This is a genomic window from Microbacterium resistens, assembly GCF_031456305.1.
In the GTDB taxonomy this organism is placed as follows: domain Bacteria; phylum Actinomycetota; class Actinomycetes; order Actinomycetales; family Microbacteriaceae; genus Microbacterium; species Microbacterium resistens_A.
In genome coordinates this window covers 112,079-156,968 of the sequence record NZ_JAVDUM010000011.1, presented here as the reverse complement: position 1 = coordinate 156,968, position 44,890 = coordinate 112,079, and the positions used below count along the sequence as shown (strand labels likewise).

Below are 44,890 nucleotides of genomic sequence, written 5' to 3'. Positions count from 1 at the left end.
ACGAACAGGAGAGCATCCCCGAACTCATCGCGGCATAATCAAAACAGCTGACCTCGCCGGTGTTGACAATCTCCACCACTCAGAGGGACGCCACCCATCTCTTGCCCCGGCATGGCTCACCTCTTGCCTCGCCACACCTCACCTCTTGCCCCGCCGTGGCAGTTCTTGCGGGTTCACACCACGCTCAACCCGCAGAAGCTGCCACGCCGTGGCACTTTCGCACCAGATCCCGCTCCGTGCGCCAACGCGGGGCGCACAGACATGGCCTCGGGCACGCTCAACCCACAAGAATCGCCCCGCCGGGACAGGAACTGCTGCTTCGAACAGGGCCGAACCCACAAAAGCTGCCACGGCGGGGCGACGCCCTCACTCAACCCACAAGAACTGCCACGCCGGGGCAGGAACTGCTAGTTCGGACGGGGTTGAACCCGCAAGAACTGCCACGCCGGGGTAGAAAGCGCGCCCAAGGACACCCCCAGCCCCGACCCCCAGCCCTACCCCGCGACGTCAGCGAGGCGGGGAAGGAGCGGAAGGCGCGGAAGGCGGGGAAGGAGCGTCGCCGTAGCCGCGGTGGACGTCGGGATCCAGGCCGTGCGCGGCGGCGAGCTTCGACACGAGGGCGGCGAACACCTCGCGCTCCTCGGGATCGAGCGGGGCGAGGACATCGGCGTTCTGGGTCTCCGCCGCCCCGCGGAGCTCGCCGAGCACCTGGCGCCCGCGCTCCGTCAGATCCAGCCGGTGGTGCCGCCGATCCTCGGGATCGCGCGAGCGCTCGACGAGGCCTGCGCCCTCCAGGGAGTCCACGAGCACGACGACCCGGCTCGGCACGGCGCCGAGGCGATCGGCGAGCTTCCGCTGGCTCAGCCCCGGCTGACGCGCGATGATGCGGAGCACCCCCGCCGTCGAGGGCGTGAGCCCCGCCGGCCGGATCAGCTCACCGAATCGCGCGGACGCGAACGCACCCAGCTGCGAGAGCAGGAACCCCGTGCGGGCGGGTCGGCGAGCGGCATCCACCCTCTCAGCATAGACCACTTGACAGAATGATTCACACTGTGCACGATTAATCCCATGACCGAATTCACGTCTCCCGCTCGCCCCCGACGCCGCGCCGGCGGCCCGCCGCTGGGTCCGCTCGCGATCGTGACCCTCGCCCTGACCGTCGCCGGCGTCCTGGTGCTCGTCCTCGGGACAGGATCCGCGCCCGCGCCCTTCGCGGACGCCGCCGACGCCGCCTGGTACGCCGCGCACCCGCTCGTCGTACGGATCGGCGCCCTGCTGCAGTTCGGCGCCGCCGTACCGCTGGGAATCCTCACCGCCTCGCTCTACGCCAGGCAGCTGCATCTCGGCGTCCGCGTCCCCGGCCCCGTCATCGGGCTCTACGGCGGCATCACCGCCTCGATCGCCCTCCTCGCCTCCGCTCTGGTGACCTGGTCGCTGGGCTTCCCCGGCGTCGAGGCCGACCCGGAGGGCACCGCGGCACTCGGGAGGATCGCCTTCGCCCTCGGCGGCGTGGGCTACGCGACCGGCGTCGGGCTGCTCATCGCGGGCGTCGCCGTCCCGGCGCTCATCCTCCGCCTCATCCCCCGCTGGCTCGCGATCGCCGGCCTCGTACTCGCCGGCCTCGGCGAGCTCTCCTTCCTCTCCCTCGCCCTCGATCCGCTCCAGGCCCTGCTGCCGGTCGTCCGGTTCGGTGGAGGGGCCTGGCTCATCGCCGCGGCGTTCCTGCTGCCCGCCTCCCGTCCGAAGCGCGGCCCGCAGGACGCGACCGGACGACCGGAGCCCACCGGACGGACTGCATCATGACGACGGCCATCGTGGTCGGCGCGAACGGCGGGATCGGCACGGAGATCGCCCGGCGTCTGGCCGATGCCGGCCATCGGCTGATCCTGGTCTCGCGAACCGCCGGCCCTCTGGAGCACCTGGCCGCGGAGCTGCGGACCGCCGGCACCGATGCGGCGGCCGTGGCCGTCGACGCCGCGGCCCCGGGCGCGCTCCGGACCGTCATCGCCGCCCATGCGCCATCCGGGATCGACGTCGCGGTGAACAATCTGGGCATCGCGCATCGACCCGCCCCGTTCGGCGAGATCCCTGAGGGCGAGATCGACCGGGTGCTCGGCACCGACCTGCGCGGGCTCGCGCTCTGCCTCCAGGCCGAGCTCGCCGCCATCGTCGACGGCGGCAAAGGAGGCGGGGGCGGCGGCGACAGGGGCGGCGCGATCGTGAACGTCGCCTCGACGGCCGGCATCGCCGGCGCTCCCGGGATGGGCGCCTACGTCGCGGCGAAGCACGGCGTGGTGGGCCTCACCCGCACCGCCGCGCTGGACTACGCCTCCCGCGGCGTCCGCGTCAACGCCGTCGCCCCCGGACCGATCGAGTCGGGACGGGTGATGTCACAGCCCACAGAGGTCCGCGAGTCGATCGGGCGGCACGTGCCGATGGGACGGATGGGACGGGCGGGCGAGGTCGCCGACGCCGTCGCCTGGCTCGCCTCTGCCTCGGCATCGTTCATCACCGGCATCGTCCTCCCGGTCGACGGCGGCAAGACCGCCGCCTGAGACCTGAGACGCCACCGAGCCGCACCACCCCGCCGCCCGATCCACACCCACCCCACCTCACCCATGCCCGCCTCTGCGCCCGTGGCCTCGCCGCGGGTGCACCCCACCCTGCCCTCTTCGATCGGAGATCCCATGGACCCGCTGTCCCTGCTGCGCGAGGCTCTCGTGCTCATCCACCTCGTCGGCTTCGCGCTACTGCTCGGCGGCTGGGCCGTCCAGGCCGCCCGGCGACGCTACGTCACCGCCACGCTGTTCCGGGCGGGCCTGGGCGTGATGATCGCGTCCGGACTGCTCCTCGCCATCCCCTTCCCGGCCGGGGTGCAGCTCGACTACCTGAAGCTCGGCGTGAAGCTCGTCCTGGCCTTCGCGATCGGCGGCATGTTCGGCGTCGTGATCACCCGCGAGAAGGTGGGCAAGCCCACGGCCGCGGCCTTCTGGAGCATCGGCGCGCTGGCGATCGTCAACGCGGGGATCGCCGTGTTCTGGCACGGCGCCTGAGCGTTCGAGGCCGCGCGACGAGCGGCACGGCCTACCTAGGTGGACTCCCGTACGTTCCGTCCCACCTCTTCGCACCCGACGACCTGTGCCCTAAAGTTCTCCTGAACGCCTTCTCCTCCACCCGAACGGAACGACCATGCGCAGACGAGACGAACGCCGGACCGTTCCGGGACTGCTCCTCGCCGGCGCGGCGATCGCCCTCCTCCTCACCGGGTGCGCAGGAGGGGCCGGAGGGCCGGGCGGGGCGTCCTCGGCGCATCCCGGGGCCACGGGCTCCGGCTCCCCGCACCCGACCCAGAGCGAGGACGCGCTGGCCCTCGGCGACCTGGACGACGACTTCGACTTCGACTTCGATTTCGACGACTTCGATGACGACTTCGACCTCGATGATGACGACGACTTCGATCTGGACGACCTGGACGACCTCGGGCTGGGCCCCGACGACCTCATCGGCTTCGACGACGCCGACGACCTCGCGGACTTCCTCCATGACGCACGACGGGCGTCGCTGCCCGAGAACGCCTCCTCGAGCTGCGTCGCCGTGCAGCCGGTGCTCGACGACCTCGCCGCCGGTGGGTTCGACCTCGGCGTCGACGAGGTCGCCGGGGCGACGTCCGACAACGGCGGCGGGTACTTCCTCGCCGTCGATCTGGAGGACAGCCGGATCGCCGTCCTCTACACCGAATCGTCTCCGACGAGCCCGTCCTTCTCGGGCACGCTCTTCGCCGTGAACGACGTCGCCCTCGGCGCGTCGAACTTCGCGAGCGCCGCGACGCTGGGCCTGGGCGACCTCTCCGCCAACGGCGGGGCGTCCCGCGCGCCCCGCTGCCTCTGAACCTCAGAACGCCTGAACCTCAAGACCTCTGAGCCCTCGGGGCGGCACCGGACACGGTCGCGCCCCAGGTCAGTGCAGCGACGAGTCGGGATCCGTCACGCGCCAGGCATGCAGCGGGACGACGAGGCCCGCCCTGGTCGGCGCGCAGACGAAGGGCCCGGCATGGGCGTCCAGCCCTGGGGCGAACGGCACGACCCGCACGAGCTGCGGCAGATCCCCGTCCACCCCTGCTCGGATCGTGAGGGCGTCCCCGTCCCTGCTCACACGCACGAGGATGCGCCGCCCCGCCCAGTCCGGGACCGGGGCGAGGGACCAGTCCGACATCCCGTCGGTGACCACCGCGCCCACCTGCGGACGTCCGTCCGCGAACTCCACGCCGGCCTTCACCCAGCGCTCGGACGAGACCCGCACGAACAGGCCCGCCTGATCGAACTGCGCGGTGAACGCGGCCGTGAACTCGACCTCCATCGCCGAGCCGTCACGGAACGGGGCGATGAGGGCGTGCTCGCTGTCGTGGACGAACCCGTAGGACGTGACGCGCCAGGCATCGCTCCCCTCCTCCGCGGTGACGAGCAGGTCTCCCTCGACCTCCTCGGCGGCAAGGGGCGGATGCGTCCATCGTCCGGCGGACCAGGGGATCACGGGCATCCCCCGATGCTACGCGCGGCGAAGACGACCACGTCCCACTTTCCGTTGTCCAGCCCGGCTCGTGGAACAGATTTCGGGACACGGCTCCCGAAAAACTGGGACACGGGCACCGAGTTCGAGACTCGGGCAACCGGTCGGGCGGTCTGAGGAGCGCAGGGCGGGCATCCTCCGATTGCTCGTCGCCCATAGAATCCCCGACATGCGCATCGTCGTCTCGGGCACCCACGCCAGCGGTAAGAGCACCCTCATCAGCGACTTCTCCCTGACGCAGCGGGGTTTCGCCGTCCTGCCGGATCCGTTCGACGAGATCGAGACCGAAGATCCCGCAGGCGTGGCGTCGTTCCTCGCGCAGCTGCGCGTGGCGGCGGCACGGCTCCGTGACTCGCCCCCGGGAACGGACGTGATCGCCGAGCGCGGACCGCTGGACTTCCTCGCCTATCTCCGCGCCGTGGACGAGCTCGGGCGATCGAGCAGCGCGGCCGCCTTGGCCGCCGCCGAGGAGGAACGGGCCGTCGCCGCCATGCGGCACGTCGACCTGCTCATCGCCCTGCCACTCACCGGCGACATCGTGGTCGACGACGAGGAGGATCCCGCCCTCCGCACAGCGATGGACCAGGCTCTCCTCGAACTGCTCGACGACCGCCATCTGTGTGGCGGCGCGACGGTGATCGAGGTGACCGGCAACACCTCGTCCCGTCTCGCCTCCCTCGAGGACGCCGTACGCGACCTGACGGAGCAGGAGACCAGGGAGGGCTGAGTCACGCGACCCCGCCAATCGTCCTGTCGGTCGACCAGCCCGATGGTGAGGTGGTTCATTCCGTCGGCCCGATCCACTGTTGTCGGCCTATCCACGATGAACGGGCCGACAACGGCGGACCTGGCCGACGGAATGTGCAGCACCCGCGACGGGGGCGGGAGGAGATGCCGGACGGAGAACGGTCAGCGCGAGGTGCCGGCCAGATCACGGGCGACCTTCGCGCCGATCGCGCCGGACAGCGACACCGCCGCGTGCGCGGAGGCGAGGTAGAGCCCGGGAACGCCGTCCACCGGCCCGACGATCGGCTGACCGCCCCTCGGGATCGGGCGATCGGCGACGGTCGTGCCGATCAGCGTGATCCCTTCGCCCCCGAGGAGCGCGTCGTGGAGCACTCCGAGCTCCTCCTCCGCGCGCACGGCGTCGACCTCGACGCGACCGCGGTCCACGTCCACCGCCGCCAGGATCGTCCGATCATCCAGCTGCCGCGCTTCGAAGAGCGGGGTCGACACGACGCCGGCGAGCAGCGGCTCCGGCGTGGCGAACCGGACGAGGCGGCAGGGCGACGCCTCGATCGGAACGGTGAGCCCCAGCGGCCGGACGAGGGCGGGGATCGCGGTGCCGGCGGCCAGGACGACGGTCTCCGCCTCGATCACGTCATCGCCGATCCGGACCCCGCGGATCATGCCCTGCTCGACCGCGATCCCGTCGACGGTCGTCTGCTCTCGGAACACGGCGCCGTGCGCGAGGGCCGCGTCCCGCAGCGCGCGGGCGAGCGCGGCGGGGTCGACGCCCACATCGTCCGGCGCCCACGCCGCGACGGCCGGCGCCTCCCGCAGTCGCGGCTCCCGGCGGCGCACCTCGTCCCCCGTGATCAGCTCCACGCGATGGCCGCGGTCGCGGTGCGATCGCACGTAGGCGGCGGTCTCCTCGGGCGTCTCCTCCCAGCCGATCGCACCGCCCCGGCGCAGCGCGATCGGGGCGTCGAGCTCGTCGACCAGGCGCAGGAACGCGGCGGCGGCCCCGCGCCGGAGGCCCGTGGCGATCGCGGTCGCCGAGTTCCCGGCGATCCCCGCCCATCCGAAGGAGTCGCCCGTCGTGCCGGCGGCGACCATTCCGCGGTCGAGGACGAGGACCGCGCGACCGGCGCGAGCGACGTGATAGGCGATGCTCGTGCCGACGATCCCCGCGCCCACCACGACGATCGGACGGTCTGAGGGATGCGGAGCACTCATCCCCGCATCCTCGCAGATCCTCCCGTGCGCAGGCCGGCTCGGGTGCCCGGGGTCCGTTTCGGGGACTCATTCCATCGACCCGGAGTCCGCTTCGGGCTCGTCCCGTCGGCCCGATCCACTTCTGTCGGCCCGTCTGCGATGGACGGGCCGACAATGTTGGATCGGGCCGACGGAATGACCAACCGGATCGGGCCGACCGGAACGTGACCGGCCGAGGGGGCAGGATCCGGAAGCCGGCGGCCCCGCCGGCCTCAGACCTCCAGGGCGCGCGCGAGATCGGCGAGCAGGTCGTCCACATCCTCGATCCCGACCGACAGCCGCACGACCTCGACCGGCACGGCGGCTGCGGTTCCCCGCACGGAGGCGTGGGTCATCGCATCGGGGTAGTTCACGAGCGATTCCACGCCGCCCAGCGACTCGGCGAGCTGGAACACCCGCGTCGACTCCGCGAAGCGCCGCGCGGCCTCGCCGGATGCGAGGGCCACCGAGACGATCCCGCCGAAGCCGCTCATCTGCCGTGCAGCGAGCTCGTGACCGGGGTGATCGGGGAGCCCCGGGTAGTAGACGCGGCTCACGCGCGGGTGGGCAGCGAGGAACTCGGCGACGGCCTGCCCGTTCTCGTTGTGCTGTCGCATGCGGACGGGCAGCGTCTTGATCCCCCGCGTGGTCAGCCAGGCGTCGAAGGGGCCGGAGACGGCGCCCACCGCGTACTGCAGGAACCCGACCCGCTCGGCGAGCTCCTCGTCGCTCAGCACCAGCGCGCCGCCGACCACGTCGGAGTGTCCGCCCAGGTACTTGGTCGTCGAGTGCACCACGACGTCCGCACCGAGCGCGAGCGGTCGCTGCAGCGCCGGCGTCGCGAAGGTGTTGTCGACCACGACCAGGGAGCCTGCGGCGTGCCCGAGCTCGACGAGGGCGGCGATGTCGGAGATGCGCAGCAGCGGGTTGGACGGGGTCTCCACCCAGAGCACCCGCGGTGCGCGCTCGGCGATCGCGGCGCTGACCGCGTCGAGGTCGCTCATGTCGACCACCTGGACGGTGACGCCCCAGGCGCCGAGCACGCGCGAGATGAGGCGGAACGTGCCGCCGTAGACGTCGTTGCCGAGCAGCACGTGGTCGCCCGGCGCGAGCACGGAGCGGAGGAGCGTGTCCTCCGCGGCGAGCCCCGAGGCGAAGGAGAACGCGTGCGCGCCGCCTTCGAGCGCGGCGAGCTGGGACTGCAGCGAGGTGCGGGTCGGGTTGCCGCTGCGCCCGTACTCGTATCCCTGGCGGAGCCCGCCGATCCCGTCCTGGACGAAGGTGGTGGACAGGTGCAGCGGCGGGATCACCGCCCCCGTGGACGCGTCCGCCTCCTGCCCTGCGTGGATCGCCGCCGTGGCGAGGCCCCCTGCCTCTTCTGCGATGCTCATCGTTCCGTCTCCCCTCCGAGTCCTGCCGGCACGGGGAATCCGTGGCCGGTCATCCAATCGTCGTCGTACACCTTGTCGAGATATCCGCGGCCGTGGTCGGGCAGCAGCACGACCACCACGTCGTCCTCGTCGAGTCCCTCCGCCTGCCGGAGCGCCGCGACGACGGCCATCCCGCTGGAGCCACCGACGAACAGCCCCTCCTCGCGAGCCAGTCGCCGCGTCATCGCGAAGGCCTCGGCGTCGTCGACCTGCTCGTAGGCGTCGACGACGCCGGCATCGAACGTCTCGGGCAGGAAGTCCTCCCCCACGCCCTCCAGGAGGTAGCCGTGGATCGGTCCGCCGGCATAGATCGACCCGGCCGGGTCCGCCCCGATCACGCGGACGCGACCGCCGCTCGCCTCCTTGAGGAAGCGTCCGGTGCCGCTGATCGTGCCGCCGGTGCCGATCCCCGCGACGAAGTGGGTCACCCGTCCGTCGGTGTCGTCCCAGATCTCCGGGCCGGTGGACTCGTAGTGCCCGCGCGGGCCGTTCGGGTTGGAGAACTGGTCGGGGTGGAAGGCGCCGGGGATCTCACGCGCGAGCCGGGCTGCGACGCTGTAATAGGAGCGGGGGTCGTCGGGCTCGACCGCGGTCGGAGTGATGACGACCTCGGCGCCGTAGGCACGGAGGGTGGCGACCTTCGCGCCGTCGAACTTGTCCGGCACGACGAAGACCATCCGGTAGCCGCGCTGCAGGGCGACCAGCGCGAGGCCGACCCCGGTGTTCCCGCTCGTGGCCTCCACGATCGTGCCGCCGGGTCGCAGCCGTCCGTCCTGCTCCGCGGCATCGACGATGGCGCGCGCGATGCGGTCCTTCGCGGATCCGCCGGGATTGAAGTACTCGACCTTGGCGAGCACGGTCGCCCGGATCGACCCCGTGACCGAGGAGAGACGGACGAGGGGCGTGTGACCGACGAGATCGGCCACGTGGCTGGCATAGCGCACGAGAGGTGTCCTGAAGATGATCGCGCCTGCGGCGCGGGGCTGTCGTGGAGTCGGCGGAGGAGCGCGGAGAGCGCTCAGCGACAACAACGACAGGTCAGGTGCACGCTCCGAGACTAGTGGCCCGTCGTGGCGTCGCCGGGATCCGGATCGTAACATTTCGTCGCGGGAGGCAGGTGGGCGGGGGTTGGGGGTTGGGGGGGGTGGCGGGTTTGCGGCGGCGGGCGGGTTTGCCGGGGCGGGGCGGGCGGGTTTGCGGGGGCGGGCGGGTTTGCGGGCATGTCCCAAAACTGGGGGCTCGTGTCCCGAAAATCGGGAACCGTGTCCCAAAAACGGGTCCAAAATCCCACTCGCAGGACAGAAAGTGGGACACGGACCCGTCGCGAACCGGTGGGACCGCCCCGGCCTCACGCCCTCGGCGTCTTCGAGGCCCTCTCGGGCGAGGCCATCGGCATGAAGGTCCGGTCACCGCTGGTCGCCACGCCATCGAGGAGCGCACCCGCTGCGGTGAGGATCGCCGCCGTGCCGCGCCGCCCCTGCTGCCGGGCCAGCACCGGTCCGAGCGCCCGGGCGAACGCCGTCGCCGCGGGGAGCGGGCGCATCATGAGCGTGACCTCGTCGATGAGGCCGTCCTCGTCGAACCGGATCCGCTGGCATTCGGACAGGGAGCGGTCGCCGATCCGCGCCGTCGCGAAGAGCACTGCTTCGGTGCCGTCGGAGAACTGACCGTCGTAGGAGATGCCGTCGAGCACAGCGAACGCGGCGTGAAGGATACCGCGGACCTCCTCCCGACCTCGAAACGCGAAGCGGTCGGTGAGCGGTGAGATCAGCACGACCCCGGCGCTCACGGCCTCGACGGCGAGATCCGCGTCTGCGGCAATCCCTCCGCGCTTCCACGTCTCGAGTGCGGCGTTCATGCGGTCCTCCTCCGGTGTCGTCCCGGGTGGCACTGCCCTCGGGATGGGAACCGTGTCCCGAATTCGAGGTACCCCGTCCCGATATCCGGGGCACATGTCCCGATATCCGGGATCCATGTCCCAGAATCCACTCCAGATGCCCGTCCGCACAACCAGAAGTGGGACACGCGGTCCTGGATCCGCCTCGCAGCCAGACCGGACCGGGCGGGGCCGGACCGGGCGGACCGGGCCGGATCGCCGTGTCCCAAAATTCGGGGTCTATGTCCCAGAAATCGGAGCTCATGTCCCAAAACTCGGGCCAGCAGTCGAGTTGAACGACAGAAAGTGGGACACGACCCCTCGAATCGGGCAGCCGGGGCGGCTAGTGGGCAGGGCGCGCAGGCGGGAGGTAATCAGGCGACCAGGCAACCAGACGGGTCAGGCGCACAGACGGGACACCCAAACGGTCAGGGCACACAGACGGGAGACCCAGACGGTCAAGCGCTCAGGCGCGCAGGAGGGCATCCTCCAGGGCGACCCAGGCGAGCATCGCGCACTTGACCCGGGCGACGTACCGGGAGACGCCGGTGAGGGCTGCCGCGTCGCCGTAGACGTCCTCGTCGAGCTCGATCGCGCCGCGCGAGCGCAGCGCCTCCCGGAACCCGGAGATCAGCTCCGCGGCCTCGGCCCGATCCATCCCGACGACGAGGTCGGTCAGCATCGAGGCCGACGCCTGGGAGATGGAGCAACCCGCACCGTCCCAGGACACCTCGGCGATCCGATTGCCCTCGACGCGGGCGCGCAGGGTGATCTCGTCGCCGCAGATCGGGTTGCGCTGATGGGACTCGGCGGTCCCCGGATCCTCGACCTCGCCGAGAAGCCCCTTGCCCTGCGGCCGCTTGGAGTGGTCGAGGATGAGCTCCTGATAGAGCGACTCGAGCCCGCTCATGCGTCCGCTCCGAAGAACGCGCGCACGCCGGACACCGCGTCCAGGAACCGGTCCACCTCGTCCTCCGTGGAGTACAGGGCGGCCGAGGCGCGGACCGAGGCCGTGACGCCGAGGCGCGCATGCACCGGCTCGGCGCAGTGGTGGCCGACGCGGACGGCCACGCCACGCGCGTCGAGGAACTGCCCGACGTCGTGGGCGTGCACGCCGTCGACCACGAACGACCACAGAGCCACCCGCTCGACTCCCGACGCGTCGCCGAGGAGCCGGACGCCCTCGATCCCCGACAGCCCCGTGTGCATCCGCCGCTCCAGCGCATGCTCGTGAGCGCGGATCGCGTCCATCCCGATGCCGTCGAGATAGCGCACGGCCGCGGCGAGCGCTATCGCCTGCGACACCGGCTGCGTGCCCGCCTCGAACCGCTGCGGCGGGGGCAGGAACCGGGTCTCGGCGAACGAGACGCTCTCGATCATCGATCCGCCGGTGAGGAAGGGCGGGAGGGCGTCCAGCACATCGGCACGGCCGTACAGCCCGCCGATCCCGTAGGGCCCCTGCATCTTGTGCCCGGAGAACACGGCGAGGTCGACACCAAGGCTCGGGAGGTCCAGCGGCACGTGAGGCGCGGACTGACAGGCGTCGAGCACGGTGAGCGCGCCCACGTTCCGGGCGAGCGCGACGAGCTCGGCCACCGGGTTGACGATGCCGAGCACGTTGGAGGCATGCGCGAAGGCGACCACGCGGGTGCGCGGCCCGATCACCTCTGCCGCGTGATCGAGGTCGAGGGACCCGTCGTCTCGGATGCGGATGACCCTGAGGACCGCACCGGTGCGCGCGGCGAGCTCCTGCCAGGGGATGATGTTGGCGTGGTGCTCGGCCTCGGTCACGACGAGCTCGTCCCCGGCGCTCAGCGCCACACGGGCGCTGGCGGGGGCGCCCCGACCGACGCTCGCGTTCCCGATCGCGTAGGCGATGAGGTTGAGTCCCGCCGTCGCGCCGCTGGTCCAGACGAGGTCGTCCGCCCGGGCGCCCACGAAGGAGGCGACGGCGGCGCGTGCATCCTCATAGAGCTCGGTCGCCTCGGCCGCGAGGGCGTGCGCACCCCGGTGGACCGCGGAGTTCGCGTGTTCCAGGAAGCTGCGCTCGGCGTCGAGGACGGCGAGCGGCTTCTGGCTCGTCGCCGCCGAGTCGAGGTAGGCGAGAGGGTGGCCGTTCACGCTCTCCGCGAGGATCGGGAAGTCCGCGCGGACGGTCGCGACGTCGAATGGGGGTGCGGTCGGGGTCACGTTCCCACGCTACGTCAGTCCGGCCGCCCCGGCGCCGTTGCGGGGCGGGTTGGGGTGGGGTGGGGTGGGGGCGGGGGCGCGGGGTGGGGTCTGGCCGCGGTTTCTGCCCCGGCGTGGCAGTTCTTGCGGGTTGAGAGGGTCCCCAACCCACAAGACATGCCACGCCGGGGCACTTGCGGGCCGGAATCGACGGTCGGAGCATCCTGCGCTCCACCCCTCCAGCGCCTCAGTGATCGCGATGCGCCTCACCACGAGCATGCGACTCGCCATGAGCCGACGCATCGCCAGCAGCACGCCCAACGACATCGACATGGGCATGCCCATGCCCATCGTGATCATGCTCCTCGAGCTCGCCGGTGAGCATCCCGACGGGCGTCGTGCAGGCGTCCCCCCGCCACGCCTCGACGCCCTCCCGAATCGCGAATCCCGCGATCACGAGCGCGGCCACCGCGTCCGCCCACGCCCATCCCAGGAGCGCGTTGGCGACGAGACCGACGAGCACCGCCGCCGACAGATACGCGCAGATCAGGGTCTGCTTCGAATCGGCCACCGCCGACGCCGAGCCCAGCTCGCGTCCGGTGCGGCGTTCGAACCAGCTCAGGAACGGCATGACGGCCAGACTCAGCGCCGTCATGACGATTCCGATCGGGCTGTGCTCCGGGGCGCGCAGACCGATGAGGGACAGGACCGCATCGACCGCGACGTACGCCGCCAGGGCGAAGAACGCGATCGCGATGACGCGCAGCGCCGTCCGCTCCCTCGTCTCCGGATCCTGCGCGGAGAACTGCCAGGCCACGGCCGCCGCCGACAGGACCTCGACGAACGAGTCGAGGCCGAACCCGATCAACGCGGCGGAGGATGCGACACCGCCGGCGATCAGGGCGACGACCCCTTCGACGACGTTCCAGGTGATCGTGATCGCGACGATCCAGCGGATCCGCCGACGCAGGACCCCGATCCGCGCAGGATCCGCGGCGACCGCCGTCATTCCGCGCCCTCGACACGGCAGCAGGCGCAGTCGACGACGACGCACGGCGCCCCTTCGTCGACGGCGACGACCGCCTCCATCAGCGTCCGGATCCCCGCCGTGAGGTGCGGGTCCGCGATCTCGTATCGGGTGCGCCGACCTTCAGGTGCGGCGACGACGAGACCGCATCCGCGCAGACAGGCGAGGTGGTTCGAGACGTTCGTCCGCGTCAGATCCAGGTCGCGCGACAGCTGCGCCGGGTAGCCGGGTTCGTCCAGCAGGGCCAGCAGGATCCGCGAGCGGGTCGGATCCGCCATCGCCCGCCCCAGCCTGTTGAGGATCTCCACCCGTGAAGCAATGGTCAGCATGTGATGACTATACAGCGCTGGATGACCTGTCGTAACTGCCCCGCCGTGGCAGTTGTTGCGGGTTGGCAGGGCTCTCAACCCGCAGAAGCTGCCACGGCGGGGTAGAAACGACGCGGTGGCGCGCGCGTTGGGGCTCCCCCTCATCGGGCGCCCCGCCGTGGCAGTTCTTGTGGGTTGAGAGCCCCCTCAACCCACAAGATGTGCCACGCCGGGGCAGAAACGGTAGGCAGGAACGGTAGGCAGGAACAGCGGGCAGAACAGCGAGCAGGAACGGCGGCGGGACACCCACCACGGGCCCGAGATGCCCACACCCCAGGGAACCCTGAGGACAGGTTAGGCTTGCCTTGCCTCCCCCGACCTGATCCATCTTCCGAGGAGCCCTATGCCTTCTGCCACCCCGTCCACCACCCCGCCTTCCGCCCGGCAGGCCAGCACCCCGCAGCACGATGCTCCCCAGCACGATGCCCCCGAGCGATCAGCCACCCAGCGATCAGCCACCCGGCGTTCAGCCACCGAGCGATCGACCACCCGGCGACGGGTCGCGCGCGGAGCGACGCTCGTCGCCGCGCTCACCGCGAGCGCCCTCGTCCTCTCGGCCTGCGCCGGAGGCTCGCCCGCCGCCTCGACCACGGAGGGCAGCGCGTCGGCCTCGACGAGCGGAGCCGCCTTCCCCGCGACCGTGAAGCACGTCTACGGCGAGACGACGATCGCCGCGCAGCCGGAGCGCGTGGCCACCGTCGGATGGGGCAGCTTCGACGCCGCCATCGCGCTCGGGACGATCCCGGTGACGATCCCGACGAGCGCGTTCGGCGACACCGACGGCGACGGCTATCTGGCGTGGACGCACGACGCGATCACGGCCGCGAAGGCCGACCTCCCGCCGCTCCACGACGAGACCGACGGCATCCCCTACGAGAAGATCGCCGACACCTCGCCCGACCTCGTCCTCGGCACGAACTCCGGCCTGTCCCAGCAGGAGTACGACACGCTGACGAAGATCGCCCCCACCGTCGCCTACCCCGGAACCCCATGGGGCACGGCGTGGCGGGACTCGACGCGGATGGTCGGGGAAGCCCTCGGCGTCTCCGACAAGGCGGAGACGCTCATCGCCGACACCGAGAAGAGCATCGCCGAGGAGATGGCGAAGTACCCGGCCGCGAAGGGCAAGACCGGCATGGTCATGTGGGTGGACGCGAAGGACCTCGGGAAGGTCCAGTTCTACACGCCGCAGGACACCCGGGTGAAGTACCTCAACGACCTCGGCTTCGCGACGCCCGCCTCGATCACGGAGCTGGCGAAGGGCGAGAAGAGCTTCGTCTCCACGATCGCCGCGGAGCAGGCCGACAAGCTCGACGCCGACGTCGCCGTGATCTACGTGCAGGGCGGCGACCTCACGACCCTGCAGAACGATCCTCTCCTCAGCCGCATCCCCGCCGTGAAGTCCGGCGCGGCCGTGCTGATGAACGACCAGGAGAGGCTCATGGCCATCTCCGCGCCCACCGTGCTCTCCATCCCGTGGGCGCTCGCCTCCTACGCGAAGGACCTCGGCGAGGCCGCGGCCAAGGCGGGATGACCGCGACCGCCGCTCCGACGACGCCCGCCCGGGGGGACGCGCGCCGCAGGGCGCGACTCTCCCCCGGGTGGACCGTCCTCGTGTGCGTGGCGGCCCTCACCGCCGCCGTCCTCCTCTCCCTGATCCTGGGGGCCCGCGACGTTCCGCTCTCAGCCGTCTGGGAGGCCTTCGCCCGGCACGACCCCGCCGACACGGATCAGGCGGCGGTCCTCTCCCGCGTGCCGACCACCCTCACCGGGCTCCTCGTCGGCGCGGCCCTCGGCATGGGCGGAGCCCTCATGCAGGGCATGGCGCGCAATCCGCTCGCCGACCCCGGTCTCCTCGGCGTCAACGCGGGCGCCTCGCTCTTCGTCGTGCTCGGCATGTCTCTCTTCGGCTGGCAGGCGTCACTGGTCGTCGTCTGGTGCGCCCTGGCCGGCGCCGCGGTCGCCGTGCTCGTCGGATACGGGGCGGCGGCCGCGAGCCCCGGCGGCGCAACGCCGGTCTCCCTCGCCCTCGCAGGCGCGGCGGTGACCGCGATCGCCGCGGCCGTGATCTCCGGGATCCTCATCGTGGACGAGTCCACGCTGCAGAGCTTCCGCTTCTGGCAGCTCGGGTCCCTCACCGCCGCGTCGATCGAGTCCCTCGCGCAGCTCGCCGGATTCCTCGCCGTAGGCGCGGTGCTGGCGGTCGCGTGCTCCGGCGCGCTCAACGCCCTCGCGCTCGGCGACGACGTGGCCCGCGGCCTCGGTGTCCGGGTCGGATCGTCGCGCATCCTCGCCGCGGTCGGCGCCGTGCTGCTGTGCGGCACCGCGACCGCCCTCGCCGGCCCGATCGGCTTCGTCGGGCTCGCCGTCCCGCACGCCGTGCGCTTCCTGGTCGGATCCGACTACCGCTGGATCGTCCCGCTCTCGGCGACGGCCGGTGCGACGTTCCTCCTCGTGTGCGACGTGATCGGCCGGATCGTCGCCCGTCCCGGGGTGCTCGAAGTCGGGATCGTCACCGGCGTCCTGGGCGCGCCGGTGTTCATCGCGCTGTTGCGCCGACGGAAGACGGTCGGGCTGTGAGCGGGCTCGCGCTCCGGCTGGGCGCGTCCCGACGCCGGCTCGCCCGTCGGGACGGCGACGTGATCGCCCTGCTCGCCGCCCTCGTCCTCGCCCTCCTCGTCGTCGGGCTCGTCTTCGGCTCCAAGATCATCCCGCTCCCCGACGTGCTGCGAGCCCTCGCGGGGGAGCCGGTCCCCGGGGCGGCCTTCGCCGTGACGGAGCTGCGCCTTCCGCGCATGATCGGCGCGCTCCTGGCCGGCGCCGCCTTCGGCCTCGCCGGCGCGCTGTTCCAGACGATGCTGCGCAACGTGCTCGCGAGCCCCGATGTGATCGGGATCAGTGCGGGATCGAGCGCGGCGGCCATCATCGCGATCGCGTTCTTCGGCGCCTCTGGACTCGCGGTCGCCGGCGCCGCCATCGGCGGCGGGCTCCTCTGCGCCGTCGCGATCTGGGCGCTCGCGTACCACCGAGGCCTGTCTGGCCTCCGGTTCGTCCTGATCGGGATCGCGATCGGGACGGCGCTCCAGGCCGTGATCGGCTACGTGCTCACCCGCTCCGACGTGAAGGCGGCCCACGAGGCGACCGTGTGGATGGCCGGATCCCTCAGCCGCAGCCTCTGGGACCAGCTGGGGCCCACCGCTCCTGCCCTCGCCGTGCTCCTGGTCATCGCCCTCGTCGCCGCCACGCGCCTGCCGGTGCTGCGCCTCGGCGACGACACCGCGACGATGCTCGGCGTCCGCACGCAACGGGTCCGCCTGGTCCTGATCCTGTGCGCCGTGCTCCTCGTCGCGGTGGCGACCTCGCTCACCGGACCGATCTCCTTCGTCGCGTTCCTCGCCGGGCCCATCGCCCTGCGCCTCGTCCGCCGCGACCGGGCGCTCCCGCTGACGGCGGCGCTGACCGGCAGTCTGATCGTGCTCGCCGCCGACGCGATCGGCCAGCACCTGTTCCCGGTCGCGCTCCCGGTCGGCGTGGTCACCGGGGCGATCGGTGCGCCCTTCCTGCTGTGGCTCCTGATGAGAGGACGGACCCGCGCATGACGGGCACGACGCATACGCTCCAGGCCGAGGACCTGACGGTCGGCTACGACGGGGATCCGGTGATCTCCGGCCTCACGCTCGAGCTGCCCGGCGAGGGCGTCACGATGATCGTCGGCGGCAACGGGTGCGGCAAGTCCACGCTGCTCCGCTCCCTCGCCCGGCTGTTGCGTCCCCGTGGCGGCGCGGTGCTGCTGGATGGGACGCCGATCGCGAAGCTGCCGACGAAGGAGGTCGCCCGCATCATCGGGCTGCTGCCGCAGGCGCCGGTCGCGCCGGACGGGATCACGGTCGCCGATCTCGTGGACCGTGGGCGCACGCCGCATCGCGCCTGGTTCCGCGGGCGCGACGGGCACGACGACGAGGTGGTTGCCGACGCGCTCGAGGCGACGGGGATGACGGAGCTCGCCGACCGTGCGATCGACGAGCTCTCCGGCGGGCAGCGGCAACGCGCCTGGGTGGCGATGGCGCTCGCGCAGGAGCCGGACGTGCTGCTGCTGGACGAGCCGACGACCTACCTCGACCTCGCCCATCAGGTGGAGCTGCTGCAGCTCCTCGTCCGTCTCTCGCGGGAGCGCGGCACGCAGGTCGTGATCGTGATGCACGAGCTCAACCTCGCCACCCGCTACGCCGACCATCTCGTCGCGATGCGCGACGGCCGCATCGTCGCCGACGGCCAGCCGGACGAGGTGGTGACCGTGGAGCTGCTGCGCGAGGTGTTCGATCTGGAGGCGGTGGTCGTGCCCGATCCGGTCGCCGGCACCCCGATGATCGTCCCGGTCGACGTGCACCGCCGCCCGGCCTGAGCGTCGGTCCTTGCGCCCGGTCCTTGCGCCCGGTTCTTGCGCGCGGTTCTTGCGCGCGGTTCTTGCGCGCGGTTCTTGCGCGCGGCGGTCCCGGCGTCGTTTGTGCCCCGCGGGCCCGGCGCTCGGCGGTCCCGGCGTCGTTTGTGCCCCGGCGTGGCAGTTGTTGTGGGTTCACGGGGTGCTCAACCCACCGTTTGTGCCACGGCGGGGCACAAACGGTGGGTTGAGATCACGGGTCAGACCCAGGGTCAGACCCAAGCCTCGCCAGACCCAGGCCCAGGCCCAAGCCCGGTCAGGCCACCGGGCCGCGATCGGCAGGGGGTGACGCCTCCGCGACGTCGGCGACATGGGCGACGAGAGGCAGCACACGGCCGGAGAGGTGCGTGCGCATCGCGATCGACGAGGCCGTGCGCGCGACGCCGGGAACCAGCGCGACCCGATCCAGCACCTCCTGGAGCTGCGTCGCCTCCCTCGCCACGAGACGGAGCTGCATGTCGCTCGCCCCGGTGACGGTGTACATGTCGACGATCTCCGGGACGGCGTCCGCAAGCGCCTCCGCCACGGCGTCGTGCCCGACCTTCTGGTCGATCTCCACCAGGCAGAACGCCACGAGGCCGTAGCCGAATCCGCTGGGATCGATACGGGGGACGATCGCCTCGATGACACCAGCCTCGTGCAGCCGCGCGAGCCGGCTCGTCGCCGTGCCCCGCGCCACCCCGAGCCGCCGCGCGCACTCCAGGATCGAGAGCTGCGGGGACTCGGTGAGGAGACGGATCAGCTCCGCGTCCAGACGGTCGATGCGCATCGGCTACCCCTCGATCCCCGGAACGGCACCATCCCGGATCAGAGCCGAGCCCCGGACCAGAAGCGAGCCCCGAATCAAGACCGAGCCCCGAATCACCAAGCCCCGAACCACCAAGCCCCGGATCACCGAGCTCCGGGTCACGACCCGTCCTTCGTCACGCCGGGCCGGGAGGAGCCGCGGGTGAGGCGCGCGACCAGCAGCAGCACCACGGTCAGCCCGATGGTCAGCAGCAGCTGGGTGCGGGCGGCGGCGTCCGTCATCGCGAGGACGATCACCCCGCCCAGCAGCACGAGGCAGAGCCAGGAGAGCCACGGGAAGCCCCACATCCGCACGGGCATCGCCTCGCCCGCACGGTCCGCCCGACGACGCAGCACGATCTGCGCCAGGGCCGTCGACACCCAGATCACGAGGAGGGTCGATCCCACGACGTTCAGGAGCGCAGGGAGCACGACGTCGGGGAACGCCCAGTTCAGACCCACCGTGACGAACCCGAAGGCGACGGACGCCAGCACCGCGACCCGGGGAACGCCGCCCCGGCTGGTGCGGGTGACGACCTGCGGCGCCAGCCCTCGCTCGCCGAGCGAGAAGACCATGCGCGACGCTCCGTAGATATTCGCGTTCATCGCCGAGAGCAGCGCGATCACCACGATGATCGACATGACCAGGTCGACGCCGGGGATCCGGATCGTCGCGAGCACGGCCGAGAACGGCCCTTCAGCGACGGCGGGGTCGTTCCAGGGCAGGACGGCGACGATGACGAAGATCGAGCCGAGGTAGAAGACGATGATCCGGACCATCACCTCGCGCACGATGCGACGGATGTTGCGGGCCGGATCGTCCGACTCCGCGGCGGCGATCGCCACGACCTCCGTGCCGCCGAACGCGAACACGACGATGAGGAGCGCGGCGGCGATCCCGCCGATCCCCTGCGGCGCGAAGCCGCCGTGCGCGACGAGATTGCCGATCCCGGTGGCCGGCACCCCGGGGAACAGGCCGATGATCGCGGCGACCCCGACCAGCAGGAAGACGATGATCGCGACCACCTTGATCGCCGCGAACCAGAATTCGAAGCGCCCGTAGTTGCGGACGCCGAAGAGGTTGACCGCCGTGAGCGCGGCGACGAAGACGAGCACCCACGCCCAGGCCGGCACGCCCGGAACCCATCCGGACACGATGCCGGCGGCTCCCGTCGCCTCGGCCGCGATGACGACGACGAGCTGGATCCAGTACAGCCAGCCGACGGCGCTGCCCGCGCTGCGCCCGAGCGCCTTCTGCGCGTAGGAGCTGAAGGCGCCGGAGCTGGGCCTGGCAGCGACCATCTCCGCCAGCATCGCCATGACCAGCACGACGATGGTGCCGGCGACGAGATACGACACCAGCACGGCGGGGCCGGCGATCCCGATGGCCTGCCCGGACCCGACGAACAGCCCCGCGCCGATCGCGCCGCCGAGGCCCATCATCGAGATCTGGCGACGGGTGAGCCCCGGGTGCAGCCCGCGGGTGGTCGTCGTGACGACGGGGACCTCGGTCATGCGCGCACCCCCTCGACCACGGCGGCGGACTGCACGGCGGCGGGCTCGGCGACGGCGGGCTCGGCGACGGCGGCGGCCACCCGGTCCACGTCCTCCGCCGATCCGGAGGAGATCCGCACCCCGTCACCCGCGAAGGCGCGCGCGACGACCCCGCCGGCGCGCAGCAGAGCATCCAGCTCGGCGGTGCGCTCCCCGGCGGCGACCCAGACGAAGTTGGCCTCCGAGGCGACGGCGGGCCAGCCGGCCTCGCGGAGCACGCCGAGCATCCGGTCCCGCTCCGCCACGACCTCGGCGATCCGGACGGCGAGCTCGTCCTCGGCGTCGAGCGAGGCGAGGGCCGCGGCCTGGGCGAGGTCGGTCACCCCGAACGGGATCGCGGTCTTGCGCTGGTTCTCCGCGACCTCGACGGGCGCGATCGCGTAGCCGATGCGGAGCCCCGCCAGCCCGTACGCCTTCGAGAAGGTGTGCAGCACCGCGACGTGCGGATAGCGGCGGAACAGCCCGATGCCCGCGCCGCGGGTGCTGCCGTCGGCGTACTCGCTGCGATCGAAGTGCACGTAGGCCTCGTCGATCACCACGAGCACGTCGCGAGGGACGGCGTCGACGAAGCGCTCCAGTTCCTCGGCGCCCACGACGGTCCCCGTCGGGTTGTTGGGGTTGCAGACGAAGATCAGACGGGTGCGCGGCGTGATCGCCGCCCGCATGGCGTCGAGGTCGTGCCGGAGGTCCGCATCCAACGGGACCGGCACCGGCGTCGCCCCGGCGATGCGCACGAGGGACGGATAGGCCTCGAAGGAGCGCCAGGCGAAGACGACCTCGTCGCCCGCCCCTGCCACGGCGTGGATGAGCTGGGCTGCGAGCTCGACCGATCCGGCGCCGACCGTCACGCTCTCCGCCGGCACGTCGTACCGTTCGGCGAGCCGGCCGATGACCGCCGACGCGCTCATGTCCGGATACCGATGGATGCCGGCGACCCGATCCTGCACCGCGCGGACCACCGAGGGCAGCGGCGGATGCGGGGACTCGTTGGAGGAGAGCTTGGAGGATCCGGCCGGTGCCGCGGCGCCCTGCCGGTAGGCGGGCACGGCGGCAAGGCCGGGGCGTGTGGGGAGGGGCATCGTCAGAGCGTCCTTGCTGTGAGAGGCTCGGCCGGGATGGCCGCGTACGTTGCGCAACCCTAGAGCGCTCGGCGGCGGTTAGGCAATCGGCTCAGCGGATGCTGCGCAGGCCGCGCAGCTCGTCGCCGATCTTGGCTCTTCGACTGTACAGTCTGCGCATTCCCCTCGACCGCACTTCGGCGGCCTCCGCTCCGCCCGCTCCCCCGGCGACCTCACTCGGGCCCGGCCGCTCCGGCCCGCCCCGCCCGGGTCGCTCGCTCCGGTCCACTCCGCGCCGCACTCGCCCGCCCCGCCCACCCCGCGAGACCGTCCGATTCCGGTGAGACTGCATCTGCGTCACGAGACTGCAGGAAAATCGCGCAGTCTCGTGACGCAGATGCAGTTTCGCGGAGGAGGCGCGGAGGACGGGCGGGCGGAGGAGAGGGAGCGCGGAGGAGGCGCGGGAAGGACACGGGCCGGACCCCGGACACGAGGAAGCCCGGTGCGCGCGACCGCGAGGGGGTCTGCTGCGCACCGGGCTTCAGCGCCGGTGAGGGGACCGGCGATTAGACGGTGGCGGTTCCGGTGAAGTTCACCGTTCCGGCACCGAAGAGGACGAGACCCGTCGCGAGCCCGTTGAGGTTCCAGGTCAGCGTCACGGGGCACTCGATGCTCAGGCCGATGCCGTACTGGAGCGTCGTCGTGACGGTCACGGTGAGGGTCTCCGGGACGACCGGGTACGGCGGGATGCCGGCGATCGAGCCACCGTTGGGCAGGTAGACGTTGTTGAACACGAACGCCGAGGGGAAAGCCCCGACGGTCGAGATGTTGCCGGCGCCGACACCCAGGCCCACGGACGAGGTGTAGGAGTTGCCATCGGACATGGTCAGCGTCGCCGAGGTCACGACGAACGTGAAGGCGGGCTGGAAGATGTTCTGCCAGCTGATGCCGCAGGCCGTGGCGTCCAGGCCGAACAGGTTCGGCATCGCGATGATGCCGCGGTTGCCGAGGACGCCTGCCTGCAGCGTCCAGACGCCGCCGATGACGCCGCCGATGATCGGCAGACCCGCCTTGATACAGGTCGGGCAGGCGGGCGTCGAGGCGGAGGCCATCGGCGCCGCGGCGGCCGCGGCGACGACGGGCAGCGACCAGGCCGCGGTCTTCACGACCGAGCGGCGGCTGATCTCCTTCTTCGGCGCAGCGTCGATGCGCGTGTCCATTTCAGTCATGTGTGTTCTCCCAAGGGGTCGGCCCGTCGGATCCGGGTCCGTGCGAATGTGCGCCGCCCCGTGGCTGCGCTCCCTGAATCCTGTCGAGAGGGCATTCCGTCCGGGTACGCCCATGTCGCAAAATGGAAGAAACGTGTCGCGTTACCGAGATATTCAGGTCGCAATGCGACGTCGGAAGCTCACGGTGACGATCAGGCCGCCGCCGTCCCGCGGCTCCAGCCTCAGCTCAGCGCCGTGCACCTCGGCCACCGATCGCGCCATCGCCAGCCCCAGCCCGTAGCCGCCGCCGGCATCGCGGCGCGCGCGGTAGAGCGGCTCGGTGAGCTTGACCACCTCGTCGCGCGGGATCAGCGGCCCGGTGTTCTCCACCCGGAGCCGCACCCGGTCCCCCGCAGGCCCCGTGGAGATCCGGATCAGCCCGCGCTCGTCGTTGTGGCGCACGGCGTTCTGCACGAGGTTGTCCACGAGGAGGGCAGCCAGCACCGGCTCCGCCTCGGTCCACGCCGGCGCGAGGGTGAGAACGGGATCGAGGTCGGTTCCGCGCGCGCCCTCCGCCTCGGCCACACGCCGCACGGCGTCGCGGGCGAGCGCGGAGAGGTCCACCGGCTCGGAAGAGTGTGCGCCTGCCTCCACGCTCGTGAGCGCCAGGAGCGCCTGGACCAGCTCGATGCTGCGGTCGTTGTTCTGTCGCACCCGCTCGAGGAGCATCTCCCCGTCGACCGCACCCGGGTGCGCCCGGGCGACGTCCAGCAGCGTCTTCGTGGCGGTGAGGGGCGTCCGCAGCTCGTGCGCGGCGTTCGAGGCGAAGCGCTCGTGGGCCGTGAACGCCCGTTGCAGACGGTCGAGGGTGTGGTCGAACGTGTCCGCGAGATCCCGGATCTCGTCGTTCGGGCCGCCCAGCGCGATGCGATGGTCCAACGACCCCTCCCCCGCACGGTGCGCGGCCTCGCCGATCTGCGCGAGCGGCCTCATCATCCGTCCGGAGACGGCCCAGCCCGCCCACCCGGCGAGCACGGTGAGGACCACGAGGATCGCGATGCCCGCCCAGAGGAGGGTCTCCAGGAGGTCGGCGACCCCTCTGATCGACACGGTGGCCGCGGGCATCCACGAGGCGTCCGTGAGCCCGGCGATCCCCTCGCTCGGCACGGTCGGCGCCGCGCTCGCCAGCCCCTGGAGCTTGGGGTCATCGGGCACCTCGGAGGGGAGGGAGGTGATCATGTACGTCGGCACGAAGCGCATGTAGAGGTACAGGAGGGCGATCACCAGCGTCCCCGCGCCGAAGGCGATCGCCCCGAAGGCGAGCGTCAGCCGCCAGCGGAAGGTCAGCCTCCGCGCCGGCAGCGGCGTCGGCGTCCGCGTTGGCGTTGCCGCGGCGACGCTCACGGCCGGTCCGAACGCTCGACGACCCGGTAGCCGCTGCCGGGGACGGTCTCGATGACCCACGGCTCGCCGAGCTTCTTGCGCAGTCCGCTGACGGTGACCCGGATGGAGTTCGTGAACGGGTTGGCGTTCTCGTCCCAGGCCTTGTCGAGGAGCGTCTCGGCGCTCACCACCCCGCCGTCCGCGCGCAGCAGCACCTCGAGGACGGCGAGCTCCTTGCGGGTGAGGCGGACGGTCGCGCCGTCCCGCCGCACGGTCCGCCGGAACAGGTCGAGCTCGATCCCCGCCCGCGAGAGCACGGGAGGGATGGACGTCGCGCCGCGCCGGCCCAGCGCACGGAGCCGGACGACGAGCTCGGAGAACTCGAACGGCTTCGGCAGGTAGTCGTCGGCGCCGAGCTCGAAGCCGGAGATGCGCTGCGTGAGGGTCCCCGCGGCGGTGAGCATGAGGACGGCCGGGGCATCCGCCCGTGTAGCGAGCCGTGCGCAGACCTCGTCGCCGTGCACTCCGGGGATGTCCCGGTCCAGCACGAGCGCGTCGTAGGGGGTGATCTCGGTGGCGTCGAGCGCATCGGCCCCGTCGGCCACGAGGTCGACGGTGAACCCCTCCAGTCCCAGACCGTGCCGCAGCGCCTCGCCGAGCGCCGGGTCGTCCTCCACCACCAGTATCCGCACGCGCGCCCCCTTCCGGACCAGGTCAGTCCACCACAGCGGGGCTAAGCGTGACGTAAAGACGGTCCTTACGCCCTCGCAACCGGCGCTCGGCTCGACTTGGTCCCGTCCTGTCCGACTCGGCCGAGGAGACCATCATGATCCGTTCCACCCGCCGCTCCCGCTTCGCCGTCGCCGGCGCCCTGGCGGCGACGCTGCTCGCCCTCGTCACCGCATGCGCCGCCCCGGGCGCCGCTCCCGGATCCGCTCCCGACCCCTCGTCCGCGAAGGGCGGCGCCGCCTCCTCGTCGAAGGGCGGCGGAGACGCGGAGAAGGAGTTCCAGGACTGGCAGCTGAAGTTCGCCGAGTGCATGCGGGGAGAGGGCATCGACATGCCCGATCCGTCGAAGGACGGCGCCTCCGTCACCCTCGAGATCCCCGCGGACTCGACCGCGTTCGATGCGGCGTCGAACACCTGTCAGAAGAAGCTCGGCACACCGCCGTCGATCGACGGGAAGTCGGAGCAGGAGGTCCTGGACGAGCAGCTCAAGACGGCCCAGTGCCTGCGCGACGCGGGCATCGACGTCGAGGATCCCAAGCCCGGCCAGGCGATGGGCCTGCCCATGGACGTCCCGGAGGACGTCATCAAGAAGTGCCTGACCCCGGCGGGGAACTGATGGCCGCGATGTCCCGCCGACGCCGCGGCTGGATCGTCGGGGCGTCGATCGCCGCGGTGCTCGCCGTCGGCGGAGGGGCCGCCGCCTGGCTGCTCGCCCCGCCGAGCGCCGACGCCGCCCCCGATCCGACACCACCGACGACCACGCCCGTGGTCTCCGCACCGCTCGCCTCGTCGATCCGCACGCCGGGGACGATCGGCTTCGCGGACCCGCGGGACCTCGCCGCCTCGCTCGGCGGTGTGCTCACCGCGCTCCCCGCGCCCGGCACGGTCGTCGGCCAGGGGCAGGAGCTGTATCGCGCGGGCGATGCGCCCGTCATCCTGCTCCGCGGCGCCCTGCCCGCCTGGCGGGACTTCGCGTCCGGGATGGAGGACGGGCCCGACGTGCAGCAGCTCGAGCAGAGCCTCGCCGACCTCGGGTTCTTCGACGGCACGATCGACCGTCAGTTCACGGATCGGACCGAGGAGGCGATCCGCGCCTGGCAGAAGGCCAACGGCCTCGACCGCGACGGGGTGATCCCGCGCGGTCGGGTGGTGTTCTCCCCGGCGGATGTCCGGGTCGGCGACCCCAAGGCCTCGATCGGCGCCGACGTCGCCCCCGGGACGCCGCTGTACGCCGCGAGCAGCGCGACCCCGATCATCTCCGCGCAGATCCCGTCCGCGCAGCGGGCGGACGTCGCGGTCGGCGACGCCGCTCAGATCACGCTGCCCGGCGGCGGCCAGAGCACCGGCACCGTGACCGCCGTCGGCTCTCCCCAGGAGAAGCAGGACGCGGCGGGCAAGAAGCAGCTGATGATCCCCCTCACGATCACGCCGGACGATCCCGCGGCCGTCGCCGCCCTCGCCCCGCTCACCGCGCAGCTGACGTTCACCCGCACCACGCAGGAGAAGGTGCTCCAGGTCCCGGTCGCCGCCCTCCTGGCGGTCGGCCCGGAGAAGTACGCCGTCGAGGTCGTCCGCGACGGGAAGACCGTGGAGGTCGCGATCGAGACCGGGCGCTTCTCCAGCGGCATGGTGGAGATCACCGGTGGCGATCTGAAGGCCGGCGACGATGTGGTGGTCCCCGAATGAGGGCCGTCGTCGAGCTGCACGACGTCACGCGCAGCTACGGCTCGCCACCGGTCCAGGCCCTCCGCGGGGTCTCGTTGCGGATCGAGGAGGGCGAGTTCGTCGCCATCGTCGGGCCCAGCGGATCCGGCAAGTCGACGCTGCTGAACATCCTCGGGTCGCTGGACCGACCGACCACGGGTCGCGCCGTGATCGACGGGCAGGACGTCGCCGCCCTCGGCGACGACCGGCTCGCCGCCCTGCGCGCGCATCGGCTCGGGTTCGTGTTCCAGCAGTTCCACCTGGCCGACGGGCGCTCCGCGCGGCACAACGTCGCCGACGGACTGCTCTATCAGGGCGTCCCCGGATCCGTCCGCATCGCCCGCGCCGAGGAGGCGCTGACGGCGGTCGGCCTCGGGCATCGTCTGGACAACAAGCCGCACCAGCTCTCCGGCGGCGAGCGCCAGCGCGTCGCCATCGCCCGCGCGATCGTCGGGGATCCGGCACTCCTCCTCGCCGACGAGCCCACCGGGAACCTCGACTCGCGATCGGGGACGGGGATCGTCGAGCTGCTGCACGAGCTCAACACCGGCGGGGCGACGGTCATCGTCATCACCCACGACGAGTCGCTCGCCGAACGCCTCCCCCGCCGGATCAGGGTCAGGGACGGCCTGGTCGTCGACGACACCGGGGCTCCCTCCGCCCCGTCCCCCGCCGGCTCCTCCGCAGGCTCCCCTGCCGGCTCCTCCGCGGGCTCCGAGCACCCGGGGGTCGTCGCGTGAGCGCCCGGTCCCGGCTGCGGCCCGGCGACGCCCTCGCGCTCGGCGGCAACGGGCTCCGCTCCCGGCCGCTGCGCGTGGTGCTCTCCGCGCTGGGGATCGCGATCGGCATCGCGGCGATGATCGCGGTCGTCGGCATCTCCACCTCCGGCCAGGCCCGGTTGAACGCCGAGTTCGCGCGGCTCGGCACGAACCTCCTCACGATCACGCCAGGGAAGGACCTGGTCGGCGCGGACGTGAAGCTCCCGGCCGGGGCGCCGGACGCCGTCCGTCGCCTGTCCGGCGTCACCGACGTCTCGGCGATCGGCCTGATCGAGAACGTGCCGGTGTACCGCAGCGCGCTCATCGACAAGGCGAGGACGGCCGGGCTCGGCATCGCGGTCGCCGATGAACGGCTTCCGGGCACGGTGGGCGCGACCCTGCGCGCGGGCACCTGGCTCAACGAGGCCACGAGCGGGTATCCCGCCGTGGTGCTCGGCGCGACCGCTGCGGAACGGCTGGGTGTCGTCCGCCCCGGCGTGCAGGTGCTCATCGGCGACGAGTACCACACGGTCGTCGGCATCCTCGATCCCGTGGCGCTCGCCCCCGAGCTCGACACCCTCGCGCTCGTCGGCGCGCAGAACGCCCGCGAGCGCCTCGGGTACGACGGCTCGCCGACCACGGTCTTCGAGCGCTCGGCCGACGAGGACGTCTCGCGTCTGCGCGAGATCCTCCCCTCCGCCGTCGATCCGGAGAAGCCGGGCCAGGTGGCCGTGAGCCGGCCGTCCGATGCGCTGGCGGCGAAGCACGCCACCGATCAGGCCTTCACGGGGCTCCTCGTGGGCCTCGGCTCCGTCGCGCTCCTGGTCGGCGGCATCGGCGTCGCGAACACGATGATCATCTCGGTGCTCGAACGGCGTCGCGAGATCGGGCTCCGCCGCGCGCTGGGGGCGACCAGGGCCCACATCCGGGTGCAGTTCCTCACCGAGGCGCTGCTGCTCTCGCTCCTCGGCGGCATCGTCGGCTCGGCGATCGGGCTGGGGGTGACCGCGGTCTTCGCGGCGGCGAACGGATGGCTCCTCTCGATCCCGCCCGGGGTGTTCGCCGCGGCGATTGGGACGACGCTCGCGATCGGCGCCGTCGCGGGGCTGTATCCCGCGATCCGCGCCGCCCGCCTCCCGCCCACCGCTGCCCTGTCGGCGCAGTAGCGCCCTCCCGTCCCGTCCCCTCGCCCCGTCCCTCCTCCCCTTTTCGCCGAGACGGCATCTGCGTCACGAGACTGCGTGAAAATCGCGCTGTCTCGGAAGGCAGATGCCGTCTCGCCGATCTCTGCCCGATCCCGGGGAATCTCTTTTGTGACGTTTCCCCCTCGGCCTGCGTCTTAGGAGTGTCGTCGGTTCACGGCGGCCCGCCCATCCGGGCGGCGACACAGGGGAGGCCATCATCATGGCGAACGACATCGTGGCAGCGGAGAAGAAGACTCAGGCGACCGGGCTGAGCGGCAAGACGACGATCGAGGACGGCGTGGTCGCCAAGGTCGCGGGGATCGCGGCGCGCGAGGTCCGCGGCGTCTACGCACTGGGCGGCGGGGCCGCCCGCGTGGTCGGCGCGATCCGGGACGCCCTGAACTCGACGGACCTCTCCCAGGGCATCAGCGTCGAGGTCGGGGAGAAGCAGGTCGCCGTCGACGTCACGATCGTCGCCGAGTACCCGGTCGCGCTCCAGGAGCTTGCCGCCGAGGTCCGCGCTTCCGTCTACCGCGCGATGGAGAGCCTGATCGGCATGGAGGTCACCGAGGTCAACGTGACCGTGAACGACGTCCACATCCCCTCCGACGACGACAGCGCCGACGACGAGGCGCAGGAGGCGCGGGTCCGGTGACCGCCACCGTGACGGGCGCCGCCGTCGGGGCGGTGCTGGCCCTCACCTGGGTCGCGTTCGGCTTCTGGGCGTTCATCCTCGTCGGCGTCGCGATGCTGCTCGGCGCCGGCATCGGACGCATCGCCGACGGTCGCCTCGATCTGAGAGCTCTGGCCGACGCGGTCCGCGGACGCCGCACGTCGTCATGAGCACGGCGGAGACGGAGACGCGGGAGCAGCGCGGGCAGACGGTCATCGCCGTGCAGGCGCTGCGACGGGTCGCCGTGGGCCTCGTGTCCAGGACGGCGGACGTGCGGAGCGCCGACGTCTCGGTCCGGCTCGATGACGCCGGCGGCGTGCTGCGCGCGTCGGTCTCGCTTCCGGTGTCCGTCGGCCGAGACGGCGCGAGCGCGTCCGCGCAGGGGGACGCCGTCCGGCGAGCACTGATCGTGGGGTTCGATCGGCTCGCCGGACGACGGCTGGGGACGGTCGACGTGCGCTATTCCGGCGTGCGGCCGCCGAAGACGAGAAGGGTGATCTGATGACGTCCGAGCAGAGGACGTACCGACGCCTCCTGCGCAGGGAGACGCACTCCCCGCGCACGGTCGCGGCGGTCGTGGTCGCCTCCGTGCTCCTCCTGGGGATCGCCGCCGGAGGGGCGCTGGCGATCTGGGCGGGCGTCGACGACGCCGGCAGGAGGTTCGCGGCGGGGCTCGGCGAAGGCCTGGGCGCCGCGATGGCCGGGCACGCCGATCCGGCCGGCCTCGTCGTGGTGACCGCGGTGATGGCGCTGGCGGGGATCCTGCTGATCACCCTCGCGGTCACGCCCGGACGCCGCGCGCGACGCAGCCGGACGGCCGAGCGGTCGGCGGTGCTGGTCGACGACGGGGTGCTCGCGGATGCCGCGGCCTCGGCCGTCGCCGTGCGCTGCGGCATCCCGCGGGGCCAAGTGGCGGTCACGGTCGGACCACGCCGAGCGACGGTGCGGATCCGACCCGTGAGCGGGGTCGCGGTGGACCGGGAGGGGGCTGCGTCCGCGGCCACGGCCACGCTGTCGGATCTGGGCTTCACGACCCGGTCGACCGTCATCGTCTCGCCGAACGGGGTGTTGTCGTGAACTCCACGAACCGCTTCGTCAACCGTGCGCTGCTCTTCATCACGGGCCTCGTGCTCCTGGTCGTCGCCGCGGTGGCGGTGCTCCGGCTCCTGCCGATCGCGGGAGCTCAGGACGTCCACGACCGCGTGACCGACGCCATGGAGCAGGCCGGGAGACAGGCCGTGGACTGGTCGGGGTCCTGGGGGATCCCGCTGCCGGATGGCCGCATGCTGGACGGCACCGCGATCCTCGCCGGCGGAGGCGGCCTGATCGTCGCCGTCCTCCTGGTCGTCTTCCTGTCGACGCGGGGCGGAGGGCGCGCACGGACGGTGCTGAGCTTCGGCGGTGACGAGGGGACGACCAGGGTGGACGCCTCCGTGGCGGATGCCGTCCTGTCCGGGCCCCTCGGCGAGCGCAGCGACGTGCTGTCGTCCCGGGCGCAGGCCTTCCGGGTTCATCGAGCGCCCGCGATCAGGCTCGCGATCGTCCCGAGATCCGGGGCACGGCTTCCGGAGATCCTGACCGCCGCCGACGCCGCGGTCGAGGAGTGGGACGGACTGGCCGGAGCACGCCTCCCGGTCCTCGTGCACCTGGCCGATCGAGGCGGTCTGGATCGCCTCCGCGCCGCGACGCGGGTGCGCTGACGATCACGGACCGGACGCCGGAAAGACCATGACGCCGGTAAAAAGCATGACGCCGGGAAAGACCATGACTCCGGAAGACCGCCAAGCCCCCGGGGCCGACAGGCCTCGGAACGAAGAAGAGAACCGACGAGAGGAAGAACGACATGAGCACGCAGGACAAGTTCGACGCCGCGGCCGACCAGGTGAAGGGCACGGCCAAGGAGGTCGTCGGAGACGCCACCGGTGACGACGGGCTCGCCGCCGAGGGCAAGGCCGATCAGCTCCGCGGCCAGGTCAAGGAGGCCGCCGAGAAGGTCAAGGACACCGCGGAAGATGTCGTGGAGAAGGCGAAGGACGCCGTGGAGAACACTGCGGAGAAGATCAGGGACGCCTTCAAGAAGTAGCGATCGTCCGACGCCGTTCCGGATCGCGGTGCGATCGACGGCACGGCAGCGCTCCGTGACTCGTGTCGATCATCTACGGAGCACGGGCCGGACGACGCGCACCCGTTGAACGGTCTCACAGACAAATCCGCCGGATGCCACAGGCACCGGCGACCATGGGGTCGGCACCCTCGGCGCCGACCCCATGCCGCACCCACCACTGGCAGGAAGGCAGATGGATGACCGACCCCGACTCCCGGCTCCTGCTGGCGCAGGCGGACGACCGCACCGTCGCAGGACGGGCGGCGGATGGGGACGTCGATGCCTTCACCACGCTCGTGCGCCGCTACACGCCGCTGCTCCGGGCCTACGCGCGCCGTATCCTCGGCGCCACCGCGAGCGTGGACGACATCGTCCAGGAGGCCTTCGTGACGGCATGGCAGAAGCTCCCCGAGCTGGAGCAGCCCGCGAAGGTCAGGAGCTGGCTGATGCGGATCGTGAGCCGGAACGCGATCAGCGAGCTCCGCGCGACCCGCCCGCATCTCGACCTCGACGACGCACCGGAACGCACCCTGGCGACGCCGCTTCACGAGGCCCCTCCGGCCACGGTCGAACGACGTGCCGAGCTCGCCGCCCTCGCCGAGGCCCTCGGCGAGCTCCCCGCCGCCCAACGGGAATGCTGGGTCCTCCGTGAGGTCGGAGGGCACTCGTACGAAGAGATCGCGGAGGATCTGGACATCCCCGTGAGCACGGTGCGGGGTCTGCTCGCCCGAGCACGGAGATACATCATCACGCGGATGGAGGAATGGCGATGAGCCGAGAGGGACGCGGGACGGGATCGGTCGCCCTCGGGTTCGGCCCTGAGGACCTCGACGGTCACACCATGGACGAGCTCGTCGACTACCTCGACGCCGGCCGGACGCCTCCGGACCCGTCGATCGAGCAGTCGCCGGGGTGCCGCATCGCGTTGGAGGCGCTCGCCCGGCTGCGGTCCCTGGGGGCGGAGCTGATCGACGACGACACCGCGGAGGAGCCGCCGGTCGAGGAGGACTGGGTGCAGCGGGTCCTCTCCGGCATCGCCCTCGACGCCCGAGCCGGACGCCGGATCCCCCTGGACGCCCCGGGGCCGGACGACCTCGGGATGTCCGAGGGCGCGGTCCGTGGACTCATCCGGGCCGCCGAGCGGGCGACCCCCGGCGTGATCGTCGGCCGTTGCCGGCTCGACGGCGACCTGACGACGTTCGACGCGCCGGTCCGCATCGAGGTGGAGGCGAGCCTGCCCTACGGCGAGCCGATCCATGACATCGCCGACCGGCTGCGCGCGACGATCGACGCCGAGCTCCGCCGCCACACCGATCTCGTCGTCACCGGGATCGACATCATCGTCCATGACCTGAGGATCGACGTGGGGTCCTCCGAGGAGGCGCACCGATGAACCCGCAGCAGGAGAGGGAGCTCGCCTTCGCCATCGAGACGGCGCTTCTGGAGACGCCGGGGATCGCGGTGCTGTTCCCCGTCGACGGGGCGGTGTCCGTCGCCGTCGACGCCGGGGCGCGCCTGCTCGGGATCCGCACCGACCGCGAACCCCTGGTCCGGGTCCGGGCGGAGTCGGAGCCCATCGAGGTCGACGCCTCCCTCGGCGCCGATGGAACGCTCGGCGCCGCCGACACGACGCGAACGGCGCGGCAGGTGATCCGCGCGCTCCTGCCCCCGACGACAGAGGCACGGATCCGCCTCACCCTCGCCCAGATCGACCTGCAGGGCTGACCCGACTCCCCCGCCCTCCCGGCCCCGCCCCTCTCCGGCCCGCCCCGGGCTCTCCCCGCCGAGACTGCATCTGCGTCTCGAGACAGCGCGATTTTTCCGCAGTCTCGGGACGCAGTTGCTGTTTCGGCGAGCCTCCCGCCCTCGCTGGAAATCGACGGGTATTCAGTGTTGCTATGTACCGGTACTTAGTGTTACCGTCTAGTGGTACTCAACGACACAGAGTAGAAGGAGGTGTCCCATGGGGAACCAGTTGACAGAGATGCTCAAGGGCACTCTCGAGGGGATCGTCCTCGCGATCCTCTCCGCTCGTCCGGCCTACGGATACGAGATCACGGCGCGGCTGCGGGACGAGGGCTTCGCCGAGATCGCGGAGGGCACGGTCTACGCCCTGCTCGTCCGGATCGAGCAGAGGGGCTTCGTGGACGTGGAGAAGGTGCCCTCGGAGAAGGGCCCGCCGCGGAAGGTGTACTCGCTCAACGCGCAGGGCCGGAACCAGCTCACCGAGTTCTGGGGAACGTGGAGCTTCCTCACCGAGCGGATCGAACAGCTCCACCACCACATCGACAGCAAGAACGACGACGACCAGCAGGACGAAGGAGACCGATCATGACCGCCAAGTGGATCGAGGCCCTCACCGGGCCCCTCGAGCAGAAGAAGCAGTACCGTCAGGCCAAGGCGCGCCTGGACGCGCTGCCCGAGCCTTACCGCAGCACCGCCAGCGCCTTCAACCGGTACTTCATGTACTACGGCGGCATCACCGACGGCGACACGATCGTGCAGATGTTCCTCGACCTCACCGACCTGTGGGAGCGCGCGGCCCTGGACGGCACGCCCGTGACCGAGATCGTCGGGGATGACCCGGTCGAGTTCGCCGAGACGTTCGCCCAGGCCTACGGCGGCAAGCAGTGGATCGACAAGGAGCGCGCCCGCCTCATCAAGGCCGTCGATCAGGCGAAGCGGGGTGAGGAACGATGACCACCACCCGGACACGCGGGCCTGCGATCCGCGTCCAGGGCGTCACCAAGTCCTTCAAGGACCTCCAGGTGCTGCGCGGCGTCGACTTCGAGGTCGCCGCGGGGAGCATCTTCGCCCTGCTCGGCTCGAACGGCGCCGGCAAGACCACGCTGGTGCGGATCCTGTCGACGCTCCTGAAGGCCGATGCGGGCACCGCCACCGTCAACGGTATCGACGTCGCCTCCGCACCGAACGACGTGCGGCAGTCGATCAGCCTGACCGGCCAGTTCGCCGCCGTCGACGAGGTGCTCAGCGGTCGGGAGAACCTCGTGCTCGTCGCCAAGCTGCGCCACCTGAAGAACCCGGGTGCGATCGCCGACGACATGCTCGCCCGGTTCTCGCTCACCGACGCCGGAAGCAGGAAGGCCGCGACCTACTCGGGCGGCATGCGCCGCCGGCTCGACATCGCCATGAGCCTGATCGGCAACCCGCCGATCATCTTCCTCGACGAGCCGACCACCGGTCTCGACCCGCAGGCCCGCATCGAGGTGTGGCAGACCGTGAAGGAGCTGGCCGACAGCGGCACGACCGTGCTGCTGACCACCCAGTACCTCGACGAGGCCGAGCAGCTCGCCGACCGGATCGCGATCCTGCACAAGGGCACGATCATCCAGAACGGCACCCTCGCCGAGCTCAAGCGGCTCCTCCCCTCCGCCAAGGTCGAGTACGTCGAGAAGCAGCCCTCCCTCGAGGACGTCTTCCTGGCGCTCGTCGGCGAGACGGGCGAGGCCGACACCACGGGCACGGCCTCCGCAGGAAAGGAACTCCGATGACCTCCCACGTCCTCAGCGACACCGGCGTCCTCACGGGCCGGTCGCTGCGCCACATCCTCCGCAGCCCCGACACGATCATCACGACCGCGGTCACCCCGATCGCGCTGATGCTGCTGTTCGTGTACGTGCTGGGCGGCGCGATCAACACCGGTTCCGACGAGTCGTACATCAACTACATGCTCCCGGGCATCCTGCTGATCACGATCGCGTCCGGCATCGCCTACACCGCGTACCGGCTGTTCCTGGACATGCAGGGCGGCATCTTCGAGCGCTTCCAGTCGATGCCCATCGCCCGGTCGAGCGTCCTGTGGGCGCACGTGCTCACCTCGGTCGCGGCGAACCTGGTCTCGGTCGCCATCGTCACCGGCGTCGCCCTGATCATGGGGTTCCGCACCGGCGCGTCCGTCGGGGCGTGGCTCGCCATCGCGGGCATCCTGATCCTGTTCACCCTGGCACTGACCTGGGTGGCCGTGATCGCCGGGCTCTCCGCCAAGACGGTGGACGGGGCGAGCGCGTTCAGCTACCCGCTGATCTTCCTCCCCTTCATCAGCTCGGCGTTCGTGCCCACCGCATCAATGCCCGGCCCCGTCGCCTGGTTCGCCGAGAACCAGCCGGTGACGTCCATCGTCAACACGGTCCGCGCGCTGTTCGCACAGCAGCCCGTCGGCAACGACATCTGGGTCGCCCTCGCCTGGCTCGTCGGGATCCTCGTCGCCGCCTACGCGTTCGCGATCGCGATCTACCGCAAGAAGATCAGCTGACGATCAGCGCACGGGATCCGCGATGGCGGGCCGTCTCCTCCGGGAGCGGCCCGCCATCGTCGTTCCGTACCGCCTCACGATCGCCCTCATCCCCCGTCGGCGATACCGCGGAGGTAGGCGGCGACGATCGACTCGACCGGCAGCTCGGCGCCGGCGACGATCCGCCGCACCAGGAGCGCGTCGGTGAGGTCGAAGAGCTCCGAAGCGCGATCCTCGGCCGACCGGACCCCGATCTGCGCGAGCGCCGAGATCGCGAGCGACCGCACCCCCTCCTGCACGGGGGACCGTCTGGCGAGGACCTCCCGCAGCGGATCGTCGGCGTCGAGCTCCAGGAGGAGGGCGTACCGGGCGCGCATGTCATCGCCTCGGGAGGCCAGCGCATCGATCAGGGCCGCGACCATGCGCGCCATCCCGTCGATGTCGCTATCGGCACCAGGACCGGCGTCAGGACCGGCACCAGGACCCGCGCCAGGACCGGTCCTGACTCCGATGCCGCCCGGAGGCGTCGCCGTGTCGTGGCCCACGAGGCCCTTCGCATCCTCCGCCGAGCGCTCCACGAGGTTCTGGACGATGAGCTCCAGGAGCGCCCGCCGCGTGGGGGCGTAGTAGGAGCTCGACCCCTGCGCGATGCCGGCCTCTCGATCGACCGCGCGATGGGTGAGCGCACGCATGCCGTCACGAGCGAGGATGCGGATCCCGCTCTCGGCTATCGCCCGCCGCCGATCGGATCCGCTGTTCCGAGTGGCGACCATACGGCGACCATACACCTGTAGAGTTTGCATCGGAGAGAGTCTCTACAGATGTAGCAGGAGGTGTGATGTGAGGATCGCGATCGTCGGCGCGGGCATCGGCGGACTGTGCGCCGCCGCGGGACTGCAGCGTTCCGGCGCGGAGGTCGCCGTGTTCGAGCAGAGTCCCGGGATCCGCCCCGGCGGATCCGGGCTCACCGTGTTCGGGAACGGCCTGACGGCGCTGGACTCGATCGGTCGAGGAGAGGCGTTCCGGGCCGTCACCACGGCGGAGGCCGGCGTTCTCCGGGGCGGACAGCGCCGCCCTGATGGCTCCTGGCTCTCCACTTTTCCCGCGGACGAGCTGACCGGACTCCGAGTGGTCGAGCGGGTGCGTCTGCACGAGCTCCTCGCGTCCGCTATCTCGCCGGACGCGTTCCGCCTCGGCCATCGCGTGATCGAGGCGGCGCAGGACGGCCGGGTCACCACCATCGCCGCGGACGGCGCGCGGCGGGAGGAGCCGTTCGACCTCGTCGTCGGCGCCGACGGGCTGAGGAGCGCCATCAGAGCGTCCTGGCCGCAGGATCCCGGGACCGTCTACGCGGGGTACTCGGCGTGGCGCGGCATCACCGAGCGCCCCGTCGACCTCCGCGGGGAGGCGGGAGAGACCTGGGGCGTCGGGAGGAGGTTCGGGGTCGCCCCACTCCCCGATGGCCGGGTGTACTGGTTCGCGGTGCTCAGCGTCCGGCAGGGCCACCGATTCGATGATCACGCCGAGACGCTGAACGAGCTCTTCGGCCACTGGCATCGACCGATACCCGAGCTCATCGCCGCGACCCCGCCCTCCGCCATCCAGTACCACCCGATCGAGGAGCTCGCCGGCCGGCTGCCGTCCTTCGTCCGCGGCCGCACCGTGCTGCTCGGCGACGCCGCCCACGCCATGACGCCCAATCTCGGCCAGGGCGGAGGGCAGGCGATGGAGGACGCGGCGACGCTCACGGCGCTGCTCTCCCCGTTCGCGGCGGCCGCCCCCGACGCCGCGGAGCTGAAGGTCGCATTGCGGCGATACGACGAGCTCCGCGTGTCCCGGAGCCAGCGGGTCGCGCGACGCTCACGGGCCGTCGGCCGGCTCGCCCATGTTCCGGGCCGCACGCTCTCGTCCGTCCGCGACCTGGTGGTCCGCGCCACTCCGGCCTCGGCGCTGCGACGCCAGCTCGCGTGGCTGCAGGACTGGACGCCGCCCGCCTGATCCCGCTCCGGTACCGGCCTGATCCGCGCCTGCCCCCGGAGACGACGATCGCGGTGGAGCAGACCTTCGTCCACGCCACCGCGATCGTGCACAGCCGCTCCCCGCGGAGCGGAGGGTCAGGCGCCGGCGCGCGCCTCGGTGATGTTCTCGGACGAGCCGGTGCTGTCCAGCTTCCAGACGCCGTCCTGATCGATCAGGGCAAGCGCGACCTGCTCGCCGCCGGCGGATGCGGTGGCGGTGCCCCGGGATCCGTTGCCGGAGAAGGTCGACGCGTCGATCGAGAAGTCCGCGGGGAAGGCGACGGAGGCCACGGCCTCGGCCGTCGGCACGACGCCGGGGGCGAACGCGACGGCGGAGGTGAACACCGCGACGTCGTCCTGGTTGACGGACGCCGCGATCTCGTCGGCGCGGACCTGGGTGAAGTTCGTTTCAGTCATGAGGTCTCCTTAGCTTTCCCGGCGCGTCAGCGGCCGCAGTATCCGATGAGCACGCCGAACAGCGAGACGCCGAGCAGCGTCTGACCCGCGGCATCGTCGGCCTTGTTCGTGTTGGCGTTGCCGATGATGGTCCCGACCGACATCGTGTAGGTGCGGAGGGCCTGCGCCGAGGCGAAGCCGGTCACCTGCACGGTGGCCGAGGATCCGGCGGGGATGTCGCGCGTGAGGGTGAACTGCACGGTGTTCCCGTTGAGGAAGTTGAAGAACCCCAGGCCGTTGCTGTCACCGAAGGTGAGGTTGCCGATCCCGGTTCCGGTGATGTTGAACGTCGAGCCGGCGCGCACGGTGCTCCCGACCGCGGCGATGGTGAACTGCGGGAAGGACTGCCCGATGCCGAGGATGTTGATCCCGTAGCAGGACGAGGAGACGCGGACGTTCTGCTGGTCGGCCGGGACGGACGCCGCCGCCAGCGGCATCGCGGAGGCTGCCGCGATCACCGGGACGGACCACGCCGCGGTCTTCAGGACGGACCGACGCGACGGTCCGCTTCCCTTGGTCGTGCTGGTGCTCTCAAAGGTCATGCCTGTCGCTCCCGGAGTCTCGCGGATGGATGCGCTCACGATCCGGAAGGAGCGAGAAGTCGAGCCGGCACCGCCGCCGACGCGCCTCTCGGACGCGACGATGATGCGCGGCACGGCGTCGTGCGGGATCTCCCGGACGGGGCTCGTCGGAATCGAGCCCGTGTACGGGCGCGGCCCCCAGAGCCGCGCCTCAAGAATCGTCTCCCAGGCACGGTCAACGGATCAGGGTTAATGTCGCATTGCAGGCGGAATCAGTCGCAATCAAGCCGAAAGGCTATGCATGCCGTGAGTGTGCCGCGACGAAGTCCTCGCAAACCGCAGCAATGGTCGCGTGCCAGCGGCCCGGTACAGTCAGCCGGCTCCGATGGAACGGGACGATGCTCATCCGGGCATTCTGTCCTGTGCCGCAGGGCTGACGCTGATGGTGGTGCTCACGCTGATCTGAGTCGATCCGGGGCGCTTTGGGGTGCTTTCGGGGGCGCTCGGCATTTGTCCCGGGGTGTCCGTCCTCGAACGACTCAGTGGAAGTCGCCGCCGGGGGCCATGTCGGTGAAGCGGGAGAAGTGGCCCTGGAACGCCACCTGGATCGTCGCCGTCGGACCGTTACGGTGCTTGGCCACGATGAGATCGGCCTCGCCGGGGCGCACGTCCTTGTCGTAGACGGAGTCGCGGTGCAGCAGGATCACCATGTCGGCGTCCTGCTCGATCGATCCCGACTCGCGCAGGTCGCTGATCGCGGGCTTCTTGTCCTGCCGCTGCTCGGGACCACGGTTCAGCTGGGAGAGCGCGATCACCGGCACCTGGAGCTCCTTCGCGAGGAGCTTCAGCGCACGGGAGAACTCCGAGACCTCCTGCTGGCGGGACTCGACGCGCTTGCCGCTCGTCATCAGCTGCAGGTAGTCGATGATGACCATCTTGAGCCCCGCGCGCTGCTTGAGCCGACGGCACTTGGCGCGGATCTCGACGAGGGTCATGTTCGGACTGTCGTCGATGTACAGGGGCGCGTCGTTGATCCGGCCGCGGGTCGCGGCGACCGTGGTCCAGTCGCGCTGGTCGAGCGTTCCCTTGCGCATGTTCTGCAGGGGCACGGCGCCCTCGGCGCTGAGCAGACGCATCGCGATCTCGCTCTTGCCCATCTCGAGGGAGAAGAAGATCGACGGGTGATTGTGGCCGATCGAGGCGGAGCGCGCGAAGTCGAGCGCGAGCGTCGACTTTCCCATCGCGGGACGCGCGGCCACCACGATCATCTGGCCGCCGTGCAGGCCGTTGGTCAGCTCGTCGAGCTCCTTGAACCCGGTCGGGACGCCGGTCATCGACCCGTCGCGGCCGTTGGCGGCCTCGATCTCCTCGACCGCCGCGTCGACGGCAACCGTCAGCGGGACGTAGTCCTCGGTCTCCTGACCGCCCGTGACCGAGTAGATCTCCGCCTGCGCCGAGTTGACGAGGTCGGTCGCATCGCCCTGGCCGTCGTAACCCATCTGCACGATGCGCGTGCCGGCGTCGACGAGCTTGCGCAGGATCGAGCGCTCCGAGACGATCCCGGCGTAGTACCCCGCGTTCGCCGCGGTGGGGACGATCGAGGTCAGCGTGTGCAGGTAGTCGATGCCGCCAGCCCGCTGGAGGTTGCCGGTCTTGACCAGCTCGTCGCCGACCGCGATCACGTCGGTCGGCTCTCCGTGCGAGTACAGCGAGAGGATCGCCTCGTAGATCAGCTCGTGCTTGGGGATGTAGAAGTCGACCCCGCGGAGCGTCTCGATCACGTCCGCCACCGCGTCCTTCGACAGCAGCATGCCGCCCAGCGCGCTCTGCTCGGCGATCATGTCGTGCGGCGGGGTGCGCTCGGGCTCGCGTCCTCGCCCGAGACGCTCCTCCGAGATGTCGGCGATCGACAAGCTGCACTCCCCTTCTGTCGTTCTTCCGCCGCGACATCGGCATCCTGCTGCGTGAGCGGCAACTGGATCCCACGCCCGCCGCCGCGGACCGGATCAGCCGGTGTGGTTCGTGCGTTTCGCGACTGCGAACAGCAGATCACCAACCACCGACATCGAGTTGCTTGTCCACGGTAAGAGCGGCGCTCCACACCCGCAACAGCACCTGTGGATAACTCTGTGGAAAGGATGCGAAGAACTCCGGAGTGTCTGTGCAGAGTGCCTGTGGACAACACCGTGGATGCTTGAGGCTTGAAGGTCTCTTTTACTTGTTGATCAGGCTCTTTGGCAATCCCCAGCCTGTGGATGAAATCACGCTTCAAGCGGGGATTGAAGGTTCGTTGTCATAGGTCGACATGTGCACAACACTGGGGAAAGTCAAGTCGGCGAAACGCCGGGCGCGCCCGGATCCGGACGCCCGTCTCCCTGGACACCGCTCATGATCTCGGTTACGGTGCGGCGGCGCCCAGAGTGTCGAAACCGACACCGATCATGGGCGCGCTCTCACCCCGTCCGAGCGCTCATCCGAGCACGATTGCCCCTCCCCCGCCCCCCTACGGAACCCTCCGGCGGCGCCCCGCCCCCGGGCCCTGCGGGCCCCCCTCGGCCTCCCCGCGGACGCCCCTCGGCGTCCCTGCGGACGCCCCTCGGCCCGCGCCCGTCCTCACCGCCGGTCGGCGCCCCCGTCGGCGGTCCGCGGTCCGCGGTCGACGAGACTGCAACTGCGCCGCGAGACAGCAGGAAAATCGCGCAGTCTCGGAACGCAGTTGCAGTCTCGCGGAGGATGGGCGCGCCGAAGGGCTTCGCCGCGCCGCACAAGGCCCCGACGCCAGCCACGGTCCGCACCGCCTACGGTCCGCCTCACCTACGGTCCGCTGTCCGCCCGCCTACGCCAGCTCCGATCCCGACGTCGGCCTTTCCGATCCCGCGCTCCACCCCGCTCCCGCGCACTCCGGCCCCGCTCCCGCGCACTCCGGCCCCGCCCCAGGCGCTCCGGTCGCGAAATGTGCCGCTCAGAGCCGCCCGACGCGGCACTTTTCGCGACGGGAAGCGAGGAGGGCCGCCCATTTCGCGACGGGAGGAGACGGGACAGGAGGAGACGGAACGGGAGGAGACGGGGCCGGAGAAGGACGGGGCCGGGCACGACGACGCCCCCGGATCCAGAGGAACCGGGGGCGTCGGACAGATCGCGCTACTTGGCGGCGACGACCTGGAGGGTGATGACCGCGGTCACGTCGTCGTGCAGACGAATGGTGGCCTCGTGCTCGCCCGTCGACTTGATCGGCGAGGTGATGTGCACCTTGCGCTTGTCGATCGAGCCCAGCTCGGCACCCGCGACAGCGTCGGCGACGTCGGCCGGCTTCACGGAGCCGAACAGACGCCCCTCGGCGCCGGCCTTGACGGCCAGGCGGACCTTGACGGCCTCGATCTTGTTCTTCAGCGCCACGGCCTCGTCGAGGTCGTGGATGGCGCGGGCCTGACGAGCGGAACGGATCTGCTCGACCTGCTTCTCGCCACCGCGCGTCCAGGAGACGGCGTAGCCCTGCGGGATGAGGTAGTTACGGGCGTACCCGTTCTTGACCTCGATGACGTCACCGGCGCTACCGAGCCCGGCGACCTCGTTCGTGAGAATCAGCTTTGCCATGTCGGTGCTCCTTAACGGCCCGCGCCGGCATAGGGCAGGAGCGCCATCTCACGGGCGTTCTTGATCGCCTTGGCGATCAGACGCTGCTCCTGCACCGAGACACCGGTGATACGACGGGCGCGGATCTTCCCGCGCTCCGAGATGAACTTGCGGAGGGTCGCGACGTCCTTGTAGTCGATGACACCAACGCGGATGGACTTCGCGGGAGCGGCGTTCTTCGCGCCCTTCCGCGGCTTGCGGCGGTCGCCGCTCGACTTTCCAGCCATTGTTGCTTCCTTAGAGATGTGGTCGGGCGCTCAGCGCCCGGAGTCTTGTCGTCGTCCGGCTCAGAACGGCGTGTCGTCGCCGAAGCTGCCGGGGGTGCTCCACGCATCGGCGCTCGACGAGCCGGGCGTCGACCACGGCTCCTCCGAGACCTGCTGCTGCGGACGAGCCTGGCCAGCGCCACCGCCGCCTCCGCCGCTGCCACCCGATGCGGCGCGGGTGACCTGCGCCGTCGCGTAGCGGAGCGAGGGGCCGATCTCGTCGACCTCCAGCTCGATCGACGTGCGCTGGTTGCCCTCGCGGTCCTGGTAGGAGCGCTGCTTCAGGCGTCCGGATGCGATGACCCGCATGCCCTTGGTCAGCGAACCCGCCACGTGCTCGGCGAACTCGCGCCACACGGACGCGCGGAGGAACAGCGCATCGCCGTCCTTCCACTCGTTCGCCTGACGGTCGAAACTGCGCGGCGTCGATGCGATGGTGAAGTTCGCCACCGGCAGCCCGTTCTGCGTGTACCGCAGCTCGGGGTCGGCGGTGAGGTTCCCCACGACGGTGATGATCGTCTCGCCGGCCATGACGGTTACGCCTTCGCGACCTTGGACTTGCGAGCGGCCTTGTCCTCGGCGCGCTTCGCCTCGGCGGCGACCATGGCCTGCGCCTCCTCGGCGCGGAGCACCTTGGTGCGGAACACGAGCTCGTTCAGGTTCAGCTGGCGGTCCAGCTCCTGAGTGGTCTCGCTCGTCGCGGTGAAGTTCACGACGGCGTAGATGCCCTCGGTCTTCTTGTTGATCTCATAGGCGAAACGGCGCTTGCCCCAGATGTCGACCTTCTCAATCGAGCCACCATCGTTGGTGATGACCTTCAGGAACTTGTCGAGGTTGGGGGCAACCTGGCGCTCGTCCAGCTCGGGGGTCAGAATGACCATGAGCTCGTACTGGTGCGTCACTTACCCACCTCCTTCGGACTAGAACGGCTTCCGGGACTTTCCCGGGAGCAGGAGGGTGTTGTGCACGTGTCCGGACATACGAATGCCCGGGCAACCTGTGCAGTCTACCCCATCGGCGCCCGTCGCCCCGCCCTCCTCGCCTCCGCCCCTCCCCTCTGTCGGGGGCTGCGGGTAACGTGGGCCGCATGCAGTGGGAGGGCGAGGTCGGCGTCGGCACGTGGATCCGGGAGCGGCTCGACGGCGATTCCACGACGATGCACAGCGTCGTCCCCCGCGGCTTCGAGGCCTACGCCCGGGTCTTCCATCCCGCCCAGGCCCGCTCCATGCCGGGGCGTCCCGTGCCCACGAATGAGGAATGGCATCGGATGTCCGATGCGGAACGGACCCGCCTGTTCGCCCTCCTCATCGACGCTCCGGCCACCTGGTCCGACGCCGCGGCCGCGTTCGGCACGGTGCTGCATCCGCTCGCGCAGTGGCACCGGATCGTCGCCGTGCCGGATCTCGGCGACGTGCACGGGCAGCTGCAGCTCGCATCCCACCCGCTCGCCCCCGACGGCCGGGAGTTCTCCGCACCGGCGCTCGGCGACCTGGACCCCCGCGATCTGGCGCCGATCGCCGCACACCTCGTCGCGCACACCTCGACACCGGACGACGGGCACGCCGCGGTCTGGGAGGGCTGGGGCGGGCTGCTCGGCCACTTCGGCCACGGGCCGGCGCGCGCAGACCTGAGGCTCGATGCCGGCGCGGCACATGAGGAGATGCTCGCGCGCAGCATCCACGATCCGTTCAACAACGTCTTCCGCGCCCCCACGTGGCAGGAGGGCATCCTTCCCCGCGAGATCTCTGAGGGCGCTCTCCTCGAGCTGCCGCAGCGCAGGCATGTGCTCTTCACCGCGCCGCCCCGGGTCTTCGCGGATCCGTCCTGGCCGAACCGTGCGCCCTGGCGCGACGAGCACGGTGCGGACGACGGCATCCGCGACGACGGGCAGGACGACCCCGCGGCGTCCTGGACCACCGCGCAGCACCCGAGCCTGATCTGGCCCGCCGATCACGCCTGGGTGCTGGTCAGCGAGATCGACTTCGACTCCACCGTCATCGGCGGATCGGCGGAGCTGATCCGCGCGATCTGCGAGGACCCGGCGATCGAGGCGCTGCCGCTGCCCGCTGAGGCCTCGCTCACCGCGGACGCCGACACCGTGAACCGCCCTCGGGGACGCGGATGACCGACACCGGGCGCCCCTCCGGCATCGACGCGCGCCCGCTGACGGCGCCGGTCGATCCCGCCGCCTTCTCGGCATACACCCGCGCCGCCAAGGCGAACGGGGAGTCGAGGACGCCTGCGAGCCAGATCTTCGTCTGGGCGATCATGGGCTTTGTCGCCCTGATGATGTTGTTCCTCGCCGTCCTCGTGCTCTTCGTCGTCCTGCAGAACGCGCTGTCGACGGCGTGGCTGGTCCCGCTCCTCCCCCTCATCCCCGTCGCGGCGATCGCCGGCATCGTCGTCGCGTCCGTCGTCTTGCGCCGCCGGTCCCGGATCCGCAGATACCGGCTGAACGGCTTCACGGCGGCGAACGCGATGTCCTATGTGCCGCTGGTGACCGACCCCGCCCTTCCCGGCATGGTCTTCGGGCTCGGTCACACGCGTCGGGCCGAGGATCTGGTGCGCGGCGCGCAGCCGCGCTTCGTGGAGTTCGGCAACTTCCAGTACACGACGGGTTCGGGGAAGAACTCCGAGACCCACCGCTGGGGGTATGTGGCGATCAAGCTCGACGTCCCGCTGCCGAACATCGTGCTGGATGCGGCCGCCAACGACGGGATCTTCGGATCCAGCCTCCCCGCCCGGTTCTCGA

The 44,890-nt window shown here is 71.2% G+C and carries 53 protein-coding genes (1 of these 53 only partly in view); 29 read left to right on the top strand and 24 right to left on the bottom strand.

Going from position 1 to position 44,890, the window contains the following annotated elements; all coding sequences use genetic code 11:
* Positions 1-507: 507 nt before the first annotated feature.
* Entirely contained in the window at positions 508-1,014 is a 507-nt protein-coding gene (locus J2Y69_RS13170) for a MarR family winged helix-turn-helix transcriptional regulator (RefSeq protein WP_310021467.1), read from the bottom strand.
* A gap of 54 nt (positions 1,015-1,068) precedes the next feature.
* Here J2Y69_RS13170 and J2Y69_RS13165 point away from each other — a divergent pair, with 54 nt between their 5' ends.
* The 4 genes from J2Y69_RS13165 (at position 1,069) to J2Y69_RS13150 (ending at position 3,888) form a co-directional block, all read left to right on the top strand.
* Complete coding sequence (locus J2Y69_RS13165; RefSeq protein ID WP_310021465.1) at positions 1,069-1,803, top strand: hypothetical protein; 735 nt, start codon at positions 1,069-1,071, stop codon at positions 1,801-1,803.
* Positions 1,800-2,555 carry an SDR family NAD(P)-dependent oxidoreductase gene (locus J2Y69_RS13160; RefSeq protein WP_310021463.1) on the top strand — a complete coding sequence of 252 codons (756 nt, stop codon included), beginning with the start codon at positions 1,800-1,802 and terminating at the stop codon, positions 2,553-2,555. Before J2Y69_RS13165 ends, J2Y69_RS13160 begins: the two co-directional genes overlap by 4 nt.
* 132 nt (positions 2,556-2,687) lie before the next feature.
* Complete coding sequence (locus tag J2Y69_RS13155; RefSeq protein ID WP_310021462.1) at positions 2,688-3,053, top strand: Fe-S protein; 366 nt, start codon at positions 2,688-2,690, stop codon at positions 3,051-3,053.
* A 136-nt stretch (positions 3,054-3,189) separates the two neighbouring features.
* Positions 3,190-3,888 (top strand): hypothetical protein, encoded by a 699-nt coding sequence (locus tag J2Y69_RS13150; protein ID WP_310021460.1) that lies wholly within the window; start codon positions 3,190-3,192, stop codon positions 3,886-3,888.
* Positions 3,889-3,957: 69 nt separating this feature from the next.
* Here J2Y69_RS13150 and J2Y69_RS13145 read toward each other — a convergent pair whose 3' ends face one another.
* On the bottom strand, positions 3,958-4,536 hold the full coding sequence (locus tag J2Y69_RS13145) for a DUF1349 domain-containing protein (RefSeq protein WP_310021458.1): 579 nt from the start codon (positions 4,534-4,536) through the stop codon (positions 3,958-3,960).
* Between the two features lie 199 nt (positions 4,537-4,735).
* On the opposite strand from J2Y69_RS13145, the gene J2Y69_RS13140 reads away from it, so the two are divergent.
* Positions 4,736-5,293: an AAA family ATPase gene (locus tag J2Y69_RS13140; protein WP_310021456.1), complete on the top strand. Its 558-nt coding sequence runs from the start codon at positions 4,736-4,738 to the stop codon at positions 5,291-5,293.
* Between the two features lie 182 nt (positions 5,294-5,475).
* Here J2Y69_RS13140 and J2Y69_RS13135 read toward each other — a convergent pair whose 3' ends face one another.
* From J2Y69_RS13135 to cmtR, 8 genes are all read right to left on the bottom strand, one after another.
* Complete coding sequence (locus J2Y69_RS13135) at positions 5,476-6,525, bottom strand: NAD(P)/FAD-dependent oxidoreductase (protein ID WP_310021454.1); 1,050 nt, start codon at positions 6,523-6,525, stop codon at positions 5,476-5,478.
* Between the two features lie 251 nt (positions 6,526-6,776).
* Positions 6,777-7,934 carry a cystathionine gamma-synthase gene (locus tag J2Y69_RS13130; protein ID WP_310021452.1) on the bottom strand — a complete coding sequence of 386 codons (1,158 nt, stop codon included), beginning with the start codon at positions 7,932-7,934 and terminating at the stop codon, positions 6,777-6,779.
* Positions 7,931-8,899 carry a PLP-dependent cysteine synthase family protein gene (locus J2Y69_RS13125; RefSeq protein WP_310021450.1) on the bottom strand — a complete coding sequence of 323 codons (969 nt, stop codon included), beginning with the start codon at positions 8,897-8,899 and terminating at the stop codon, positions 7,931-7,933. Before J2Y69_RS13125 ends, J2Y69_RS13130 begins: the two co-directional genes overlap by 4 nt.
* A 422-nt stretch (positions 8,900-9,321) precedes the next feature.
* Positions 9,322-9,831, bottom strand: coding sequence for a hypothetical protein (locus tag J2Y69_RS13120; RefSeq protein ID WP_310021448.1), 510 nt, complete (start codon positions 9,829-9,831; stop codon positions 9,322-9,324).
* Between the two features lie 484 nt (positions 9,832-10,315).
* The gene (sufU, locus tag J2Y69_RS13115; protein ID WP_310021446.1) at positions 10,316-10,759 is read right to left on the bottom strand and encodes a Fe-S cluster assembly sulfur transfer protein SufU; all 444 of its coding nucleotides are present in this window, start codon (positions 10,757-10,759) and stop codon (positions 10,316-10,318) included.
* Complete coding sequence (locus tag J2Y69_RS13110; protein ID WP_310021444.1) at positions 10,756-12,039, bottom strand: SufS family cysteine desulfurase; 1,284 nt, start codon at positions 12,037-12,039, stop codon at positions 10,756-10,758. Before J2Y69_RS13110 ends, sufU begins: the two co-directional genes overlap by 4 nt.
* 226 nt (positions 12,040-12,265) lie before the next feature.
* Positions 12,266-13,027: a cation diffusion facilitator family transporter gene (locus J2Y69_RS13105; RefSeq protein WP_310021441.1), complete on the bottom strand. Its 762-nt coding sequence runs from the start codon at positions 13,025-13,027 to the stop codon at positions 12,266-12,268.
* Positions 13,024-13,374, bottom strand: a complete 351-nt coding sequence (cmtR, locus tag J2Y69_RS13100) for a Cd(II)/Pb(II)-sensing metalloregulatory transcriptional regulator CmtR (protein WP_310021439.1) — start codon at positions 13,372-13,374, stop codon at positions 13,024-13,026. The genes J2Y69_RS13105 and cmtR overlap by 4 nt, the downstream gene beginning before the upstream one ends.
* Positions 13,375-13,756: 382 nt before the next feature.
* Here cmtR and J2Y69_RS13095 point away from each other — a divergent pair, with 382 nt between their 5' ends.
* The 4 genes from J2Y69_RS13095 to J2Y69_RS13080 are packed head-to-tail and all read left to right on the top strand — an operon-like array spanning position 13,757 to position 17,815.
* Complete coding sequence (locus J2Y69_RS13095; RefSeq protein WP_310021436.1) at positions 13,757-14,947, top strand: iron-siderophore ABC transporter substrate-binding protein; 1,191 nt, start codon at positions 13,757-13,759, stop codon at positions 14,945-14,947.
* Positions 14,944-15,993 (top strand): FecCD family ABC transporter permease, encoded by a 1,050-nt coding sequence (locus tag J2Y69_RS13090; protein ID WP_310021434.1) that lies wholly within the window; start codon positions 14,944-14,946, stop codon positions 15,991-15,993. The genes J2Y69_RS13095 and J2Y69_RS13090 overlap by 4 nt, the downstream gene beginning before the upstream one ends.
* Positions 15,990-17,012 (top strand): FecCD family ABC transporter permease, encoded by a 1,023-nt coding sequence (locus tag J2Y69_RS13085; protein WP_310021432.1) that lies wholly within the window; start codon positions 15,990-15,992, stop codon positions 17,010-17,012. Before J2Y69_RS13090 ends, J2Y69_RS13085 begins: the two co-directional genes overlap by 4 nt.
* Complete coding sequence (locus J2Y69_RS13080; RefSeq protein ID WP_310021430.1) at positions 17,009-17,815, top strand: ABC transporter ATP-binding protein; 807 nt, start codon at positions 17,009-17,011, stop codon at positions 17,813-17,815. The genes J2Y69_RS13085 and J2Y69_RS13080 overlap by 4 nt, the downstream gene beginning before the upstream one ends.
* 292 nt (positions 17,816-18,107) lie before the next feature.
* Here J2Y69_RS13080 and J2Y69_RS13075 read toward each other — a convergent pair whose 3' ends face one another.
* The 6 genes from J2Y69_RS13075 to J2Y69_RS13050 form a co-directional block, all read right to left on the bottom strand.
* On the bottom strand, positions 18,108-18,620 hold the full coding sequence (locus J2Y69_RS13075) for an Lrp/AsnC family transcriptional regulator (RefSeq protein ID WP_310021428.1): 513 nt from the start codon (positions 18,618-18,620) through the stop codon (positions 18,108-18,110).
* Positions 18,621-18,757: 137 nt separating this feature from the next.
* Entirely contained in the window at positions 18,758-20,152 is a 1,395-nt protein-coding gene (locus J2Y69_RS13070) for an amino acid permease (protein ID WP_310021426.1), read from the bottom strand.
* The gene (locus J2Y69_RS13065) at positions 20,149-21,270 is read right to left on the bottom strand and encodes a histidinol-phosphate transaminase (RefSeq protein ID WP_310021424.1); all 1,122 of its coding nucleotides are present in this window, start codon (positions 21,268-21,270) and stop codon (positions 20,149-20,151) included. The genes J2Y69_RS13070 and J2Y69_RS13065 overlap by 4 nt, the downstream gene beginning before the upstream one ends.
* 545 nt (positions 21,271-21,815) lie before the next feature.
* Positions 21,816-22,478 carry a hypothetical protein gene (locus tag J2Y69_RS13060; protein WP_310021422.1) on the bottom strand — a complete coding sequence of 221 codons (663 nt, stop codon included), beginning with the start codon at positions 22,476-22,478 and terminating at the stop codon, positions 21,816-21,818.
* Positions 22,479-22,631: 153 nt separating this feature from the next.
* A complete protein-coding gene (locus J2Y69_RS13055) occupies positions 22,632-23,861 on the bottom strand; it encodes a sensor histidine kinase (RefSeq protein ID WP_310021421.1) in 1,230 nt (409 codons plus the stop codon).
* Positions 23,858-24,532 (bottom strand): response regulator transcription factor, encoded by a 675-nt coding sequence (locus J2Y69_RS13050; RefSeq protein ID WP_310021419.1) that lies wholly within the window; start codon positions 24,530-24,532, stop codon positions 23,858-23,860. Before J2Y69_RS13050 ends, J2Y69_RS13055 begins: the two co-directional genes overlap by 4 nt.
* A 134-nt stretch (positions 24,533-24,666) precedes the next feature.
* Here J2Y69_RS13050 and J2Y69_RS13045 point away from each other — a divergent pair, with 134 nt between their 5' ends.
* The 17 genes from J2Y69_RS13045 (at position 24,667) to J2Y69_RS12965 (ending at position 35,265) form a co-directional block, all read left to right on the top strand.
* Positions 24,667-25,185 (top strand): hypothetical protein, encoded by a 519-nt coding sequence (locus J2Y69_RS13045; RefSeq protein WP_310021417.1) that lies wholly within the window; start codon positions 24,667-24,669, stop codon positions 25,183-25,185.
* Positions 25,185-26,255 (top strand): peptidoglycan-binding protein, encoded by a 1,071-nt coding sequence (locus J2Y69_RS13040; protein ID WP_310021415.1) that lies wholly within the window; start codon positions 25,185-25,187, stop codon positions 26,253-26,255. Before J2Y69_RS13045 ends, J2Y69_RS13040 begins: the two co-directional genes overlap by 1 nt.
* Positions 26,252-27,013, top strand: coding sequence for an ABC transporter ATP-binding protein (locus J2Y69_RS13035; protein WP_310021413.1), 762 nt, complete (start codon positions 26,252-26,254; stop codon positions 27,011-27,013). Before J2Y69_RS13040 ends, J2Y69_RS13035 begins: the two co-directional genes overlap by 4 nt.
* Entirely contained in the window at positions 27,010-28,197 is a 1,188-nt protein-coding gene (locus J2Y69_RS13030; RefSeq protein WP_310021410.1) for an ABC transporter permease, read from the top strand. Before J2Y69_RS13035 ends, J2Y69_RS13030 begins: the two co-directional genes overlap by 4 nt.
* Positions 28,198-28,435: 238 nt before the next feature.
* Positions 28,436-28,870 carry an Asp23/Gls24 family envelope stress response protein gene (locus J2Y69_RS13025; RefSeq protein ID WP_310021408.1) on the top strand — a complete coding sequence of 145 codons (435 nt, stop codon included), beginning with the start codon at positions 28,436-28,438 and terminating at the stop codon, positions 28,868-28,870.
* On the top strand, positions 28,867-29,058 hold the full coding sequence (locus J2Y69_RS13020) for a DUF2273 domain-containing protein (RefSeq protein WP_310021405.1): 192 nt from the start codon (positions 28,867-28,869) through the stop codon (positions 29,056-29,058). The genes J2Y69_RS13025 and J2Y69_RS13020 overlap by 4 nt, the downstream gene beginning before the upstream one ends.
* Positions 29,055-29,390 (top strand): hypothetical protein, encoded by a 336-nt coding sequence (locus J2Y69_RS13015; protein ID WP_310021404.1) that lies wholly within the window; start codon positions 29,055-29,057, stop codon positions 29,388-29,390. Before J2Y69_RS13020 ends, J2Y69_RS13015 begins: the two co-directional genes overlap by 4 nt.
* Positions 29,390-29,965, top strand: coding sequence for a hypothetical protein (locus tag J2Y69_RS13010; RefSeq protein ID WP_310021402.1), 576 nt, complete (start codon positions 29,390-29,392; stop codon positions 29,963-29,965). The genes J2Y69_RS13015 and J2Y69_RS13010 overlap by 1 nt, the downstream gene beginning before the upstream one ends.
* Entirely contained in the window at positions 29,962-30,588 is a 627-nt protein-coding gene (locus J2Y69_RS13005; protein ID WP_310021400.1) for a hypothetical protein, read from the top strand. The genes J2Y69_RS13010 and J2Y69_RS13005 overlap by 4 nt, the downstream gene beginning before the upstream one ends.
* A 143-nt stretch (positions 30,589-30,731) precedes the next feature.
* Positions 30,732-30,971, top strand: coding sequence for a CsbD family protein (locus J2Y69_RS13000; protein ID WP_310021398.1), 240 nt, complete (start codon positions 30,732-30,734; stop codon positions 30,969-30,971).
* 218 nt (positions 30,972-31,189) lie between these two features.
* On the top strand, positions 31,190-31,765 hold the full coding sequence (locus tag J2Y69_RS12995) for an RNA polymerase sigma factor (protein WP_310021396.1): 576 nt from the start codon (positions 31,190-31,192) through the stop codon (positions 31,763-31,765).
* Entirely contained in the window at positions 31,762-32,385 is a 624-nt protein-coding gene (locus J2Y69_RS12990; protein WP_310021393.1) for an Asp23/Gls24 family envelope stress response protein, read from the top strand. Before J2Y69_RS12995 ends, J2Y69_RS12990 begins: the two co-directional genes overlap by 4 nt.
* Complete coding sequence (locus tag J2Y69_RS12985; protein WP_310021390.1) at positions 32,382-32,717, top strand: hypothetical protein; 336 nt, start codon at positions 32,382-32,384, stop codon at positions 32,715-32,717. Before J2Y69_RS12990 ends, J2Y69_RS12985 begins: the two co-directional genes overlap by 4 nt.
* Before the next feature lie 238 nt (positions 32,718-32,955).
* Positions 32,956-33,327, top strand: a complete 372-nt coding sequence (locus J2Y69_RS12980; RefSeq protein ID WP_310021388.1) for a PadR family transcriptional regulator — start codon at positions 32,956-32,958, stop codon at positions 33,325-33,327.
* The gene (locus tag J2Y69_RS12975) at positions 33,324-33,692 is read left to right on the top strand and encodes a DUF1048 domain-containing protein (protein ID WP_310021386.1); all 369 of its coding nucleotides are present in this window, start codon (positions 33,324-33,326) and stop codon (positions 33,690-33,692) included. Before J2Y69_RS12980 ends, J2Y69_RS12975 begins: the two co-directional genes overlap by 4 nt.
* Positions 33,689-34,504 (top strand): ABC transporter ATP-binding protein, encoded by an 816-nt coding sequence (locus J2Y69_RS12970; RefSeq protein WP_310021384.1) that lies wholly within the window; start codon positions 33,689-33,691, stop codon positions 34,502-34,504. The genes J2Y69_RS12975 and J2Y69_RS12970 overlap by 4 nt, the downstream gene beginning before the upstream one ends.
* Positions 34,501-35,265 carry an ABC transporter permease gene (locus J2Y69_RS12965; protein WP_310021382.1) on the top strand — a complete coding sequence of 255 codons (765 nt, stop codon included), beginning with the start codon at positions 34,501-34,503 and terminating at the stop codon, positions 35,263-35,265. Before J2Y69_RS12970 ends, J2Y69_RS12965 begins: the two co-directional genes overlap by 4 nt.
* 86 nt (positions 35,266-35,351) lie before the next feature.
* Here J2Y69_RS12965 and J2Y69_RS12960 read toward each other — a convergent pair whose 3' ends face one another.
* Positions 35,352-36,017, bottom strand: a complete 666-nt coding sequence (locus J2Y69_RS12960; RefSeq protein ID WP_310021381.1) for a TetR/AcrR family transcriptional regulator — start codon at positions 36,015-36,017, stop codon at positions 35,352-35,354.
* Positions 36,018-36,084: 67 nt separating this feature from the next.
* Between J2Y69_RS12960 and J2Y69_RS12955 the strand changes: the two genes are divergently transcribed.
* Positions 36,085-37,242: an FAD-dependent monooxygenase gene (locus J2Y69_RS12955; RefSeq protein ID WP_310021378.1), complete on the top strand. Its 1,158-nt coding sequence runs from the start codon at positions 36,085-36,087 to the stop codon at positions 37,240-37,242.
* A 116-nt stretch (positions 37,243-37,358) separates the two neighbouring features.
* Here J2Y69_RS12955 and J2Y69_RS12950 read toward each other — a convergent pair whose 3' ends face one another.
* The 7 genes from J2Y69_RS12950 to rpsF all read right to left on the bottom strand — a co-directional run bounded on the left by J2Y69_RS12950 (position 37,359) and on the right by rpsF (position 43,040).
* The gene (locus tag J2Y69_RS12950) at positions 37,359-37,679 is read right to left on the bottom strand and encodes a hypothetical protein (protein WP_310021376.1); all 321 of its coding nucleotides are present in this window, start codon (positions 37,677-37,679) and stop codon (positions 37,359-37,361) included.
* A gap of 26 nt (positions 37,680-37,705) precedes the next feature.
* Entirely contained in the window at positions 37,706-38,260 is a 555-nt protein-coding gene (locus tag J2Y69_RS12945) for a hypothetical protein (RefSeq protein WP_310021374.1), read from the bottom strand.
* A gap of 518 nt (positions 38,261-38,778) precedes the next feature.
* Positions 38,779-40,152, bottom strand: coding sequence for a replicative DNA helicase (gene dnaB / locus J2Y69_RS12940; protein ID WP_396653099.1), 1,374 nt, complete (start codon positions 40,150-40,152; stop codon positions 38,779-38,781).
* A gap of 1,228 nt (positions 40,153-41,380) precedes the next feature.
* On the bottom strand, positions 41,381-41,833 hold the full coding sequence (gene rplI, locus J2Y69_RS12935; protein WP_310021372.1) for a 50S ribosomal protein L9: 453 nt from the start codon (positions 41,831-41,833) through the stop codon (positions 41,381-41,383).
* 11 nt (positions 41,834-41,844) lie between these two features.
* A complete protein-coding gene (gene rpsR / locus J2Y69_RS12930) occupies positions 41,845-42,099 on the bottom strand; it encodes a 30S ribosomal protein S18 (protein ID WP_040168021.1) in 255 nt (84 codons plus the stop codon).
* A gap of 60 nt (positions 42,100-42,159) precedes the next feature.
* Entirely contained in the window at positions 42,160-42,669 is a 510-nt protein-coding gene (locus J2Y69_RS12925; protein ID WP_310021370.1) for a single-stranded DNA-binding protein, read from the bottom strand.
* Positions 42,670-42,674: 5 nt separating this feature from the next.
* Positions 42,675-43,040 (bottom strand): 30S ribosomal protein S6, encoded by a 366-nt coding sequence (gene rpsF / locus J2Y69_RS12920; protein WP_310021368.1) that lies wholly within the window; start codon positions 43,038-43,040, stop codon positions 42,675-42,677.
* Between the two features lie 185 nt (positions 43,041-43,225).
* Between rpsF and J2Y69_RS12915 the strand changes: the two genes are divergently transcribed.
* Both J2Y69_RS12915 and J2Y69_RS12910 read left to right on the top strand, forming a co-directional pair.
* Positions 43,226-44,263, top strand: coding sequence for a hypothetical protein (locus J2Y69_RS12915; RefSeq protein WP_310021366.1), 1,038 nt, complete (start codon positions 43,226-43,228; stop codon positions 44,261-44,263).
* Positions 44,260-44,890, top strand: the 5' portion of a protein-coding gene (locus tag J2Y69_RS12910) for a hypothetical protein (RefSeq protein ID WP_310021364.1). Its footprint extends 542 nt past the window's final position; only the first 631 of its 1,173 coding nucleotides appear in the window; the start codon lies at positions 44,260-44,262; the stop codon falls past the right edge of the window. The genes J2Y69_RS12915 and J2Y69_RS12910 overlap by 4 nt, the downstream gene beginning before the upstream one ends.

What these genes read in the sequence shown, in the direction of transcription:
- J2Y69_RS12995 (WP_310021396.1), top strand. Translation starts at nt 31,190, where the DNA reads ATGACCGACCCCGACTCCCGGCTCCTGCTGGCGCAGGCGGACGACCGC.
- J2Y69_RS13135 (WP_310021454.1), bottom strand. Translation starts at nt 6,525, where the DNA reads ATGAGTGCTCCGCATCCCTCAGACCGTCCGATCGTCGTGGTGGGCGCG.
- J2Y69_RS13090 (WP_310021434.1), top strand. Translation starts at nt 14,944, where the DNA reads ATGACCGCGACCGCCGCTCCGACGACGCCCGCCCGGGGGGACGCGCGC.
- J2Y69_RS12975 (WP_310021386.1), top strand. Translation starts at nt 33,324, where the DNA reads ATGACCGCCAAGTGGATCGAGGCCCTCACCGGGCCCCTCGAGCAGAAG.
- J2Y69_RS13035 (WP_310021413.1), top strand. Translation starts at nt 26,252, where the DNA reads ATGAGGGCCGTCGTCGAGCTGCACGACGTCACGCGCAGCTACGGCTCG.
- J2Y69_RS13010 (WP_310021402.1), top strand. Translation starts at nt 29,390, where the DNA reads ATGACGTCCGAGCAGAGGACGTACCGACGCCTCCTGCGCAGGGAGACG.
- rplI (WP_310021372.1), bottom strand. Translation starts at nt 41,833, where the DNA reads ATGGCAAAGCTGATTCTCACGAACGAGGTCGCCGGGCTCGGTAGCGCC.
- J2Y69_RS12950 (WP_310021376.1), bottom strand. Translation starts at nt 37,679, where the DNA reads ATGACTGAAACGAACTTCACCCAGGTCCGCGCCGACGAGATCGCGGCG.
- J2Y69_RS13025 (WP_310021408.1), top strand. Translation starts at nt 28,436, where the DNA reads ATGGCGAACGACATCGTGGCAGCGGAGAAGAAGACTCAGGCGACCGGG.
- J2Y69_RS12960 (WP_310021381.1), bottom strand. Translation starts at nt 36,017, where the DNA reads ATGGTCGCCACTCGGAACAGCGGATCCGATCGGCGGCGGGCGATAGCC.
- J2Y69_RS13145 (WP_310021458.1), bottom strand. Translation starts at nt 4,536, where the DNA reads ATGCCCGTGATCCCCTGGTCCGCCGGACGATGGACGCATCCGCCCCTT.
- J2Y69_RS12965 (WP_310021382.1), top strand. Translation starts at nt 34,501, where the DNA reads ATGACCTCCCACGTCCTCAGCGACACCGGCGTCCTCACGGGCCGGTCG.
- J2Y69_RS13045 (WP_310021417.1), top strand. Translation starts at nt 24,667, where the DNA reads ATGATCCGTTCCACCCGCCGCTCCCGCTTCGCCGTCGCCGGCGCCCTG.
- J2Y69_RS13000 (WP_310021398.1), top strand. Translation starts at nt 30,732, where the DNA reads ATGAGCACGCAGGACAAGTTCGACGCCGCGGCCGACCAGGTGAAGGGC.
- J2Y69_RS12945 (WP_310021374.1), bottom strand. Translation starts at nt 38,260, where the DNA reads ATGACCTTTGAGAGCACCAGCACGACCAAGGGAAGCGGACCGTCGCGT.
- J2Y69_RS13075 (WP_310021428.1), bottom strand. Translation starts at nt 18,620, where the DNA reads ATGCGCATCGACCGTCTGGACGCGGAGCTGATCCGTCTCCTCACCGAG.
- J2Y69_RS13165 (WP_310021465.1), top strand. Translation starts at nt 1,069, where the DNA reads ATGACCGAATTCACGTCTCCCGCTCGCCCCCGACGCCGCGCCGGCGGC.
- J2Y69_RS13120 (WP_310021448.1), bottom strand. Translation starts at nt 9,831, where the DNA reads ATGAACGCCGCACTCGAGACGTGGAAGCGCGGAGGGATTGCCGCAGAC.
- J2Y69_RS13155 (WP_310021462.1), top strand. Translation starts at nt 2,688, where the DNA reads ATGGACCCGCTGTCCCTGCTGCGCGAGGCTCTCGTGCTCATCCACCTC.
- J2Y69_RS12915 (WP_310021366.1), top strand. Translation starts at nt 43,226, where the DNA reads ATGCAGTGGGAGGGCGAGGTCGGCGTCGGCACGTGGATCCGGGAGCGG.
- J2Y69_RS12985 (WP_310021390.1), top strand. Translation starts at nt 32,382, where the DNA reads ATGAACCCGCAGCAGGAGAGGGAGCTCGCCTTCGCCATCGAGACGGCG.
- J2Y69_RS13130 (WP_310021452.1), bottom strand. Translation starts at nt 7,934, where the DNA reads ATGAGCATCGCAGAAGAGGCAGGGGGCCTCGCCACGGCGGCGATCCAC.
- J2Y69_RS13070 (WP_310021426.1), bottom strand. Translation starts at nt 20,152, where the DNA reads ATGACCGAGGTCCCCGTCGTCACGACGACCACCCGCGGGCTGCACCCG.
- J2Y69_RS12925 (WP_310021370.1), bottom strand. Translation starts at nt 42,669, where the DNA reads ATGGCCGGCGAGACGATCATCACCGTCGTGGGGAACCTCACCGCCGAC.
- sufU (WP_310021446.1), bottom strand. Translation starts at nt 10,759, where the DNA reads ATGAGCGGGCTCGAGTCGCTCTATCAGGAGCTCATCCTCGACCACTCC.
- J2Y69_RS12970 (WP_310021384.1), top strand. Translation starts at nt 33,689, where the DNA reads ATGACCACCACCCGGACACGCGGGCCTGCGATCCGCGTCCAGGGCGTC.
- J2Y69_RS13015 (WP_310021404.1), top strand. Translation starts at nt 29,055, where the DNA reads ATGAGCACGGCGGAGACGGAGACGCGGGAGCAGCGCGGGCAGACGGTC.
- rpsR (WP_040168021.1), bottom strand. Translation starts at nt 42,099, where the DNA reads ATGGCTGGAAAGTCGAGCGGCGACCGCCGCAAGCCGCGGAAGGGCGCG.
- J2Y69_RS13160 (WP_310021463.1), top strand. Translation starts at nt 1,800, where the DNA reads ATGACGACGGCCATCGTGGTCGGCGCGAACGGCGGGATCGGCACGGAG.
- J2Y69_RS13040 (WP_310021415.1), top strand. Translation starts at nt 25,185, where the DNA reads ATGGCCGCGATGTCCCGCCGACGCCGCGGCTGGATCGTCGGGGCGTCG.
- J2Y69_RS13065 (WP_310021424.1), bottom strand. Translation starts at nt 21,270, where the DNA reads ATGCCCCTCCCCACACGCCCCGGCCTTGCCGCCGTGCCCGCCTACCGG.
- J2Y69_RS13140 (WP_310021456.1), top strand. Translation starts at nt 4,736, where the DNA reads ATGCGCATCGTCGTCTCGGGCACCCACGCCAGCGGTAAGAGCACCCTC.
- cmtR (WP_310021439.1), bottom strand. Translation starts at nt 13,374, where the DNA reads ATGCTGACCATTGCTTCACGGGTGGAGATCCTCAACAGGCTGGGGCGG.
- J2Y69_RS13080 (WP_310021430.1), top strand. Translation starts at nt 17,009, where the DNA reads ATGACGGGCACGACGCATACGCTCCAGGCCGAGGACCTGACGGTCGGC.
- J2Y69_RS13105 (WP_310021441.1), bottom strand. Translation starts at nt 13,027, where the DNA reads ATGACGGCGGTCGCCGCGGATCCTGCGCGGATCGGGGTCCTGCGTCGG.
- J2Y69_RS12980 (WP_310021388.1), top strand. Translation starts at nt 32,956, where the DNA reads ATGGGGAACCAGTTGACAGAGATGCTCAAGGGCACTCTCGAGGGGATC.
- J2Y69_RS13095 (WP_310021436.1), top strand. Translation starts at nt 13,757, where the DNA reads ATGCCTTCTGCCACCCCGTCCACCACCCCGCCTTCCGCCCGGCAGGCC.
- J2Y69_RS12990 (WP_310021393.1), top strand. Translation starts at nt 31,762, where the DNA reads ATGAGCCGAGAGGGACGCGGGACGGGATCGGTCGCCCTCGGGTTCGGC.
- J2Y69_RS13150 (WP_310021460.1), top strand. Translation starts at nt 3,190, where the DNA reads ATGCGCAGACGAGACGAACGCCGGACCGTTCCGGGACTGCTCCTCGCC.
- J2Y69_RS13060 (WP_310021422.1), bottom strand. Translation starts at nt 22,478, where the DNA reads ATGACTGAAATGGACACGCGCATCGACGCTGCGCCGAAGAAGGAGATC.